40 protein-coding genes and 2 tRNA genes (1 of these 42 cut by a window edge) are annotated in these 46,830 nt (G+C 61.1%); 17 read left to right on the top strand and 25 right to left on the bottom strand.

From position 1 onward, the window contains the following. Positions 1-66 precede the first annotated feature (66 nt). Genes E0L37_RS02520 through E0L37_RS02510 form a run of 3 tightly spaced genes read left to right on the top strand, consistent with a single transcriptional unit; the run spans position 67 to position 2,398 of the window. Positions 67-1,071, top strand: coding sequence for an adenosine kinase (locus E0L37_RS02520; protein WP_133490217.1), 1,005 nt, complete (start codon positions 67-69; stop codon positions 1,069-1,071). Between the two features lie 26 nt (positions 1,072-1,097). Next, complete coding sequence (locus tag E0L37_RS02515) at positions 1,098-1,430, top strand: Rieske (2Fe-2S) protein (protein ID WP_133490216.1); 333 nt, start codon at positions 1,098-1,100, stop codon at positions 1,428-1,430. Then, positions 1,427-2,398 (top strand): serine/threonine protein kinase, encoded by a 972-nt coding sequence (locus E0L37_RS02510; RefSeq protein WP_133490215.1) that lies wholly within the window; start codon positions 1,427-1,429, stop codon positions 2,396-2,398. Before E0L37_RS02515 ends, E0L37_RS02510 begins: the two co-directional genes overlap by 4 nt. Positions 2,399-2,449: 51 nt before the next feature. Here the strand turns inward: E0L37_RS02510 and sfsA are convergent, their stop codons facing one another. After that, complete coding sequence (gene sfsA / locus E0L37_RS02505) at positions 2,450-3,172, bottom strand: DNA/RNA nuclease SfsA (protein ID WP_133490214.1); 723 nt, start codon at positions 3,170-3,172, stop codon at positions 2,450-2,452. Further along, a complete protein-coding gene (locus E0L37_RS02500; protein ID WP_236564021.1) occupies positions 3,169-4,344 on the bottom strand; it encodes an aminotransferase class I/II-fold pyridoxal phosphate-dependent enzyme in 1,176 nt (391 codons plus the stop codon). Before E0L37_RS02500 ends, sfsA begins: the two co-directional genes overlap by 4 nt. An 885-nt stretch (positions 4,345-5,229) precedes the next feature. Here E0L37_RS02500 and dksA point away from each other — a divergent pair. From dksA to acs, 12 genes are all read left to right on the top strand, one after another. Further along, complete coding sequence (gene dksA / locus E0L37_RS21650; protein ID WP_255433112.1) at positions 5,230-5,637, top strand: RNA polymerase-binding protein DksA; 408 nt, start codon at positions 5,230-5,232, stop codon at positions 5,635-5,637. A 112-nt stretch (positions 5,638-5,749) separates the two neighbouring features. Further along, on the top strand, positions 5,750-6,643 hold the full coding sequence (gluQRS, locus tag E0L37_RS02490) for a tRNA glutamyl-Q(34) synthetase GluQRS (RefSeq protein WP_133490212.1): 894 nt from the start codon (positions 5,750-5,752) through the stop codon (positions 6,641-6,643). A 166-nt stretch (positions 6,644-6,809) separates the two neighbouring features. Further along, positions 6,810-6,986, top strand: a complete 177-nt coding sequence (locus E0L37_RS21485) for a hypothetical protein (RefSeq protein ID WP_014996152.1) — start codon at positions 6,810-6,812, stop codon at positions 6,984-6,986. Then, positions 6,976-9,897 carry a sensor histidine kinase gene (locus E0L37_RS02485; protein WP_133490211.1) on the top strand — a complete coding sequence of 974 codons (2,922 nt, stop codon included), beginning with the start codon at positions 6,976-6,978 and terminating at the stop codon, positions 9,895-9,897. The genes E0L37_RS21485 and E0L37_RS02485 overlap by 11 nt, the downstream gene beginning before the upstream one ends. Positions 9,898-10,082: 185 nt before the next feature. Next, complete coding sequence (locus E0L37_RS02480) at positions 10,083-11,417, top strand: sigma-54 dependent transcriptional regulator (RefSeq protein WP_133490210.1); 1,335 nt, start codon at positions 10,083-10,085, stop codon at positions 11,415-11,417. A 748-nt stretch (positions 11,418-12,165) separates the two neighbouring features. Further along, positions 12,166-13,548: a polynucleotide adenylyltransferase PcnB gene (pcnB, locus tag E0L37_RS02475; RefSeq protein ID WP_133490209.1), complete on the top strand. Its 1,383-nt coding sequence runs from the start codon at positions 12,166-12,168 to the stop codon at positions 13,546-13,548. Next, on the top strand, positions 13,545-14,066 hold the full coding sequence (folK, locus tag E0L37_RS02470; RefSeq protein WP_133490208.1) for a 2-amino-4-hydroxy-6-hydroxymethyldihydropteridine diphosphokinase: 522 nt from the start codon (positions 13,545-13,547) through the stop codon (positions 14,064-14,066). Before pcnB ends, folK begins: the two co-directional genes overlap by 4 nt. Then, positions 14,038-14,718, top strand: coding sequence for a deoxynucleoside kinase (locus tag E0L37_RS02465; protein ID WP_133490207.1), 681 nt, complete (start codon positions 14,038-14,040; stop codon positions 14,716-14,718). Before folK ends, E0L37_RS02465 begins: the two co-directional genes overlap by 29 nt. Positions 14,719-14,806: 88 nt before the next feature. Next, positions 14,807-15,592, top strand: a complete 786-nt coding sequence (panB, locus tag E0L37_RS02460; RefSeq protein ID WP_133490206.1) for a 3-methyl-2-oxobutanoate hydroxymethyltransferase — start codon at positions 14,807-14,809, stop codon at positions 15,590-15,592. 52 nt (positions 15,593-15,644) lie between these two features. After that, positions 15,645-16,499 carry a pantoate--beta-alanine ligase gene (panC, locus tag E0L37_RS02455; protein ID WP_133490205.1) on the top strand — a complete coding sequence of 285 codons (855 nt, stop codon included), beginning with the start codon at positions 15,645-15,647 and terminating at the stop codon, positions 16,497-16,499. 107 nt (positions 16,500-16,606) lie between these two features. After that, complete coding sequence (panD, locus tag E0L37_RS02450; RefSeq protein WP_014996160.1) at positions 16,607-16,987, top strand: aspartate 1-decarboxylase; 381 nt, start codon at positions 16,607-16,609, stop codon at positions 16,985-16,987. Positions 16,988-17,327: 340 nt separating this feature from the next. After that, positions 17,328-19,265 carry an acetate--CoA ligase gene (gene acs, locus E0L37_RS02445; protein ID WP_133490204.1) on the top strand — a complete coding sequence of 646 codons (1,938 nt, stop codon included), beginning with the start codon at positions 17,328-17,330 and terminating at the stop codon, positions 19,263-19,265. A 105-nt stretch (positions 19,266-19,370) separates the two neighbouring features. Here acs and E0L37_RS02440 read toward each other — a convergent pair whose 3' ends face one another. The 4 genes from E0L37_RS02440 to E0L37_RS02425 form a co-directional block, all read right to left on the bottom strand. Next, complete coding sequence (locus E0L37_RS02440) at positions 19,371-19,652, bottom strand: hypothetical protein (protein WP_133490203.1); 282 nt, start codon at positions 19,650-19,652, stop codon at positions 19,371-19,373. A 597-nt stretch (positions 19,653-20,249) separates the two neighbouring features. Beyond that, a complete protein-coding gene (locus E0L37_RS02435) occupies positions 20,250-21,734 on the bottom strand; it encodes a DHA2 family efflux MFS transporter permease subunit (RefSeq protein ID WP_133490202.1) in 1,485 nt (494 codons plus the stop codon). A 1-nt stretch (position 21,735) separates the two neighbouring features. After that, on the bottom strand, positions 21,736-22,758 hold the full coding sequence (locus E0L37_RS02430) for an HlyD family secretion protein (protein WP_240687411.1): 1,023 nt from the start codon (positions 22,756-22,758) through the stop codon (positions 21,736-21,738). A gap of 10 nt (positions 22,759-22,768) precedes the next feature. After that, a complete protein-coding gene (locus tag E0L37_RS02425; RefSeq protein WP_236564023.1) occupies positions 22,769-23,212 on the bottom strand; it encodes a MarR family winged helix-turn-helix transcriptional regulator in 444 nt (147 codons plus the stop codon). 156 nt (positions 23,213-23,368) lie between these two features. Between E0L37_RS02425 and E0L37_RS02420 the strand changes: the two genes are divergently transcribed. Continuing rightward, positions 23,369-24,688, top strand: a complete 1,320-nt coding sequence (locus tag E0L37_RS02420; protein ID WP_133490200.1) for a Na+/H+ antiporter family protein — start codon at positions 23,369-23,371, stop codon at positions 24,686-24,688. A gap of 478 nt (positions 24,689-25,166) precedes the next feature. On the opposite strand, the gene pnp is transcribed toward E0L37_RS02420, so the two are convergent. From pnp to rlmE, 15 genes are all read right to left on the bottom strand, one after another. Beyond that, the gene (gene pnp, locus E0L37_RS02415) at positions 25,167-27,260 is read right to left on the bottom strand and encodes a polyribonucleotide nucleotidyltransferase (protein ID WP_133490199.1); all 2,094 of its coding nucleotides are present in this window, start codon (positions 27,258-27,260) and stop codon (positions 25,167-25,169) included. Between the two features lie 188 nt (positions 27,261-27,448). Next, entirely contained in the window at positions 27,449-27,718 is a 270-nt protein-coding gene (gene rpsO, locus E0L37_RS02410; RefSeq protein ID WP_014996168.1) for a 30S ribosomal protein S15, read from the bottom strand. Positions 27,719-27,799: 81 nt separating this feature from the next. Continuing rightward, the gene (gene truB / locus E0L37_RS02405; RefSeq protein WP_133490198.1) at positions 27,800-28,717 is read right to left on the bottom strand and encodes a tRNA pseudouridine(55) synthase TruB; all 918 of its coding nucleotides are present in this window, start codon (positions 28,715-28,717) and stop codon (positions 27,800-27,802) included. A gap of 17 nt (positions 28,718-28,734) precedes the next feature. Then, complete coding sequence (rbfA, locus tag E0L37_RS02400) at positions 28,735-29,145, bottom strand: 30S ribosome-binding factor RbfA (protein ID WP_133490197.1); 411 nt, start codon at positions 29,143-29,145, stop codon at positions 28,735-28,737. A gap of 13 nt (positions 29,146-29,158) precedes the next feature. Continuing rightward, entirely contained in the window at positions 29,159-31,879 is a 2,721-nt protein-coding gene (gene infB / locus E0L37_RS02395) for a translation initiation factor IF-2 (protein ID WP_133490196.1), read from the bottom strand. A 53-nt stretch (positions 31,880-31,932) separates the two neighbouring features. Further along, positions 31,933-33,438, bottom strand: coding sequence for a transcription termination factor NusA (nusA, locus tag E0L37_RS02390; protein WP_133490195.1), 1,506 nt, complete (start codon positions 33,436-33,438; stop codon positions 31,933-31,935). 35 nt (positions 33,439-33,473) lie between these two features. Continuing rightward, the gene (rimP, locus tag E0L37_RS02385) at positions 33,474-33,929 is read right to left on the bottom strand and encodes a ribosome maturation factor RimP (RefSeq protein WP_133490194.1); all 456 of its coding nucleotides are present in this window, start codon (positions 33,927-33,929) and stop codon (positions 33,474-33,476) included. Positions 33,930-34,063: 134 nt separating this feature from the next. Continuing rightward, positions 34,064-34,140, bottom strand: a tRNA-Met gene (locus E0L37_RS02380). 233 nt (positions 34,141-34,373) lie between these two features. Next, positions 34,374-34,460 (bottom strand) — tRNA-Leu (locus E0L37_RS02375). Between the two features lie 13 nt (positions 34,461-34,473). Continuing rightward, entirely contained in the window at positions 34,474-34,974 is a 501-nt protein-coding gene (secG, locus tag E0L37_RS02370; RefSeq protein ID WP_133490193.1) for a preprotein translocase subunit SecG, read from the bottom strand. 10 nt (positions 34,975-34,984) lie between these two features. Further along, positions 34,985-35,734: a triose-phosphate isomerase gene (tpiA, locus tag E0L37_RS02365; RefSeq protein ID WP_133490192.1), complete on the bottom strand. Its 750-nt coding sequence runs from the start codon at positions 35,732-35,734 to the stop codon at positions 34,985-34,987. A gap of 23 nt (positions 35,735-35,757) precedes the next feature. Continuing rightward, complete coding sequence (gene glmM / locus E0L37_RS02360; RefSeq protein ID WP_133490191.1) at positions 35,758-37,092, bottom strand: phosphoglucosamine mutase; 1,335 nt, start codon at positions 37,090-37,092, stop codon at positions 35,758-35,760. After that, the gene (folP, locus tag E0L37_RS02355; protein WP_236564024.1) at positions 37,082-37,933 is read right to left on the bottom strand and encodes a dihydropteroate synthase; all 852 of its coding nucleotides are present in this window, start codon (positions 37,931-37,933) and stop codon (positions 37,082-37,084) included. The genes glmM and folP overlap by 11 nt, the downstream gene beginning before the upstream one ends. Then, on the bottom strand, positions 37,933-39,855 hold the full coding sequence (gene ftsH / locus E0L37_RS02350) for an ATP-dependent zinc metalloprotease FtsH (protein ID WP_201303729.1): 1,923 nt from the start codon (positions 39,853-39,855) through the stop codon (positions 37,933-37,935). The genes folP and ftsH overlap by 1 nt, the downstream gene beginning before the upstream one ends. Before the next feature lie 64 nt (positions 39,856-39,919). Next, on the bottom strand, positions 39,920-40,537 hold the full coding sequence (rlmE, locus tag E0L37_RS02345; RefSeq protein ID WP_133490189.1) for a 23S rRNA (uridine(2552)-2'-O)-methyltransferase RlmE: 618 nt from the start codon (positions 40,535-40,537) through the stop codon (positions 39,920-39,922). Between the two features lie 121 nt (positions 40,538-40,658). On the opposite strand from rlmE, the gene E0L37_RS02340 reads away from it, so the two are divergent. Next, positions 40,659-40,970 (top strand): YhbY family RNA-binding protein, encoded by a 312-nt coding sequence (locus E0L37_RS02340; protein WP_133490188.1) that lies wholly within the window; start codon positions 40,659-40,661, stop codon positions 40,968-40,970. 46 nt (positions 40,971-41,016) lie between these two features. Here E0L37_RS02340 and greA read toward each other — a convergent pair whose 3' ends face one another. The 4 genes from greA to dapB all read right to left on the bottom strand — a co-directional run. Beyond that, positions 41,017-41,493: a transcription elongation factor GreA gene (greA, locus tag E0L37_RS02335; RefSeq protein WP_133490187.1), complete on the bottom strand. Its 477-nt coding sequence runs from the start codon at positions 41,491-41,493 to the stop codon at positions 41,017-41,019. A gap of 65 nt (positions 41,494-41,558) precedes the next feature. Beyond that, positions 41,559-44,774, bottom strand: coding sequence for a carbamoyl-phosphate synthase large subunit (gene carB / locus E0L37_RS02330; protein ID WP_133490186.1), 3,216 nt, complete (start codon positions 44,772-44,774; stop codon positions 41,559-41,561). An 87-nt stretch (positions 44,775-44,861) separates the two neighbouring features. Continuing rightward, entirely contained in the window at positions 44,862-45,992 is a 1,131-nt protein-coding gene (gene carA / locus E0L37_RS02325; protein WP_133490185.1) for a glutamine-hydrolyzing carbamoyl-phosphate synthase small subunit, read from the bottom strand. Between the two features lie 254 nt (positions 45,993-46,246). Continuing rightward, positions 46,247-46,830 carry the 3' portion of a 4-hydroxy-tetrahydrodipicolinate reductase gene (gene dapB, locus E0L37_RS02320; RefSeq protein WP_133490184.1) on the bottom strand. Its footprint extends 244 nt past the window's final position, so the window shows 584 of its 828 coding nt (coding positions 245-828); its start codon lies off the right edge, out of view; it ends in the stop codon at positions 46,247-46,249.

Below are 46,830 nucleotides of genomic sequence, written 5' to 3'. Positions count from 1 at the left end.
GGGCCACCTTCCGTGCCATACGGAATAGGGATAATCATAGGTGGGAACAGCCCCAACGGAGCCTCCATGGAAAAGAAATACGACGTCTACGCCCTTGGCAATGCCCTCGTGGATACGGAAATCGAGGTCAGTGACGCCTTTCTCGAACGCATGGAGGTAGGCAAGGGGCTGATGACCCTGGTGGACCAGGCGCGTCAGGCGGAATTACTTCAAGCACTGGCGGGCGAAGCCGAACCCCACAAACTGACCAGCGGCGGTTCCGCCTGCAATACCGTGGTGGCGGCCCGTCAGTTCGGTGGCAGCGGCTATTACGCCTGCAAGGTGGCCAGCGATGACACCGGCGACATCTTCGTACGCGAGCTGCTGGCCGCCGGCGTCGACACCAACATGAACGGCAACCGCCCTCTGGGCATTTCCGGTCGCTGCCTGGTGATGATCACCCCGGACGCCGAGCGCACCATGAATACTTTTCTTGGCATTTCCGAGCAGGTTTCCGAAGACGAGGTCGACGAGGAGATCGTGGCGGCCTCCCGCTACGTCTATCTGGAAGGCTACCTGGTCAGTTCCCCCAGTGCCCGGGCCGCCGCCATCCGTCTGCGTCAGTTGGCGGAAAAGAACGGCGTCGGCACGGCTCTGACGTTTTCCGATCCGGCCATGGTGCGTTTCTTCCGTGATGGCCTGACGGAAATGCTCGGCGACGGTGTCGATCTGCTGTTTTGCAACGAAGACGAGGCCAAGGGCTTTACCGATACCGATACTCCGGAAGCCGCCCTTGAGGCTCTGAAGCCGCTGTGCCGCACCCTGGTGATGACACGGGGCGCGGAAGGCTCCTTGTTGTGGGACGGCCAGCAGGCACACCATATCCCTTGCGACCCGGTAAAACCGATTGATACCAACGGCGCTGGAGACATGTTCGCCGGCGCCTATCTTTATGCCATCACCCATGGGCACGACGCGGTCACCGCCGCCCGTCTGGCCAACGCCGCCGCCGGCCGCCTGATCGTTGAATTTGGCCCGCGACTGCCCAATGGCGCCCACGCGGAAATCCGCCAGCGCGTTCTGGGTGAGTAGGCAAGCCAAAGGAGAGCAAGACCGCGATGCAGGCCGTATGCAGTATTCACGATATCGAGGACGACAGCGCCCGGGAATTCCAGGTGGATGACCAGCCGGTGGTGATCGTCAAACGGGACGGGCAGTTCCATGCCTACCTGAACTGGTGCCCGCACCTGGGCATCGAGCTGAATTTCATGCCGGATCAATTCCTGGACAGCGACAACCAATTCATCATTTGCGCCAATCACGGCGCCCTGTTCGAAATTGAATCCGGCGATTGCCTGTCCGGCCCCTGCAGCGGCGACGCCCTGCTGCCGGTACCACTGGAAATCCGCGAAGAGCAGATCTGGCTGGGCGAGGTTCCACAACCGGCATGAGTCACCCCTTCGATCATCTGACCCCGGATCTCATGCTGGACGCCCTGGACGGCGTCGGCTTTCTCACTGACGGCCGCCTGCTGGCGCTCAACAGCTTCGAGAACCGGGTCTATCAGATCGGCCAGGAAGAAGGGCCGCCGGTGATCGTCAAGTTCTATCGGCCCCAGCGCTGGAGTGATGAACAGATCCTGGAAGAGCACCGTTTCAGCCTGTTTCTGGTGGAACGGGATTTGCCGGTGGTGGCGCCCTTGCAACGTGACGGCCGCACTTTGTTTGAATACTGCGGCTTCCGCTTTGCCGTTTTCCCCCGTGCCGGCGGTCATGCACCGGAGTTGGCCAACGACGCTCATCTTGAGCAACTGGGCCGGACTCTGGCGCGCTGGCACGCGTGCGGCAATGACCGCCCCTACCAGCAACGCCCCACCCTGGACGTGATCGCCGACATCGAAAGGGCCACCGCCCTCCTGCTCAGTGAAGAAGTGGTGGATCTGAACTATCGCGGTCAGTACCGGGACCTGACCACCACTCTGGTATCTCTGTTGCGAACGCGCCTGGCGGATCGTGATTTTCCTTTGCTCAACGTTCATGGCGACTGCCATGGCGGCAATATCCTTTGGCGCGAATACGGAGAAACCGGAGGTGGCCCTCACTTCGTCGATCTGGACGACAGCGTGCGAGCGCCCGCCATGCAGGATCTGTGGATGCTGCTTTCCGGTGAGCAGGAAGAGCAGCGCCATCAACTGCAGGTGGTGGCCCGGGGCTATGAGCTGTTTTTGCCCTTCCCCTGGGATCAGAGCGTGCTGATCGAACCCCTGCGTATTCGCCGCATGATCTGCCATGACGCCTGGCTGGCCCAGCGCTGGGATGATCCGGCCTTTCCTCCCGCCTTTCCCTGGTTCGACAGCCCGCGCTACTGGCAGGACCGGGTCACCACCATGGCGGAGCAGGTTCAGCGGCTGTCATCCTGACACGCATGATTCTTTCCGCCAAGGCGCGCATACCGACGGCATGAGCGCCTGTCACAATCTGAGCGGCAATGCCGTATCCATCCGGGTCTCGGCCGCCGTCATCGCGGTTTTCCAGGCCAGGACTTCCACGCCTTTCTCCATCGCCTCCCGCAACAGCTCGCCGTAACGAGCGTCGATTTCGTCCGCCGGGCGCACCGCCACCGCGCCGGAATGCTGTACACAGAAAAACAGCACCGCCCGCTTGCCCGACGCCGCCACCGACATCAGGGTCCGCAAATGCTTCTGACCGCGTTCGGTGATCGAATCCGGAAAGGCGATGACGCCATCATCGGGATCGTCGGGGCCCGGCCCCAGAGTGACGTTCTTCACTTCGATGAAAGTATGGGGAGCGGCACGCTCGCCCAGGGCCAGGTCAAAGCGGCTGTCACCGAAGGTGATCTCGCGCAGCACCCCAGCGCCCGGTTCCAGCTCCCGCACCCGCCCTTGCGCGATGGCTTCCGCCACCAGGGCATTGGGGCGGCCGGTATTGACCCCGGCCCAATGACCGTGGGCCACCTGCACCGCTTCCAGTGTGTGGCGATACTTGCGCTTGTCGTTGCCGCTGTCGGAGATCAGCGCCGCCTGTTCCCACCCTGGCAGCACGCAATGCTTCATGGACCCGGTGTTGGGGCAGTGCACGGTGATTTCGCTGCCATCAGCCTGACGCACATCGGCCAGGAAACGCTTGTAACGGCGCAACAGGGTCACCGCCTGCATTGGGGGATCGAATTTCACGGCATCTCCAGAAAGCGGGCCAGACGCTCCAGCGCCTGATGCAAGCGCTCCTCGTCACAAGTATAGGCGAGACGAATGTACCGCTCGGGCTGGTGAGTCTCACCAAAATCCAGCCCGGGTGTTACCGCCACGCCCGCCTCTTCCAGCAAGCGCCGGCAAAGCTCGAAGCTGTCCCGGGTGTGGGCGCTGACGTCCACATAGATATAGAAGGCGCCTTCGCTGTCACCAACCACCGGCAGCCCCATCCCCGGCAACGCCTCCAATAACAAGGTGCGACGCCGGGCCAACAGCTGCCGTCGCTGCTCCGCGATGGCCAGCGTATCCTCACTGAACGCCGCCATGGCCGCGTATTGCGCCACCGTGCCCGGAGCCAGGAACCAGTTTTGCGCCAGCCGCTCCACCGCCGGCACCGCCGCCTCCGGTGCCACCAGCCATCCCAGCCGCCAACCGGTCATGCCGAAATATTTGCTAAAGCTGTTGATGACCCAGGCGGCATCGCCATGGGCCAGTACCGTTTCCGCTTCGGCGCCGTAGCAGAGCCCCTGGTAGATTTCATCGACGATCAGAGTGCCCTGGCGCTCCCAACACCACCGCGCCCAGTCATTCAATTCCCCGGCCGGGATACGATTACCGGTGGGGTTGTCCGGGCTGGCCACCAGGGCGGCCCGGGTCGTTTCCCCCCAGGCGGAGCGCAGTATATCGCCGCTGGCACGAAACCCCGTCGATGCCTGTAGCGGCATGGGCTGCGGGACGCCGCCAAACATACGGACGAACTGACGGTTACAGGGGTAGCCCGGATCACACAGCAACACGCCGTCACCGGGGTCGAGCAATGCCCCCAGAGCCAGTTGCAAGGCCCCGGAGGCTCCCGGTGTGACCACGATCCTGGCCGGATCCACCCGCGCGCCGAAGCGGTCGCGGTAGTCTTCGGCGATGGTTTCACGCAATGCCGGCAAACCCGCCGCCGGAGTATATCGGGTCCGCCCCAGATCCAGGGCATGGCGGGCGGCCGCCATCACTGGCGACGGGCAGGGGAAGTCGGGTTCCCCCACCTCCAGGTGGATAATATCCCGGCCCTGGGCGGCCAGTTGTTGGGCCCGCTCCAGCAATGCCATCACGTGAAAAGGCGGAACGGTGTTGGCAAGGCGGGAAATTCTTTGTGAATCGGTCAAGAAAAACCCCTTTTCTGTCGCTATGTTGTGGCTATAATCCCGTGGTTTCGTGGCGTCTAGAAACGCCACCGGGCGAAGGAAAGCCCACCGGGTTGACTGCCATCGCCAACAGTGGCATGGCGGGCACTAACGCGGTAAGGTCGAAGATTACACTATTGACGGGCTCCGGTTGGGCGGAGCCTTGCTCAGGGAATGCTCAGGGAACTGGGCTCCGAATAGCGAGTCGTGACTATGTTAAGGGAGTTGATCAAAATGGCCACCGGGAAAAAAGCAAAAAAGAAAGCCATCGCCAAACCCAAGGCCGGTGCAGCCCGGACTTCTTCCACTACCGCCAGCAAAAAAGCCGCGGTGAAAAAGACGGCCGCCGCCAAGAAGAAAGCCGTAGCCCCAAAAGCCGCGCCCAAGAAAGCGGCGGCCAAGACGACGGCGAAAAAAGTCACGACCACGAAGAAAGCCGCCAGCAAGCGCCCCGCCGCGAAGAAAGCCACGGCCAAGGCCGCCAGCAAAAAGGCCGCTGTCAGCAAAACCACCCGGTCCGCCGCCAAGGCGACCGCCAGCAAAGCCAAACCGAAAGCTCAGGCGACCCGGAAAGCCTCTCCGGGCCCGGCATCCCCCACTCGCAGCAAACAGGTGAAAAGCACAGCCAAAAGCAAACCGAGCGCCACGACCGCACCCCAATCCAAGGCTTCCGGCACCGCCAAACGCGGTGCCAAGGCCACACCGGCTCCGGCCAAAGCGCCGACCCGGAATACGACGACGTCATCGGGAACCGCCAGGAAGGCTCCCGGCAGCCAGGAGCGCAGGCCGTCCCGTTCCTCTTCTTCAGTTCAGGTGAAATCGACGGTGAAAAAACCCGCAACAGCCGCCGACAAAGCGGACAATCTTATTCATGGAGTCGCTCCCTATGTCGCCAAAGCAGGCGAGGAGTACATGAACGAAGCTCAGCGCGCTCATTTCCGTCAGGTTCTTCTGGCCTGGCGCCAGGAGTTGATGGAAGAAGCGGATCGCACCATGCACCACCTTCAGGACGAGGTGGCCAATCTGCCCGATCCCGCCGACCGGGCCACCCAGGAGGAAGAATTCGCGCTGGAACTGCGCACCCGCGACCGCGAGCGCAAACTGCTGAAAAAGATCGAGAAAGCCCTCGATCAGATCGATAAGGACGACTACGGCTACTGTGAGGCCTGCGGCATCGAGATCGGCATTCGCCGACTGGAAGCCCGCCCCACCGCGGAGCTGTGCATCGACTGCAAGGAGCTCGCCGAGATCAAGGAAAAACAACTGGCGGGCTAGGCCCACCAAGTGAATAGTGAACAATGAACAGTTAAAAACCCGGGAAGCAGGACCTAGTCCTGCTTCTTCTCTTTGCGCTGTTAACTATTAACTTTTCACTGTTAGCTGCTTTATGTCCTACCGCGGTCGTTTCGCTCCCACCCCCTCCGGCCCCCTGCACTTCGGTTCTCTGGTCACCGCGCTGGCCAGTTGGCTGGATGCCCGCTATCACCGGGGCGAGTGGTGGGTACGCATGGACGATCTGGATCCACCCCGGGAACAACCGGGAGCGGCGGATACCATTCTTCGGCAACTGGAAGCATTCGGCCTGCATTGGGATGGCCCCCTTCTCTATCAGAGCAAACGCGGTGATGCCTATCAGGCGGCAGTCGACTCACTGCTGGAACAGGGGCAGGCGTTTTACTGCACGCTGTCACGGCAACAATTGAAAGCGCTGGGCAATGTGCACCCTGGCCCTTCGGTGGCGCAACCGCCCGGGCCGGACCGCGCCGTGCGTCTGACCGTGCCCGCGGCGCCGCTGTGTTTCGATGACCGCCTGCAGGGGCGGGTATGCGCGGCGCTCGCGGAGGAGGAAGGCCCTTTCGTGATTCGCCGCCGCGACAGCTTGTTCAGTTATCAGCTGGCCTGCGCTCTGGACGACCGTGATCAGGACATCACCGATGTGGTGCGCGGCGCGGATCTGCTGACCTCCACATTGCGGCAAATCCATGTTCTGGATTGTCTCGGCGCGCCCCGACCCCGCTATGCCCATCTGCCAGTGATCCTGCAACCGGATGGGCGCCAGAAGATCAGCAAGTCCGCGAATGGCGCCGCGTTGGATCCGGATCGCAAGGGGCCGCTCACCCATGCGGCCCTGACCTGCCTCGGGCTTTCCCCGCCCGCCGGATTGCAACAGTCGACGGTTGCCGATCTGTTGCAATGGGCCCGGGAAAACTGGACGCCGGAACAACTGCCGCGCGGCGCCGAGCGGCCAGCGCCGGCGCTTTTACAAGGCGGGCAGGCCTGAGGGCCGGTTTATGATCTGTACATCGCCGCGCCGGCTGAGGCCTTCTCCAGTGATGTACAGATCATAAACAGGCTCTGGTATGCTCAATCTCAGCCGTTTGCTCAATCATACTGGGCCGAACCGAGCCTGAATCGGTCGAGGCGCCCTCGCCGCCGGACTAGAGTGCATGTATACCGACCGACTACTGATCATTTTCATTCTAGGCACCTATCTGCTTTCCCCGGCCATCATTGGCTGGTGGAGCGAAGGCGGACGCGGCTGGTATCGCCCCTACCTGATCTGGCTTGCCCTGATCGCTCTCAGCTACTGGATCGCCAAGAGCCGGGACGCGAATGACGTATAGTGTCAGCGAACTGATTCTGATCGCCTGCGGCTACCTGCTGTTTCTGTTCCTGGTGGCCTGGATCACCGAGCGGGGCTGGATCCCCTCACGCTGGGTGCGTCATCCGGTAGTCTATGTACTGTCACTCGGAGTCTACGCCAGCGCCTGGGCGATCTATGGCTCGGTGGGTTACGCCTATCGTTATGGCTACAACTTTCTCGCCTATTTTCTCGGTATCTCCGGGGTGTTTTTGCTGGCGCCGATCCTGCTGGCGCCGATCCTCCGCCTGACCACGACGTATCAATTGGGCTCCCTGGCGGATTTGTTCGCTTTCCGCTATCGCAGCCGCCTGGCCGGGGCACTCACCACGGTGATGATGGTGGTCGGCATGCTGCCGTTGCTGTCACTGCAGTTAAAGGCGGTGGCGGAGTCCATCCAGATTCTCACCGGAGATCCCGATCCCGCCTGGCTGGCGTTCTGGTTCTGTCTGCTGATCACCCTGTTCGCCATTTTGTTTGGCGCCCGCCATGCCACTGCCCGGGAACGGCATGAGGGCCTGGTGGTGGCCATCGCCACCGAATCGCTGATCAAGCTGGTGGCGTTCGTGGCGGTGGCCCTGCTCGGGCTGTTCGGCGTCTTTGGTGGTCTCGGCGGCTTGAACCAGTGGCTGGACACCAATCCGGAGATGCTCACCCGTCTTTACCAGCCGTTGCAGGACGGAACCTGGCACAGCCTGATCATGGCGTTCTTTGTCTCCGCGGTGGTGATGCCGCACATGTTCTACATGGCCTTCACCGAGAACCTCAATCCACGCGCCCTGGTCACCGCCAGTTGGGGGCTGCCGCTGCTGTTTCTGATCATGGCACTGTGCGTACCGCTGATCCTGTGGTCCGCGCTCGCCATCGACGCCCCGACCATTCCCGATTATTTCGCCCTCGGTGTCGGCCGGGAGACCGGCCACGGCGCGGTGCTGGCCTATCTGGCCGGGCTCGCCGGCGCCAGTGGCATGCTGATCGTCGCCACCCTGGCACTGTCCGGCATGTGTTTGAATCACCTGGTGTTGCCGGCCAGCCCTCTCAGCTCCGCCCAGGATCTGTACCGCAATCTGCTGTGGACCCGCCGGGTACTGATCGCGGCCATTCTTGCGCTGGCCTTTCTGTTCTACCGGCTCACTGGCCCCAACCATTCACTGGTGGAACTGGGGGTGCTGTCGTTCGTCGCGACGCTGCAATTCGTGCCCGGGCTGATCGGAGCCCTGTTCTGGCCCTCGGGTAATCGCAGCGGCCTGTTCGCCGGTATGCTGGCCGGGTTCGTGATCTGGGCGGTGGCCCTGCTATTTCCCTTGATCACCCCGCACTGGCACGCGCAGGAAATCCTGCAGTGGCTCGGCTGGCGGTACCCGGAAGGCGCCACCCAGTGGCATCGGGTGGCTCTGGCGTCAGTGAGTCTTAATGGCCTGATCTATGCGGTGGTGTCGATCGTCACCCCGATGTCCCGGGCGGAGCGCTCCGCCGCCGAGGCCTGCGCGGTGGACAGCCTGCGCCGCCCGTACCGCTGGGAATTGAGCGCCCAGTCCGTGGACGATTTTATCGCGTCACTGAGCGGTCCACTGGGGCCGGTGACCGCCGCCCGGGAAGTGGAAATGGCACTGCGGGATCTGCGCCTGAAGTATACCGAGACCCGGCCCTATGCCCTGCGACGGCTGCGCGATCAATTGGAAACCAACCTGTCCGGTTTGCTCGGCCCCTCCGTTGCCCATCAGTTGATGGATGAGAATGTGCCCTATCGGCCGCGCGAAGGGGAGGAATCCAGCGAGGACATCCGCTTTATCGAAACGCGGTTGGAGAAGTACCGGGATCGCCTCTCTGGTCTGGCGGCGGAACTGGACAGCCTGCGCCGTTTTCACCGGCAAACCCTGCTGGAGTTGCCGATGGGGGTTATTTCTCTGGGCGCCGACGGCGAGATCATCGGTTGGAACCGCGCGGTGGAAGCCCTGACCGGCATCGACGCGGAAGACACCATAGGCTCACGCCTGGACCATCTGCCCTCCCCCTGGGGGGAACTGCTCACCGAATTCAGCCGTGGCGAGGACGCCCACGATCCCAAACGCAGCATCGAGGTCAACGGCCAGGCCCGCTGGTTGAGTTTGCACAAATCACTGATCCGCGGCGCTGGCCCGTCCGAGCAGGCCGGCGGCCTGGTACTGGTGCTTGAGGACATCACTGATCTACGCCATATGGAAGCGCACCTGGCACACAACGAGCGGCTGGCCTCCATCGGCCGTCTGGCCGCGGGCGTCGCCCATGAAATCGGCAATCCGGTCACCGCGATCGCCTGCCTGGCACAGAATCTGGAAGGCGATAGTCTTGATGAGGAGCAGCGCCTCAGTGGACAGCAGATCATGGAGCAGACCCGCCGTATCACCCGCATCGTTGAATCCCTGGTGACCTTCAGCCACTCCGGCGGCATGCGCGACGTCATCCATGGCCCGGTGCGGGTCCATGACACCGCCGCCGAAGCCATCGCCCTGTTGCAACTGGATCCGGATCGCCGCCAGCAACACTTCCGCAATCTCTGCGACCCGACCCACGAAGTGATGGGTGACCCGCAACGTTTGCTGCAGGTGTTCGTCAACTTGCTCAGCAACGCCTCGGACGCCAGCGAGGACGACGCCCCGATCACGGTCCGCAGCCGCCCGGAGGGTGAGAATGTGCGTATCGAAGTCGAGGATCGCGGCCATGGCATACCGGCTGAACTGCGCGATGCCCTGTTTGAACCCTTCGTCACCAGCAAGTCGCCGGGCCGCGGTACGGGTCTGGGACTGGCGTTGGTTTACAGTATCATCGAAGACCATCAGGGGACGGTGCGCGTGGAGAGCCCGGTGGAAGGCGACCATGGCACCCGGTTTATCATCGACCTGCCCGCTTATTAGAGCCTGTTCAAGGTCTATACGCCACCGCGTTGCCGCCAGCCCGCGATTACGCTTGTTTATGTAGAATGACTACACTGCACAATCGGAATCACGACCTGGCGACACTTTCTACCAGGTGAAGAGGGAACTCCGGCGCGGCGGTGAATAGACCTTAAACAGGCTCTTAGAATTAGAAGGAAGGCAGTATGAGTCACATACTGATCGTGGAAGACGAGCCCGTTATTCGCGGCGCGCTGCGCAAATTGCTGGAGCGGCATGATCACTCCGTGATGGAGGCGGAATCGGTGGAGCAGGCGCTGGAGAAAAGCCTGCACCAGTACGACCTGATCATCAGCGATCTGCGCCTGCCGGGAGAACCGGGCACCGCCCTGATCGAACAGGCCAACCCGACCCCGGTGCTGATCATGACCAGCTACGCCAGTCTGCGCTCGGCGGTGGACGCCATGCGCCAGGGCGCGGTGGATTACATCCCCAAACCCTTCGACCACGAGGAAATGCTGCTGGCCGTGGAACGAGTGCTGAAGGAAGGCCGGCTTAATCGCGGCAACCAGGCACTGCGCCGTGACATGGAACGCAGCTATCCGGTCAACGCCATGGTGGGCGATTGCCAGGCGATGCGTGACCTCAAGCACCGCATTGCCCGGGTGGCGCCCACCGATACTCCTGTGCTGATTCTCGGGGAAGCCGGCACCGGCAAGGAACTGACCGCCCGCTCCATCCATGAACACAGTGATCGGGCGAGCGGCCCGCTGATAACCGTGCACTGCGCCTCGCTGCCGAAAACCCTGCAGTTGGATGATCTGTTCGGCAACGATGAGCAGCCCGGCCGCATTGAAGAGGCGGAAGGCGGCACCCTGTTTCTGGACGAAGTGGGCGAACTGTCAGGGGAAGCGCAAAGCCGATTGCTGACATTGCTGGAACAGGGCGAGATCCACCGGCAGGACTCCCTGGCCACACGACGAGTGGACGTACGCATTCTGGCCAGCAGCCAGACCGATCTGCCCACCCGGGTCACCGAAGGCGGATTCCGCCGCGACCTCTACTACCGGCTTAACGTGATGGAGCTGGAAGTGCCGCCCCTGCGAGCCCGCGAACAGGATATCGAGGATCTTGCCAGTGCGCTTCTCGCTCGCGGCAGCGAGAAACTGCGGCGGCAAAACCTGTTTTTCACTCAGGAAGCACTGGAAGCGATGCGCGGTTACAGCTGGCCAGGCAATGTGCGGGAACTGGAGAATGTCATCGAGCGGGCGGTGATTCTCTCCGAGGAGGAAGCCATAGGCCCTGGCCAATTGGGTCTGAACCCGGATCGCGCGCCACAACGCACCACCCGTGCCAGCCGCGCCAGCCTGGACCCTTCCGAGGATCTGTCACTGGAAGACTACTTCACCCGTTTTGTTCTGGAAAACCAGGACAGCATGACCGAGACCGAGCTGGCCAATAAGCTCGGTATCAGCCGCAAAAGCCTGTGGGAGCGCCGCCAGCGCCTGGGTATTCCCCGTCGCAAGGGCGGCCGGCGCTGAGCCCGGGGCCCGGCCAGACTCCAACAGAGCGGCTTAGTGCTGTGAAGAACCCGGGCCGCGAAGCCGCTGTGGGAAGCTTGCTTGCAAGCGAATGGCCAACGGCCAGGGGGCATATTCGCTTGCAAGCAAGCTTCCCACAGCGGTTTCGTGGCCTTTGTCATAGCCCCGCTGAAGCAGCGTCGAAGATGATTCCCAGCGTTTTTTTGCCAGGAACAGCTTGTGGATGACCTTCTTGTTACTCTCTCGATCGCATTCAACGATCAAGTGTTACCTTACTACACAGGCCGGGTAACAAGAACGTTACCCCACACCCCCACCTTTTGAATCGCTTTTTCGGAATTTTCGTAAGTTACTGATTTATAAGCATTTAACATGCTATTGCAAAGGAAAAACCATCCATGCACTATGAATCCCACGCCAGATAAACAAAACAACCAAGGCGACGAGGCTCAAAATAAGAACAAGAAAAGAAGAACAAAAAGGTGATGAGCCAAACGAGAGAAATGCCGTAACACCATGTGCGTACGGCGCAAGGCAGAAAACAACACAAACAATAATAACAACAGAATCAGCGCATAGGGGATCACAACCAAGGTTGTGATCCCTTTTTACTTTTCAACGCCCGGTCATGTTGAAACGCCCAGCTTGCTCCCGATCTCTTTCCGTTGCAAGACGCTGATCAATAACCTGTGGCGTAAAAAAGGTGCTACCATGCCGCCTTTCATTCAGTCAGGACGATAATCGCTCAATGGCGTCAAAGCTTCTGGAGAAACTGACCCGCCTTATTCAGTTTGGTTCCCCACGTACGCCCCGCCTTCCCAAGGCCAAGGTGATCCCCCGCGACGCCCACCCTATTTCCCGTAAACAGGTGTCCCGGGCCGCGCTCAATGTACTCTACGGATTGCATAAGGCCGGGTTCGAAGCCTATTTGGTCGGTGGCTGCCTGCGGGATCTGTTGTGCGGGCGTCAGCCAAAGGATTTCGACGTGGTCACTGACGCCACCCCGGAGCAGGTCTACCGGCTGTTCAAACGCAGCCGCATTATTGGCCGCCGCTTCCAGATCGTGCATGTGCGTTTCGGCGGCGAAATCATCGAGGTATCCACCTTCCGCGCCTTCCAGCGGGACGATGATCTGGATGACGACCAGCACCGGGCCCATGAGGAGACCGGCCTGGTCCTGCGCGACAATACCTGGGGCAGCATCGAGGAAGATGCCCTGCGCCGGGACTTCACCATCAACGCCCTGTACTACAACATCGCCGATTTCTCCCTGCACGATTTCGTCAACAGCCGGCAGGACATCGAACGCGGCATTATCCGTTTGATCGGAGACGCCCAGCAGCGTTACCGGGAAGATCCGGTACGCATGCTGCGCGCCGCCCGCTTCGCCGCCAAACTGGGCTTCCAGCTGGATCGCGCCACCCGGGCACCGATCCCGGAAATGGCGCCCTTGCTTCTGCAGGTCCCGCCGGCCCGCCTGTTCGACGAAGTGCTCAAGCTGTTTCTCAGCGGCCACGCCCGGGCTTCCTTTGAACAGCTGCGCAAGCTGGGCCTGTTTGCCTTCCTGTTTCCCAATACCCACGAGGCTCTGGAAAGCGAGGGCGGAGAAGTCTGGGAACGGCTGATTCTCGCCGCCATGGACAACACCGACCGGCGCCTGTCCGAGGATAAACCGGTCACCCCCGCCTTCCTTTATGCGGTGTTTCTGTGGCCGGTGCTGGTCACGCAGCTGAAGCGCTATCGCGAGGATGGCATTCCGCCGGCGCCGGCCCTGCACAAAGCCGCCACCTGGGCCCTCAATGAGCAGAGCCATCACACCTCGGTGCCACGCCGCTTCTCCTCGGTGATGCGCGAGATGTGGGACCTGCAACCGCGCCTGGACAAACGTAATGGCAAGCGGGCGGACACGCTGATGGAGCACCCCCGTTTCCGCGCCGCTTACGACTTTCTGCTGCTGCGCGAGCAGGCCGGTGAGATCAAACCCGGCCTGGGCGAATGGTGGACCCGCTATCAAGCCGCCGATGAATCCCGGCAACGCGCCATGGTCCAGGATCTGGGCCAGGCCGGCGGCCAAGGCGGTCGGCGGCGGCGTAGACGTCGACGTGGTGGGAACGGCGGCGGCGAAGCATGATCGCCGTCGGTCTCGGCAGCAATCTCGACGGCCCCGCCGAACGCGTCTGCCATGCTCTGGAAGCCATCGCGGTATTACCGATGACCCGCCTTCTGGCGCACTCCGCTCTGTACGATACCGCGCCGGTGGGGCCACAGGATCAGCCCGATTTCATCAATGCCGTGGCCTTGTTGGAAACCCGTCTGCCCCCCCTGTCCCTGCTCAGCGCCTTGCAGGACCTGGAGAAGGCGGCCGGCCGGGTGCGGCACCGGCGCTGGGGCGAACGCACCCTGGATCTGGACATCCTTCTGTGGCGGGACCAGACCATCCACCTGCCCCGCCTCACCGTCCCGCACCCGGAAATGCACAAACGCGCCTTTGTTCTGCGCCCCCTGTTGGACATCGCCCCGGACGCGCGCTTGCCCGACGGCCGCCCGCTGTCCGACTATTGGCCTGGAGTGGCGGATCAGCCACTGCGCCGTCTGCCCAGCCTGGAGGAGAACCATTTTGTTGAGCCAGCGTATTCAACAGCGTCGTGAAGCCGGCAATCTGCCTCGTCTGATTGCCGTGGAAGGCCCCATCGGTGTCGGCAAGACCACTCTGACCCGGCGCCTGGCGGATACATTTGGTTTCGACACCCTGTTGGAGCAAGCGGAAGCCAACCCCTTCCTGTCCCGCTTCTATCAGGACCCGGCCCGCTACGCCCTGCAAACCGAGCTGTTTTTCCTGTTCCAACGGGCGGAACAATTGCGCAACCTGCGCCAACAGGAACTGTTCAGTGGTCCCTGGGTGGCGGATTTCCTGGTGGACAAGACCCGCCTGTTCGCCGAGGTGACGTTGAGCGACGAAGAGTTCCCGCTCTACGACAACGTCTACAAACACATGCTGATCGACGCCCCGACACCGGATCTGGTGATCTACCTGCAAGCGCCCACCGCCACCCTGCGACAACGGGTGCTCAAACGCGGCACCGATTTCGAGCAACGCATGGATCCGGACTATCTGGAACGGCTCAACGACGCCTACACCCGTTTCTTCCATTTCTATGACGACGCGCCGCTGCTGATCGTCAACACCGCCGATATCGATCTGGTGGAGGGGGACCGGGACTACCAACAACTGGTGGCCGAGTTGCTGGACATCCGCTCGGGGCGCCACTATTTTAACCCCCGGCCGCTGGGGAACCTCTGAGCCGCCTTGCTTCCGAGTCCCCAAGCCCGCCCCGGGTGCCTGCCCTTACCTTCCAGGCGCCTCCGTCTATTCGTCAGGGGAGAGCCCCATGCCCGTAACCATCCGCACCCTGCAGAAGTATAAACAGGAGCAACGCAAGTTCTCGGTATTGACCGCCTATGACGCGACCTTTTCCCGGCTGATCAGCGATGCCGGCGTGGAAGCCATGCTGATCGGCGATTCTCTTGGCAATGTGATCCAGGGACAGCAAAGCACCGTGCCGGTCACGCTGGAACAGATGGTGTATCACACGGAATGCGTGGCTCGCGGCAATCAGAACAGTCTGATCATCGCTGATGTACCGTTCATGGGGGCCGCCACCCTGGAACGCACCCTGGATGCCGCTACCCAATTGATGCGCGCCGGCGCCAACGTGATCAAACTGGAAGGCGGCGCCTGGCTTGAAGAAGCGGTTACCGTGCTCAAACGCAACGGCATCCCGGTCTGCGTCCATATGGGGCTGACCCCGCAATCGGTGAACGCCTTCGGCGGTTACCGGGTACAGGGCAAGGATGAAGCCGGCGCCAGGGAACTGCTGGAAGCCGCCATCACCCTGGACCGGGCCGGAACCGCCTTGTTCGTGCTGGAGTGCGTGCCACGCGGCCTAAGCGCTGAGATCACCGCCAACGTGCAGGCGCCGGTCATCGGCATCGGTGCCGCGCCGGAGTGCGATGGCCAGGTGCTGGTCTTGCACGACATGCTCGGCCTGAACCCCCGGCCGGCGCGCTTCGTCAAGGATTTCATGGCCGGCGCCGGCGACATCGCCGCCGCGGTTCGAGCCTATGATCAAGCCGTCAAGGACGGCAGCTTCCCCGCCGAGGAACACTGTTTTTGAGAGTTCCCGGCACGATCGTGCCGGGGCATCCTGTCATCGTGGAGGCATCCCAATGCATATCGCGGAAACCGTGAGCGCCACTCGCGACGCCATCGCCGCCTGGAAACGGGCAGGCGAAACCGTGGCCCTGGTCCCCACCATGGGGAACTTGCATAACGGTCATCTCAGTCTGGTGCGCGAGGCGCGCCGGCAGGCTGACCGCGTGGTGGTTTCGGTCTTCGTCAATCCGACCCAGTTCGGCCCCGGCGAGGACTATGACGCCTACCCGCGCACCCTGGACCAGGACAGCGCACTGCTGCGGGAGGAAAAGGCGGATCTGCTGTTCGTACCTGGCGTGGACGAAATGTATCCCCTGGGGGGCAACAAGACCTGGGTGTCCGTGGACGACCTGGGGGACCATTTGTGCGGTGCCAACCGACCGGGGCACTTCCGCGGTGTCACCACCGTTGTAAGCAAATTATTTAATATAGTACAACCGGATATCGCCGTCTTTGGTGAAAAGGACTTCCAGCAGTTGGCGGTGATCCGCCGCATGACCACGGAGTTGATGATGCCGATCCGCATTGTCGGTGCCCCCACCGACCGCGAGGAGGATGGCCTGGCCCGCAGTTCCCGCAATGGCTTCCTGACCGCCGCGGAACGGCCCAGGGCGGCGTTGCTGCACCAGCATCTGGAACAGGCGCGCCATGCCATCGCCGCCGGAGAAAGGGATTACCGGGCCCTGGAGGCACGCCTGGCCCGAACTCTCGGAGAACAGGGGTTCCAGGTGGATTATTTCACCGTGGCCGATGCCCATACTCTGGTCCCGGCGGGCCCACGACATCATGATCTGGTGGTCGCCGCCGCCGCCCGACTGGGGCAGCCGCGACTGATCGACAACGTGACGATTTCATTACTTAAACCCTAGATTCAGCGGCCCGGCGGCGCCTTGTATGTGACCGGTGATTCATGCATACTGCCGGCCCGCAGACAGCCTGCCAGGCCGTCCGTGGCTTGTTCAGAGAGGTACCCGATATGCAGTGCACCATGCTGAAAGCCAAGCTGCACCAGGCCCGCATTACCCACGCGGAACTGGAGTATGAAGGCTCCTGCGCCATCGATGGCAATCTGCTGGATATGGCCGGCATTCTCGAGTATGAGCAAATCCAGATCTATAACCTGGATAACGGCGAGCGTTTTGAAACTTACGCCATTCGCGCGGAAGAAGGATCCAAGATCATCTCCGTCAATGGTGCCGCCGCCCATAAAGCCCAACCTGGCCACCGCGTGATCATTTGCGCTTACGCCAGCTACGGCAGCTCAGAGTTGATTAACTTCAAGCCGCGGCTGATTTACGTCGGCGAAGGCAACGAAGTCAAAGGCTCCAGCAACGCGATCCCGGTACAAGTCGCCTGATTTTTTGCGCGCCATGCTCGCGCCCGTACCCTGATTCGCCTACGCCGGCCCCCGAGGCCGGCGTTTTTGTTTGTCCCGCTCGCGATCATCGTGCGAGAACGGCCGGCGAACCGCCATTCCCTCATCGGCCTGGCTCCAAAGTATCTCCCACCCTTGCGCCAAAAGGAGTTAGACCATAGTTTAATTCCTGTGCGTTCCTTTGCCGCGCCATAATGCGGCCGCACTTTCACCTCACCCGCCCCGTGTCATCACCAGCGCCCAAGGGCGTGTCCCGACCCGGTGCGGGTGCGGACAATGTCTAACAACAAGCCACCGGCGAGCAGTATGGAAGGAGGCCGCGATGTCCGAGCATAAAATCCACCCGGTTCCGGAGTCATTCAAGCGTCAAACCCTCATGGACCGTGACACCTATGAGCGCTGGTACGCACAATCCGTCAATGATCCGGAAACCTTCTGGGCGGACCGCGCCGGGGAGCTGCTGCATTGGCATACCCGCTGGGATACGGTCAGCGACTGGGATTTCAAGGAAGGTCGCGCGGCCTGGTTCGTCGGTGGCAAGCTGAACGCCTGCTACAACTGTGTCGATCGTCATCTGCCTCAACGCGCCGGGCAAACCGCCATCATCTGGGAAGGCGACGAACCGGACCAGGACAAACATATCAGTTACCAGGAGCTGTTCGAGCAGGTCAGCAAGCTGGGCAATGTGCTGCGCGCCCGCGGCATTAAAAAAGGGGACCGGGTCGTGATTTACATGCCCATGATCCCGGAAGCCGCCTATGCCATGCTCGCCTGTGCCCGCATCGGTGCCATCCACTCAGTGGTTTTCGGCGGCTTCTCTCCGGAAGCGCTCAAGGACCGCATCAACGATGCCGACGCCTGTGCCGTCATCACCGCCGATGAAGGCGTGCGTGGCGGCCGCACCGTGCCGCTGAAACAAAACGCCGACAAGGCGATGAATGGCCAGTCCAGCGTCCACAGCTGCGTGGTGGTGCAACGTACTGGCGGCAACGTGGACTGGAATGACAGCCGCGACCTCTGGTACCACGAGGCCATGGCGCAGGCCGACCCGCAGTGCGAACCAGAGTGGATGGACTCCGAGGATCCACTGTTCACCCTCTATACCTCCGGCTCCACCGGCAAACCGAAAGGCGTGGTGCACAGCACCGCCGGCTATTTGCTGCAAAGCGCCCTGACCCACAAATACGTATTCGATTATCACGACGGCGACATCTACTGGTGTACCGCCGACGTGGGCTGGGTCACCGGCCACAGCTATATCGTTTATGGCCCACTGGCCAATGGCGCCACCACTCTGATGTTCGAGGGCGTACCCACCTATCCGGACGCTTCCCGTTGCTGGCAAGTAGTGGACAAGCACAAGGTGAACATCTTCTACACCGCGCCCACCGCCATCCGTGCGCTGATGGGGCTCGGCGATGAGCCCGTCACCAAGACATCGCGACAGAGCCTGAAGCTGCTGGGAACGGTGGGCGAGCCGATCAACCCGGAAGCCTGGGAGTGGTACTACAAGGTGGTGGGAGAGGAGCGCTGCCCGATTGTCGACACCTGGTGGCAAACCGAGACCGGCGCCATCATGATCGCGCCCCTGCCCGGAGCCGTGGACCTCAAGCCGGGTTCCGCCACCCTGCCGATGTTTGGTGTACAACCGGCGCTGATGGACCCGGACGGCAAGGAACTGGACGGCGCCACCTCCGGCAACCTGGTGATCAAAGCAAGCTGGCCGAGCCAGATCCGCACGGTTTACGGCGATCATCAACGCATGATCGACACTTATTTCAGTGCCTACCCGGGTTACTATTTCACCGGTGACGGCGCCCGCCGCGACGAAGACGGCTATTACTGGATCACCGGCCGCGTCGACGACGTCCTGAACGTGTCAGGCCACCGCCTCGGCACCGCCGAGATCGAGTCCGCTCTGGTGCTGCACAAGAGCATCGCCGAAGCCGCCGTGGTGGGGTATCAGCACGACGTCAAAGGCCAGGGCATCTACGCCTATGTGTCCCTGATGGCCGGCGCCACCGGCAGTGAAGCGTTGATCGATGAGCTGCGCAAGCTGGTCACCGAGGAAATCGGCCCGATCGCCAAACCGGATCTGATCCACTTCGCGCCGGGGCTGCCCAAGACCCGATCCGGCAAGATCATGCGCCGTATCCTGCGTAAAATCGCCGCCGATGAGCTGGACAGCCTGGGTGACACCTCCACCCTGGCGGATCCCAGCGTGGTCGACCAGCTGATCGAGACCCGCCGCAACCGCTAGGGCGAATCGATAACACCGTTAGCCTGTCTCCCGGCCCCGGTACAATAAGGGGCCGGGCTTTTTAACGGCCGGGCATGCCCGTCGCCAAGACCTTCACGGATACCTTCACGGATAGTTCAGGTACAGAATGGTCGGCGTCTTGGCGGCCTGACTGACAATGGTTTGCGCATCCCCCGTGATCACGCTGCCATCAAGACGATGCCAGCTCATGTAGGGGCTGGGTGTATTCATCAACACCATTGGATCCGCCACTTCCTGTCTCACCCGCTCGCAGCTGGAAACCACCGCGTTATCCCTGGTAGCGACACTGACGCCAACCTCGCAGGTCGCCACCGCGATTCTGCCATGGAAACGTATCTTGCCATCGCCGGCATAGCTCAGCGGCATCAGCAATGCACACAACAGGCCAACCCCCCCCGTCAACAAATGCCATCGCGGGGAACACCGTCGTGGCGATCGCCCGGCGTCACCCGCATTCCCCCTTAAAACCCGCTTGACTCGCGGTTCACCCTTTTCATTTCCCTGATTCCCCAGCGTTGCGTCCATGTCTTTCCCCTCGCTCCGTTGATTATTATCCCGTTACTGATTTCACATTTTTATAAGCGCCGGCCTCGCCAGCGCCTGGCAGGCCAATCACCGCAATAATCAGTACGTTACCAGCCGTACCGGGTAACCGAAGCCCCTTCCTCCGACACGACTCCGCCTTCTTATTCCGGAATTCTTGCCGTTTTCATTTGTTCACATTCATGACTGTAATAGAAAAACAAAGAAATAAAAAACCAATATACAACCATCTCTTAAATCAAATTGGCATTAAGGAATAAACCTTTTATACCAATAAAAAACAACTAAAGTTTTATCAGAATCTGCCGATAACTTATTTTATTAATAATAATAAAAATCCGACCTTAAAATCGGAAAGAATAGCTCGACATTTTCCACAAACAGGAAGGGAAGGTTTTTCTTTCTTGAGAAGAGAGGCGATTAAACCGCCGTCGAGTGCTGACGACGCAGCAGCAGCACCAGCGGGATGGCCGCCATATTGATCCACATGAGCAAGCGGAAATCGTTCATGTAGCTGATCTCCGCCGCTTGGCTCAGCAGAGTGTGGTATACCTGGGCGGGCACCCCGGACACCAGGTCCTTCATCGGCAATCCCTGGGCGATCCAGGCCTTCAGTTGCAGTTGCTCACCCAACTGCTGCTCGTTGATCCACAGATTGCGGGTCAACATGGCGGTCATGATCGAGATACCCACGCTGGAGCCCAGGTTACGGGACAAGGAGAACAGAGAGGTAGCCTCCGTTCTCAATGCCGGAGCCAACGTCGCATAGGTCATCGCCGATGCTGGCACGAACACCAGCCCCAGTCCGAGCCCCTGTAAGACGCCGGTCCAGATCAGATCACTCTGTGAAACCTCCAGGGTAAACCCCGCCATCTGGTGCAACGACAGACTGGTGAGACATAAACCGGTAATCACCAAAACCCGTGGATCCAGGCGGGTACGCATCAACCGTCCCACCAGCATCATCGACACCATCGACCCCAACCCCCGCGGCGCCAGCACGATTCCCGTCGTCGCGGCGGGATAATCTTTCCACTGCTGCAGGAAGGGCGGCAACAGTGCCATGGTGGCCAGCAGGATGATGCCAACCACGAAAATAAAGATCACTCCGGTGACAAAGTTACGGTCCCGAAACAAGGCCATGTCGATGAACGGCTGCTTACGGGTCAATGAGTGCACGACAAACAAATACAGGCCGGCCAGAGCCAGCACCGCTTCGATCTGAATCTCGATACTATCGAACCATTTCAAGTGCTCACCGCGGTCCAGCATCAACTGGAAGGAACCAATCGCCAGAGCCAGCAGGGCAAAACCGGTCAGATCGAACCGGCTCTTCCGGGTTTCCGTGTCGGGGACGCTGAGCCAGATGCCAAGGTAAGCCAGCAGCCCGAATGGCAGATTGATATAGAACACCCAGCGCCAGCTGTACCACTCGGTGAGCCACCCACCCAGCGTTGGCCCGAGGATCGGCCCAACCATCACTCCCACACCCCAAATCGCCATCGCCTGACCGTGCTTTTCCACCGGGTAGGAATCCAGCAGAACAGCCTGTGACAAAGGCACCAAGGCCGCGCCGAAGATGCCCTGCAGAATGCGGAACGCCACCATCTGTTCCAACGAGGTGGACAGGCCACACAAGCCGGAAGCCACGGTAAACCCGGCCACCGACCACAAAAACACCTGACGGCGGCCGATGCGTGACGTCACGAACCCCACCGTCGGCGTCATGATGGCGCAGGCCACGATATAAGAGGTCAGGACCCAGGTGATCTGATCGGTACTGGCGGAGAGACTGCCCTGCATGTGCGGCAGGGCCACATTGGCGATAGTGGTATCGAGCACCTGCATCACCGTCGCCAGCATAATACTGACGGTGACGAGACGCTGGTCCTCGATACGCGTCATATTATCGAGCCTGCGCGGTTTGTTGCTCCGGCTCATTACCGGTATCGATAGTGACCTCGGCGCTCATTCCGGCACGCAGGATCGGTTGACCGTCCTTGGGCTGCAGACGCAGCCGCACTGGTAGCCGCTGAACCACCTTTACCCAGTTGCCGCTGGCATTCTGCGGGGGAATCAGCGCGAACTCAGAGCCGGTGGCCGGACTCAGACTGATGACTTGCGCCTCCCACTTGACCCCCGGGAAGGTATCCACCTCCACCTCCGCCGTCTGACCGGGCACGATCCGCGTCAGCTGGGTTTCCTTGAGGTTCGCTTCCACCCACAAGGTATCGGTCTTCGACAAGGAAATGATCGGCACCGCGGCGTTAACCCGTTCCCCAATCATCGGCACCTCACCGCCAACAATGCCGGAAGCGGGGGCGATAACCTGACACTGGGACAGATCGTATTCCGCCTGCTCCAGCTTGGCGGTGGCGGCCTGATAATCCGGGTGATCTTCCACCGCCACATCCGGCCCACCCGCCAGTTGCGCCCGCAAGCTGACCAGGCGCTGTTCCGCCACGGAACCGGTGGCGCGAGCCTGGTCCAGTTTCTGGCGGGCCCCGTCCAGTTGCGCCTCGGATACCGAACTGCGCCTCATCCGCTGCAGACGTTGCAACTCACGCCGGTAATAAGACACATCGCGGTTGGCCTGGTCCCGTTCCGCCATGGCCTGAGCGTAGTCTCCGCGCAAAGACAGGATACGATTGCGCACCGCCTGCTGATCCGCCCGTGCCTCGGCAACGGCGATGCGAAAGGGGCGTGGATCCACTTCCGCCAGCACCTGCCCTTTCTCCACCACCTGATTGCGTTCCACGTTCACCGCCACCAGTTGCCCGCTAACATTGGCGGCCAGGGATAACATATCGATCTTGATATAGGCATTATCCGTACTGACGTAGCGCTGGCCGCCAAAAATCAGCCACAGGATCACCACTATCGCCACCAGCAGGCCAAAGCCCATACCAAGACGGCGGGTTCGTTGCATTGAGGTCACTCTAGTCTCCCTGGTCCGGGCGATCACACAAGTTGGCACGCATGGCGGCCAGAATCCGAATGAGCATGTCGATGTCCGAGGACTCCAATCCGGCAAAAGCCCGTGCACGGGTCTGTTCGGCCAATGTCTTCAATCGTTCCAGAGCCGGCCGGGCCTGCTCCGTCAGAAACAACAGCCGGCGCCGTCGATCGGATGGATCCGGACGTCGCTCCACCAGCCCTTCCGCTTCCAGTTGGTCCAATTGACGGGTCAGCGAGATAGGGGCCAAATCCATCACCTCGGCCAGTGCGGCCTGATGCACCCCCTGCCGCCGCGACAGTTGCCAGAGCACCTGCCAACGCGCGCGGCTCAAGCCCTGCTCCCGGGCCCGGCGATCGAAGTCCCGCCGCATCATGCGCGCGACGTCGTTCAGGCTCATCCCAACCGTGGTGTCCGTTCCGCCCATGCTCACTCCTCGGATAACATCCTTATTATAAGGATGCTTATAATTCTGGCAATAGGGTCAAATGATTTGACCCATATCCGCGCCCTCACCGGAGACAGCCAAAACCAACCCCGGTAGACTGCGCACCTCGCGAGCCCCGGCGTCGAGGACAATGCAATGTTGACCAATGCGGTCGTGATATCGGTTCTGGTTCTGATGGGTCTGAGCCTGGCGCGCCTGAACGTGGTTCTGGCGCTGGTGTGCGCCGCCCTCACCGCCGGCCTGTTCAGTGGCCTGTCCCTGGATGACACCCTGGCCCTGTTCACCGAAGGGCTGGGCGGCGGCGCCCCGATTGCTCTCAGCTACGCTTTACTGGGCGCCTTCGCCGCGGGCATCGCCCGATCCGGCGTCACCGAATGGCTGGCGGCACGGCTGATCCGGCGCCTCGGCGGCACACCCGACCCCGGACAGCTGCGGCGGCTGCGCAACCTGATCATCCTGGTCCTGCTGGTTGCCGCGGTAATCAGTCAGAATCTGATCCCCGTGCACATCGCCTTCATCCCCATCCTGGTTCCGCCCCTGCTTGGGGTCATGGCCCGGCTCCGACTTGACCGGCGGCTGGCCGCCTGCGTGCTGACGTTCGGACTGATCACGCCTTACATGGTGCTGCCGGTGGGTTTTGGCAGCCTGTTTCTCTACAAACAACTGGAACCCAGCCTGGCCCAGGCGGGCCTCGATCTGGCGAAGGATCAAATCCCCCAGGCCATGCTGTTGCCAGCCGGCGGCATGGTGGCGGGTCTGTTGCTGGCACTTTGGCGATTTCGCAACCCCCGGGATTATCAGCCGGTGACCCTGCCCGGCGAAGACCATCAAGTACGGCTATCCCCACGGACGCTGGTGGTGGCGGCGCTCGCGCTGGGCAGCGCGGTGAGCCTGCAGCTGCTCACCGACTCCATTGTGCTGGGCGCGTTGGTCGGCTTTCTGCTGTTTACCGCCGGGGGCGTGGTGCCCTGGCGGGAATCCCAGGATGCCTTCACTCAGGGCGTGAAGATGATGTCCTTGATCGGTTTCATCATGATCGCCGCCAACGGCTACGCGGCGGTGGTGAAAGGGAGTGGGCAGGTACCGTTGCTGGTGGAAGCGGTTACCGGCCAATTGAGCAGCCCCGGCGTGGCGGCGGCCGGGCTGTTGCTACTGGGCTTGTTCATCACTCTCGGCATCGGCTCCTCATTCTCCACCATTCCGATTATCGCCACCTTGTATGTGCCCCTGTGTCTGGCACTGGGCTTTTCGCCCCTGGCCACCGCGGCCCTGGTGGGCAGCGCGGCGGCACTCGGAGACGCCGGCTCACCGGCCTCGGATTCAACCCTGGGCCCCACCGCGGGACTCAACGCCGACGGCCAGCATGACCATATCCGGGACACCGTGATTCCAACCTTTGTGTTCTATAACCTGCCATTACTGATGGCGGGTTGGACCGCGGCCATGGTGTTGTAACCGACGGATCAGCCCTGCACCATTTGGTCAGGTATTAAAAAAATTCATCGCGGTTTGACGGGATTTGAAATTGCCCTCCATCAGGGACAGCGGAGCTGTGTTACACCTTTGCGGGAACATCGTGAAGCAGGTTCCGCAAAGGGAAAGGTTGTCCTGCCCACCACGAGCAAACCCGCACACCGGGATGGAGGGCACCCTCCCCTCTCTCCAGAAAGGTCCGTCGTCGTTGGAGTCCGGAACGCGGCGGTTCACTCGAAGCGGGTCCGCACGGAGGCCTTCCGGGACCCGGTTTGACAGGGACGTCAAACCGGGAGCTTACAGGGATGTATTTACAGCGACCCCGGAAGGCCTCCGTACGGACCCGTGCCCCCGATGAAGGCTCTCATTCCCGTCATTCCGCGAGGAACCAATAAAAAGGCCCGCATCCGCGGGCCTTTTTATTCTGGCTGAACTCCCGAAAGGGTGTAATTAAACGCAATCAGCCTTCTTTCGCTTCCTTCATGGACAGCTTGATGCGGCCACGCTGGTCCACGTCGAGCACTTTCACCCGGATCACATCGCCTTCTTTCACGTAGTCGGAGACTTTCTCCACACGCTCCTCGGCAATCTGGGAAATGTGCAACAACCCTTCGGTACCCGGCATGATGCGCACGAAAGCCCCGAAATCCACCACGCGGGTCACTTCGCCTTCGTAGATTTTGTCCACTTCGGCCTCGGCGGTGATCTCCTCGATGCGGCGCTGCGCTTCCAGGGCCGCTTCGCGGGTCTCGCCGTAGATCTTGATGCTGCCATCGTCCTCGATGTCGATGGTGCAGCTGGTTTCCTCGGTCAGAGCCCGAATCACCGCGCCACCTTTACCGATCACATCGCGGATTTTCTCCGAATTGATCTTCATGGTCAGCAGGGTCGGAGCATTGTCGGAAACCTGATCACGGGACACGGAGATCGCCTTGGCCATTTCGCCAAGGATATGCAGGCGGCCACGCTGAGCTTGTTCCAGCGCTTTCTCCATGATCTCTTCGGTGATGCCCTCAATCTTGATGTCCATCTGCAGGGCGGTCACGCCGCGCTCGGTACCGGCCACTTTGAAGTCCATATCGCCCAGGTGATCCTCGTCACCCAGAATATCGGACAACACCGCGAAGCGGCCGTCCTCTTCCTTCACCAGCCCCATGGCGATACCCGCCACCGGAGCACGCAACGGCACGCCGGCGTCCATCAGTGCCATGGAAGTACCACATACACTGGCCATGGAAGAGGAGCCGTTGGACTCGGTGATCTCGGAGACCACACGGATGGTGTAGGGGAATTCCTTTTCATTCGGCACCACCGCTTCCACACCGCGACGGGCGAGACGGCCGTGACCGATTTCACGGCGCTTGGGGGAGCCGATCATGCCGGTTTCACCCACGCAGTACGGAGGGAAGTTGTACTGCAGCATGAAGTGATCCTGGCGGGAGCCTTCCAGCGCATCAATCAACTGGGCATCACGCATGCCGCCCAGGGTGGCGGTAACGATGGCCTGGGTTTCACCACGGGTAAACAGAGCGGAACCATGGGTTTTCTTGAGTACACCGACTTTACAGTCGATGGCACGAACCTGGTCCAGGGCGCGGCCGTCGATGCGTGATTTGCCGGACAACACGCCCTCCCGCACCACGCTTTTCTCGATCTTGCCAAACAGGCTTTTAACTTCACCGGCGTCCGGGCTGTTTTCATCTTCGGTGACGAACTCGGCCACACAGGCATCACGCAACTCACCCACCTTGGTGTAGCGCGCCTGCTTCTCGGTGATGGTGTAAGCCTCGGTGAGAGCGCCTGCGTATTTGGCTTTGATCGCGGCTTTCAGCTCGGCATTTTCCGCCGGTGCCTGCCATTCCCAAGCAGGGGTGCCCACTTCCTGGGCAAATGCCTTGATGCCCTGGATAACGGTTTGCATTTCCTGGTGGCCGTAAAGCACGGCGCCCAGCATCTGGTCCTCGCTCAGCTCCTGGGCTTCGGACTCCACCATCAGCACGGCCGGCTCGGTACCCGCCACTACCAGATTAAGCAGGGAATCCTCCAACTCGGAATAGCCGGGGTTGAGCAGATACATACCGTCCTTGAAGCCTACCCGGGCGGCACCGATCGGGCCGTTGAACGGAATACCGGAAATCGCCAGAGCGGCGGAGGTGCCGATCATGGCGGCAATGTCCGGGTCCCGGTTCTTGTCGGAGGACATCACGGTGGCAACGATTTGCACTTCGTTCATGAAACCGTTGGGGAACAGCGGCCGGATCGGGCGATCGATCAGTCGGCAGGTGAGGGTTTCCTTCTCACTGGGACGCCCTTCACGCTTGAGGAAGCCACCAGGAATACGGCCGGTGGAATAGGTTTTTTCCTGGTAGTTCACGGTCAGCGGGAAAAAGCCTTTTCCGGGATCCGCTTCCTTCTTGCCCACCACGGTCACCAGGACCTGGGTGTCACCGATGGTGACCATAACGGCGGCGGTGGCCTGACGGGCGATTTGCCCGGTTTCCAGCACCACGGTATCCGCGCCGTATTGAATCTCTTTGCGCACAATATTGAACATATCTCTCGTCTCTTCTCTTCACTCTTCCATCAGTCTTTGCCAAGGCATCATAACCCCGGCTCCGTGGGCGCCATAGCCTCTGTTCACCATGGATCGTCCCGGCATTCGTTGCTGCTTTTTCAGTACGCCAAAAACAACAGAAGCCCGGCATGGCCGAGCTTCCGTCGTGAATCGAACATAACCAGGGCTTAGCGACGCAGCCCCAGACGCTCGATCAACTGCAGGTAGCGGCTACGATCCTTGCCAGCCAGGTAATCCAGCAGCTTACGGCGCTGGTTAACCATGCGGATCAGACCACGACGGCTGTGGTGGTCCTTGTTATGGGCCTTGAAGTGACCCTGCAGCTGGTTGATGTTCTCGGTCAGCAGGGCAACCTGCACTTCCGGGGAACCGGAGTCCCCTTCCTTACGACCGAATTCCTTCAGGATTTCCGCTTTCTTTTCGACGCTCAAAGCCATTTTCACACTCCAATATGCAACATTAGTCACGGTCAGCCACGCATATTTATAGCTGCCGTCCCGTTTCACGACCCCTCTGGGTCACTCCGATACCAGACGACGAGGCGCTATCCGCCCGTCCTCCAGTACTTCTCCGACTCCCAGGAACTGCTCCGTGGAAGCCTGATAAAGACTCACCCAGCCCTCGGCCGGGCGATCACTGGCCATCACTGGCTGACCCTGGCGCAGATAATACGCCGCATTGTCACCCAGATTGACGCGCGGCCAGTCTGCCACGCTGGTGGATAAAGGCAAGAGCAAATCGTCAATTGCCTCGAATCCTCCCTGCTCCTTGAGCAGCCCCAGCTGCTCGAGGGTGATCATCCGCTCCTCGGGATACGGGCCGGCGGACAGGCGCCGCAGTGCAATCACATGAGCGCCGCAGCCAAGCGCCGCGCCCAGGTCCTCCACCAGGGAACGCACATAAGTGCCCTTGGAACAGGCCACCTCGAACGTCAGGTCCTCGCCTTCCAGGCGCGCCCCGCGAATTTCGTGGATGGTCACCTTGCGCGGCTCACGCTCAACGGTGATACCTTCCCGCGCCAGCTTATACAGCGGCGTGCCATTGTGCTTGATCGCCGAATACATACTCGGCACCTGCTCGATCTCGCCAAGGAAGCGGTCCAGCGCGGTCAGCACCTGAGCCTCGGTGACCGATACCGGACGGGTTTCCAGCACCTCACCGTCGGCGTCACCGGTTTCCGTGGTCACACCAAGGCGAGCGGTGACCCGGTAGCGCTTGTCCGCGTCGAGCAGAAACTGGCTGAATTTGGTCGCCTCACCGAAGCACACCGGCAACATACCGGTAGCGAGCGGATCCAGGCTGCCGGTGTGCCCTGCCTTGGCCGCGGCGAACATACGCTTGGCCATTTGCAAGGCCCCGTTGCTGGTCACGCCATCGGTCTTATCCAACAACAAAATGCCATTCAGAGGGCGGCCTCCGCGGCGTCGTTTTCCCACCGTCTTATGCTCCGAGATCAATCGTGGTCTTGGTCTTCCTGATCCGGGCTTTGTGCCCGGTCCTCCGCCCGCGCCTCATCGATCAGCCGCGACAGGTGTGATGCCTTTTCGGGGGTCAGGTCGTAATGGAAACGCAACCGGGGCGTGGTGCGGGTATTCAGGGTCTGGGCCAGAGCACTGCGCAGGAAACCGGCGGCGCCGCCCAATACGGCTTCGGCCTCGGTTCCGGCGTCCGCATCCTGCCCCAGCAATGTGAAGTACACATCGGCGTAGGACAGGTCACGGGAAACCCGGACATCCTGAATCGTCACCAGGTCCACACGCGGGTCCTTCATCTCAAAGCGCAGGACCCGGGCCAGTTCGCGCTGAATCTGGTCAGCAATACGGTCCGTGCGCTGGAAACCTTGGGGACGGCGATGACGACTCATAGTGCGGGCGCGCTTACAAGGAGCGCGCCACCTCCTTCACTTCGAAGACTTCGATCTTGTCGCCTTCCTTGACGTCGTTGTAGCTCTTCACGGCAATACCACACTCCATGCCGTTGCGAACTTCCTGAACGTCGTCCTTGAAGCGGCGCAGGGATTCCAGCTCACCTTCGAACACCACCACGTCGTCACGCAGCACGCGGATCGGACGATTCCGGTGAATGGTTCCTTCCACCACCATACAGCCCGCCACGGCACCAAACTTGGAGGAGCGGAACACGTCCCGCACCTGGGCAACACCGAGGATCTCCTCGCGCTTCTCCGGTGCCAGCAGACCGCTCATGGCCTGTTTCACGTCGTCGATCAGCTCATAGATCACGCTGTAATAGCGCAGATCAATGCCCTCCGCCTCACACAAACGCTTGGCCTTGGCATCCGCCCGTACGTTAAAGCCGAGCAGCACCGCCTCACTGGTCATCGCCAGGTTGACATCGGACTCGTTGATCGCGCCGACACCAGTGGAGACCAGCCCCACTTTCACCTCATCGGTGGACAGGTCAGTCAGTGCGCCGATCAACGCCTCAAGGGAGCCGCGTACATCAGCCTTGAGCACGATATTGACGTGTTTGGTTTCCTCGGAGCCCATGTTCTGGAACAGGTTTTCCAGTTTGGAAGCCTGTTGACGCTTGAGTTTGACGTCGCGATCACGGTCCTGACGGAATTCAGCCACTTCACGGGCTTTCTTCTCATCCGGCACCACCTGAACCTGCTCACCAGCCTCCGGCGCGCCATTCAGACCAAGCACCTCCACCGGAATGGACGGGCCCACTTTATTCACTTGCTGGCCATTTTCGTCCACCAGGGCACGAACGCGGCCGAAGCAGGCACCGGCCAGCAGCATGTCACCCACTTCCAGCTCACCAGCCTGGACCAGGATGGAGGCCACATTGCCTCGGCCTTTTTCTACCCGGGACTCAATGACCACACCACTGGCGGGCCCCACGGCGGCGGCTTTCAGTTCCAGCAGTTCGGACTGCAGCAACACGGATTCCAACAGGGCGTCAACGCCCTCGCCACTGTGCGCGGAGACGTTGACGAACTGAGTGTCGCCCCCCCACTCCTCGGGGATCACGTCCTTGGCGGCCAGTTCGTTCTTGACCCGGTCAGGGTCGGCCTGTTCCTTGTCGATCTTGTTCACCGCGATGATGATCGGCACGCCGGCGGCCTTGGCGTGGTTGATCGCCTCTTCGGTCTGCGGCATCACACCGTCATCCGCGGCTACCACGATGATCACGATATCGGTGGCCTTGGCGCCACGGGCGCGCATGGCGGTGAAAGCGGCGTGACCCGGGGTGTCCAGGAAGGTGATCATGCCGTGCTCGGTGTTCACATGGTAGGCACCGATATGCTGGGTAATCCCCCCGGCTTCACCGGCGGCCACTTTGGCGCGGCGGATATAGTCCAGCAGGGAGGTTTTACCATGATCGACGTGACCCATGATGGTCACCACTGGCGCACGGGCGACTTCCTGTTCTCCGGAGCGGTCCACCAGAGACGCCAGATCGTCCTCCAGAGCCTCTTCCTCGCCTTTCACCAGTTTCGGGGTGTGACCCATTTCCTCGGTGAGAAGGACAGCGGTTTCCTGGTCGATAAACTGATTGACGGTGGCCATTTCGCCCATTTTCATCATGGCCTTGATCAGTTCCTTGGCCTTGATGTTCATGCGCTGAGCCAGTTCCGCCACGGTGATGGTTTCCGGAATTTCTACGTCGTACACCATTTTCTCCGTGGGGCTTTTAAACCCGTGCTCCCGGTTCATGGAGCTCTTCATCTGGCCGTGGACCACGCCGCCGCTCTTGGGCTTGCGACGCCGCCGGCGCGATTGCCGTTCCTCGGTACGGTATCCGGCTTCCACGGCATCCCGGACGATGGAGGAGGCCTTGTCGTCTTCCTCTTCCTTCTTTTCCTGGGACTGTTCACCGCCGCGCTTCTCCAGCTCCTCGGCGATACGTTGGGCTTCCTCGGCGGTACGGCGGGCAGCTTCTTCCTCCGCCTTGCGGCGGGCTTCGGCTTCCTGCTTGCGTCGTGCTTCCTCGGCCTCGCGCTGCTTACGTTCTTCCTCTTCGCGCTTGGCACGTTCTTCCGCCGTCTCCACCTTGTCGGCTTTCTTGGCGGTCTTCGGCACGGAAACGCGCTTGCTCTTGTCCTCGGCCTCTTTCTCCGCATCACCCTGAGCCGCGCTTTCCGCTTCCAGAGCTTTACGGCGCGCCTCTTCCTCGGCGCGACGAGCGTCTTCTTCCTGCTTGCGACGAGCCTCTTCCTCGGCCTTACGGCGGGCTTCTTCCTCGGCGGCGCGGCGGGCCTCTTCCTCGGCCTTCAGGCGGGCTTCTTCTTCCGCCTGGCGCTCCGCTTCCAAACGCTCTTGCTCTTCGATGGACTCACGCTTCACGTAGGTACGCTTCTTGCGTACTTCCACGTTCACGGTTTTCGCTTTACCGGCGGCACCCGTCGTCTTGATGGTGCTGGTGGAGCGACGTTTGAGGGTGATTTTCTTGGGCTCCGCGTCCTGGGCGCCATGGGACTTACGCAGATGCGCGAGCAGCTGCTGCTTCTGTTCATCGGAGACCACATCACCTGCGTCGGTGTGAGGAAGTCCGGCGTCCTTCATCTGCGAAAGCAGCGTATCCACCGGAATCTTCACAACCTCTGCCAGACTTTTTACGGTCGTTTCTGCCATGTCAGCAACACTCTCCTGTCCGCTTATGGTGGCGCCCTGCCCCACCGCTCTACTTACTCACCGGCGTTCTCATCTTCAAACCAGGGAGCGCGGGCGGTCATGATCAACTGAGCCGCTTGCTCTTCGTCGATCCCTTCAATATCCAGCAAGTCATCCACCGCTTGTTCGGCAAGGTCTTCCATGGTGACAATGCCACGGGAGGCCAATTCCACCGCCAATTCACGAGTCATGCCGTCCATACCCAGCAAGTCGTCGGCGGGCTCGGCCGATTCAAATTTCTCTTCGGACACCAGCGCGCGGGTCAACAAAGCGTCCTTGGCGCGCTGGCGCAAGGCTTCGACCACATCTTCGTCGAAGCCTTCGATGGCGAGCATTTCCTCGGTGGGCACATAAGCCACTTCCTCCAGGGAAGAGAAGCCTTCTTCCACCAGGATCGCCGCCACGTCTTCATCCACATCCAGCAGGCTCATGAAGGTTTCCATGGCCATCTGGGCTTCTTCCTGCTGCTTATTCTGCGCTTCGTCCAGCGTCATCACGTTCAGCTCCCAGCCGGTCAGCTCGGAGGCGAGACGGATATTCTGGCCGCTGCGTCCAATCGCCTGAGCCAGGGCGGACTCGTCTTCCACGGCGATATCCATGGAATGACTTTCCTCGTCCATCACAATGGACGCCACTTCCGCCGGCTGCATCGCGTTGATCACCAACTGAGCCGGGTTGTCGTCCCACAGCACGATATCGATACGCTCGCCGGCCAGCTCGTTGGATACCGCCTGCACCCGGGCACCGCGCATGCCCACGCAAGCCCCCACCGGATCGATACGTTGATCGTTGGTCTTCACCGCGATCTTGGCGCGGGAACCCGGATCACGGGCGGCGCCTTTGATTTCGATCAGTTCCTCGCCGATCTCCGGCACTTCGATCTTGAACAATTCGATCAGCATCTCCGGGCACGCCCGGCTGGCGAACAACTGCGGGCCGCGATTTTCTTCATTCACGCCCAGCAGATAAGCGCGCACGCGATCGTTCTGGCGCACGCTTTCCCGTTGAATCATATGTTCGCGGGTAATCAGCGCTTCGGCATTGCCGCCCAGGTCGAGAATGATGGCGTCACGGGTGGCCTTCTTCACCGTGCCGCTGATCAGTTCACCGATACGGTCGCGGTATTCCTCGATCACCTGATGACGCTCGGCCTCACGCACTTTCTGTACGATCACCTGCTTGGCGGTCTGGGCACCGATACGACCGAAGGCCTCGGATTCCACTTCTTCCTCGTAAACGTCGCCAATCCGCAGGTTTTCGTCGTGCTCGTGGGCCTCGTCCAGAGTCAGCTGTCTGCCGAACTCATAGAGGTCTTCATCGGGCACCACATGCCAGACGCGGAAGGTGCGGGAATCGCCGGTAACCCGGTCGATCTGCACACGGATTTCCACATCTTCTTCCTTGAAACGTTTTTTGGTTGCCGCCGCCAGGGCCAGTTCGATGGCCTCGAAAATGACGTCACGACTGACGCCTTTCTCGTTGGAAACGGTTTCCGCTACCAGCAGGATCTCTTTGTTCATGGCCAGGCCTTTACAAAGGTTTTTTCAGGTCACGCTCAGTCGAAGCGCGGCTCCAGACGAGCGCGGTCCACCTGACTGTAAGGAATACGCAGGGTGTCACCATTGAGCATCACCACCAGCGTATCGCCATCGACAGCCACCAGAGTCGCCATCATCTTGCGTTTGCCCGCTACCGGGGCCAACAGTTTCAGTTGCACCTGCTCGCCAAGGTAACGTTCAAACTGGGAAAGTTCGAACAGCGGCCGATCCATGCCCGGAGAGGACACTTCAAGGTTGTACTCGCCGGGAATCGGGTCTTCCACGTCAAGCACGCCACTGACTTCATGGCTCACCGCGACGCAATCGTCCACGGTGATGCCGGCTTCATGGTCAATGAAAAGACGCAATACCGCGCCACGCCCCTGCAGGTACTCAATACCCCAGAGCTCGTAGCCCATGTCGTTGACTACCGGAGCCAGCAGCTCCTTGATCTGTTCCGTGCGTTTTGACATTGCCTTGATTCCGGCGCCAGAAACAAAAAATGGGCGTAACGCCCATTCCCACTTGCCATCCCGGCTTTGAATAACAAAAAGCCCCTACGATGAGGGGCTTTCTTACCACAGAACCGGGATGCGGTTCCGTTAAGTGGTAGCGGGGGCAGGATTCGAACCTACGACCTTCGGGTTATGAGCCCGACGAGCTACCAGACTGCTCCACCCCGCACTAAATCGCGGCGCACATAGTATGTATTCATGCCGCCGTTGTCAATGCAAACTCAAAAAAAGTATTTATTTTTCCGAGTCTTAACCGCGGCATTATCGCGGAGCCATTAGCCCTGGCCAGGGAATTCGAAAGGCCTCGAGAAGCACGTTCGAATTTACTACCAATACACCCGTTTTCCAGCTTGAAAACGGTGACCACCGTGAAGGGCGGTTACAATAAAGCCCATTCCAAATTGGTGCCGAAGGCCGGACTTGAACCGGCACGAGCGTAAGCCCACTACCCCCTCAAGATAGCGTGTCTACCAATTCCACCACTTCGGCAAAGAACCTGGTATCACTCGGATTGAGAACCAGCCTGACTCTCATCCAGGGCCGGGGATTCTACATCACTCGCCGGCACATCTGAAGTGCCTTTTTCAGAACTTTCCGTGGCGGGAACTTCGCCCTGACCGCTGGCGGGCACATCGGAGCTCGCGGCCGGAACGTCACCCTGTCCACCGGAAGGCACATCGGGGGATTGCGGCACCGCCGGCGCATCACTCTCCGGCACATCCAGTTCGTCAACGGTCTCCACCATCGGCAGAACACTGGAATTCTGGGCAACCTCATTACGAGCCATCCAGGCCAGGGCCAGGCTGGTAACAAAGAACACCGCCGCCAGCACCGCCGTGGACCGGGTCAGGAAGTTCGCGGAACCCGCGCTGCCAAACACCGTCTGCGAACCGCCGCCACCAAAGGAGGCGCCGGCATCGGCACCTTTGCCGTGCTGAATCAGAACCAGGCCGATCAGACCCAGAGCCGTCAACACGTGGACCACATGAAGCACAATATCCATAAGTAACCGTTTATTCCGCCGCGAGACAAATCGCGCTGAATTCATCCGCGCTCAGTGAGGCCCCGCCGATAAGACCACCGTCAATATCCGGCTGGGCGAACAGAAGGGCGGCATTATCCGACTTTACACTGCCGCCGTAAAGCAGCCGGATGCGGGAAGCCACACCGGCGTCCTCCGCGGCCAGCGCCGTGCGTAAACGGGCATGCACTTCCTGGGCCTGTTCCGGGGTGGCGGTTTCCCCGGTTCCGATCGCCCAGACCGGCTCGTAGGCCACCACCGCCTGGTCGAAAGCGCCGATGCCGGCCACGTCCAGCACCGACGTGACCTGACGCACCACCACCTGTTCGGTTTCGCCCGCCTCCCTCTCACGCAGCGTTTCGCCGACGCACAGGATCGGGATCAGCCCTCCCTGCTGGGCGCGAAGAAACTTCTCGCCCACCAGTTCGTCATCTTCGCCATACAGGGCGCGGCGCTCGGAGTGACCCACGATCACGTACCGGCAGCCAAGATCGGCGAGCATCTCGGCGGAGACCTCACCGGTGAAGGCGCCATCCTCGTGACTGCTCACATTTTGAGCGCCGACTTGCACCCCGCTGCCACTCAGAGCACCGGCCAGGGACGCCAGATAGGGAAACGGCGGACACACCGCCACTTCCGCCCGGCTGTTCCGCAACCCTTTCAGGGAAGCCCCCAGAGCCTCCACCATGTCCAACCGGCCATTCATTTTCCAGTTACCGGCTACCAGCGGCGTTCTTGTCATTCACTTGTTCCCGTGTTCAGAGGTCAGGCTATGATTGCCCGCACCTGTTCCGCCAGACGCTGGCAGAGGCGTTCCACCTGCGCGCCATCCAGCCCTTCCACCATGACCCGAACCAGTGGCTCGGTGCCGGAAGGGCGCAACAACACCCGCCCCTTGCCGGCCAGTTCCGCCTCCACGTCACTCACCGCCTGCTGCAGTTCGGGGCGCTCCATGAAGCCATCGCGATTATCACCGCGCACATTGATCAAGGTCTGCGGCACCAGCGGCGCATCCGCCACCGCGTCGCGCAGACTCCGCTCCTCCCGACGCAGGGCCGCCAAAACCTGCAACGCCGCCACCATGCCATCACCAGTGGAAGTGCGATCCAGGCACACCAGGTGCCCGGAAGACTCACCGCCGAGCAGCCAGCCGCGGCTGTCCAACTGCTCCATGACATAGCGGTCACCAACTTTGGCCCGGGCGAACGGAATGCCTTGCCGCTCCAGCGCCAGTTCAAGGCCATAGTTGGACATCAGGGTCCCCACCACACCGCCGTGCAAGGCGCCCTTCCGCTGGCGGTCACGGGCAATCACGTACAAAAGCTGGTCACCATCCACCACCTCACCCTGATCGTCCACCATGATCAGGCGGTCCGCGTCCCCATCCAGGGCAAGGCCGAGATCGGCACCGCTTTCCAGCACCTTGCGCCGCAGCGCCTCGGGGCTGGTGGAACCGCAATCCCGGTTGATATTGAAGCCGTCCGGCGTGTTGGCCATCGGCAGCACGTTGGCGCCCAGCTCTTCCAGCACATCCGGGGCGATGTGGTAGGCGGCCCCGTTGGCGGTATCGACGACGATCGTCAACCCGGCCAGACTCAGCCCCGGCGCCGTGCTTTTGACGAACTCGATATAACGGCCACGGGCATCGTCGATACGGCGCACCTTGCCAATCCGGTCCGAACCGACCACGGAGATCGGCTCGTCCAGCATTTGTTCGATGTCCTGCTCAATCTGATCATTCAGCTTACGGCCATCGGCGCCGAAGAACTTGATCCCATTGTCGGTGTAAGGGTTGTGGGAGGCGGAGATAACGATCCCGGCCTGGGCATGCAGAGTGCGGGTCAGATAAGCGATCCCCGGCGTCGGTATCGGCCCCAGCAGCCGCACGTCCACCCCGGCGGCGGAAATACCCGCCTCCAGCGCCGATTCAAACATATATCCGGAAATCCGGGTGTCCTTGCCGATCAAAATCTTGCTGCCACCACGTGCCGCCAGCACGCGGCCGGCGGCCCAGCCCAGTTTGAGCACGAAATCCGGGGTAATCGGCGCCTCACCCACGGTGCCACGAATCCCGTCCGTACCGAAATATTTACGACTCATCCACTGTCTCCATTACAGCGCGGGCAAAGCGCACGCTGTCCACGGTCTCTTTGACATCATGGGTACGCACGATCAGCGCGCCCCGTTCAACACACATCACCGCCGCCGCCAGTGAACCAGGCAAGCGCTCCTCCACCGGCCGGTCCAGCACTTTTCCGACCATGGATTTACGCGATAGCCCCACCAGTATCGGCAACTGTAAACGCTTGAGCTGGTCCATTTCCGCCAACAGTTTCAGATTGTGGCGCACGGTCTTGGCGAAACCAAACCCCGGATCCACCAGCAGCCTGTCACGGGCTATTCCAGCGGCGACGCACGCCTCCACCCGCTCTTCCAGGAACCGGATCACCTCAGCGGTGACATCCTGATATCGCGGATTGTCCTGCATATCCCCCGGCTCTCCACGCATGTGCATCAGGCACACGGGCAGGCCGGTTTCCACCGCCGCCTGACAGGCGCCGGGGCGGCGCAATGAACGCACATCATTGATCAGACCGGCGCCGGCACGAGCCGTTTCACGGATCACACCGGCAGTACTGGTATCCACCGACACCAGGGCATCCAACTCGCGGGTCAGGGCTTCCACCACCGGTACCACACGATCCAGCTCTTGCTGTTCGGATACTGGATCAGCGCCGGGGCGGGTGGATTCTCCACCGACATCGATGATGGCGGCACCGTCGGCGAGCATCTGCTCCGCCCGACGCAGGGCCGAGTCCAGGGAAGTGAATTGGCCACCGTCCGAAAACGAATCCGGGGTGACATTAAGAATGCCCATAACGACGGGCGCGGACAGGTCCAGTGTCCGCGCCCCACAGGTCAGTTTGCTAATCTGGCGCATCAGTGGGTATTGGCAGGTCCACCGATGGCGTCATCGCCGGGCTTGGCGTCGTCGGAAGCGTTCTCGCCAGAAGAGGACGCACCGCTCCCCGGCCCCTGGTCGCGCCAGTCCTTCGGCGGGCGGGGTTTGTGTCCGGACATGATATCGTTGATCTGCTCGGCATCGATGGTCTCATACTGCATCAACGCTTCGGCCATCAGATCCAGCTTGTCGCGGTTATTGTCCAGGATGTCCTTGGCATGGGTGTAACAGCGATCGATGATGGCGCGAACTTCCCGGTCGATTTCCTCGGCGGTCTGCTCGGACATATGCTTGCGCTGCCCCACTTGCTTACCCAGGAAGACCTCACCCTCGTCTTCCTCATAGGCCAGCGGCCCCATTTTTTCGCTCAGCCCCCACTTGGTGACCATGGCACGGGCCATTTTGGTGGCGCGCTCGATGTCGTTGGAGGCACCGGTGGTGACCCCGTCAAAGCCCAGCGTCATTTCCTCGGCCAGACGACCGCCATACAGCGAACAGATCGCCGACTCGATGGCCCGCTTGGACTGGGAGTATTTGTCCTCCTCGGGGAGGTACATGGTCACACCCAGAGCCCGCCCGCGAGGGATAATGCTCACCTTGTAGACCGGATCGTGTTCCGGCACCAGTCGGCCGACGATGGCGTGACCGGCTTCGTGATAGGCGGTGTTGAGCTTCTCTTTCTCACTCATAACCATGGAGCGGCGCTCGGCGCCCATCAGGATCTTGTCCTTGGCCTTCTCAAACTCCTCCATGGTCACCACCCGCTTGTTGGCGCGGGCGGCGAACAGGGCTGCTTCGTTAACCAGATTGGCCAGGTCGGCGCCGGAGAAGCCCGGCGTGCCACGGGCGATCACGCTGGCATCCACATCCTCGGCCACCGGCACCGGGCGCATATGCACTTTCAATACCTGCTCACGCCCACGGATATCCGGCAACGGCACGGTCACCTGACGGTCGAACCGGCCCGGACGCAGCAGCGCCGGGTCCAGCACATCAGGGCGGTTGGTGGCGGCGATAACGATAATGCCGTCATTGGCATCAAAACCGTCCATCTCCACCAGCAACTGGTTCAGGGTCTGTTCACGCTCATCATGGCCGCCGCCAAGACCGGCGCCACGGGAACGGCCCACCGCGTCGATCTCGTCGATGAAGATAATACAGGGCGCATGCTTCTTGGCCTGATCGAACATGTCGCGCACCCGGGAGGCGCCGACGCCGACGAACATTTCCACAAAGTCGGAACCGGAGATGCTGAAAAACGGCACCTTGGCTTCGCCGGCGATGGCCTTGGCCAGCAGGGTCTTACCGGTACCCGGCGACCCCACCATCAGCACACCACGGGGAATTTTGCCGCCAAGTCGCTGGAATTTGGCGGGATCGCGCAGAAACTCCACCAATTCCTGCACTTCTTCCTTGGCTTCCTCGACACCGGCCACATCCGCGAAGGTGGTTTTGATCTGATCCTCGCTCATCAGCCGCGCCTTCGACTTCCCGAAGGTCATCGGGCCACCACCGCCCTTGCCGCCGCCCTGCATCTGCCGCATGAAGAAGATGAAAATGGCCAGAATCAGCAGAATCGGCAGCACTGACAGGAACAACTGGGTCAGGAACCCCTGGCGCTCCGGCTCCTTGCCAACCACATCCACTTTATTCTGGATCAGGGTGGGAATCAGATTGGTGTCCAGCGCCGGCGGCTTGACCGTCTCGAACTTGCCGCCATTCGTCATTTCACCGGAAATCCGGGTATCCCCGATGGTTACCCGGGCCACCTTGCCACTCTCCACGCTCTCGATGAAGGAGGAGTAGTTCAGCATCTGCTGACTGGGCTGAGGATTGATGCTGGAGGCCACCACATAAAGGACCCCGGCAATCACCAGCCACAGTACGATGTTCTTGGTCATGTCGTTCAAGGGAGACCTCGATTCGTTCGGGCGCAAGTGCGCATACTGACATCTAAACCTTACACTATTTCAGGTGCCACCCCAATTGATACACTTCATTGGAGCGTGGGCGGCTGGCCGCCGGTTTGCGGCTCACCACCCGGCGAAACCGGCTCTGAAGACTCCGCCGATACTCATCGAAGCCCTCCCCCTGAAACACCTTGACCAGGAAAACGCCGTCCGGTTCAAGAACGCTCTCCGCCATATCCAGGGCCAATTCGGCCAGATACATGGCCCGCGGCAAATCCACGGCACGGTTACCACTCATATTGGGGGCCATATCGGACATTACAAGGTCCACTTTGTGCCCGCCCAGGCTGTCCAGGATTCGCTGGTAGACCTCTTCCTCACGGAAATCGCCCTGAATGAAGGCCACATCGGGAATCGGGTCCATGGCCAGAATATCGCTGGCCACCACTGTCCCCCGCGAACCGACCAGCCGGCCGGCCACCTGGGCCCAGCCGCCGGGGGCGGCCCCCAGATCAAGCACACGCATGCCGGGCCGGAACAACTTGTCTTTTTCGTGGATCTCCAGCAACTTGAAACTGGCCCGGGAGCGGTAGCCCTCGGCCTGGGCGCGGGCCACCCAGTGATCGTCGAAATGTTCCCGCAGCCAGCGCTGGCTGCTTTTTGATCTGGCCATAAAGGTTCATCCTGTTACCCGGCCCGGATGTCCGCCCGAGGGAATAGTGTCGGGGCGCCCGGTGATGATTGCAGGGCAGCAGCCGCGTACCTAGAATAGCGCCCCCGATTTGGAGAACACCATGCCTTTGAGCCCACAGGACAGAAAGCGCTTACGCACCATCGGCCACCACCTGAAAGCGGTGCTGCAGACTGGCGACAAGGGCCTGACCGAGTCCTTTACCGAGGAATTGAACCGGCGCCTGGAAGACCACGAACTGGTCAAGGTCCGGGTCAACGCCCCCACCCGCGACCAGCGTACCGAACTGGTCAATGCGCTGTGCGACGCCAGTGGCGCCGAATTGATCCAGCGTATCGGCAATATCGCCCTGCTTTACCGGGCGGCCGCCAAGCCCAACCCCAAACTGTCCAATATCCTGAGAGCCCAGGACTAAAGCGGGGCTCCCGGGTCCGGCCCGAAGCCCCGCGCAAACCAGCCCTCTACAGGTGCTCGACTTTGTCCACTTCGTACTCCCGGGTGCCTCCCGGGGTGTCGATTTGCACCACATCGCCTTCCTCCCGGCCAATCAGGCCGCGCGCGATGGGTGAATTCACACTGATCTTGCCCTGCTTGATATCGGCTTCGTCGTCACCAACGATCTGGTAGACCTTCTCTTCATCGGTGTCCACGTCGATGATGGTCACGGTCGAGCCGAAAATGACCTTACCGGTGTTATCCAGTTGGGTAATATCAATGATCTGAGCAGCGGACAGCTTGCCTTCGATCTCGTTGATACGCCCTTCGCAGAAGCTCTGCTGTTCACGGGCAGCGTGGTATTCCGCGTTTTCCTTCAGATCACCGTGTTCACGAGCGTCGGCGATGGCCGCGCTGATACGGGGCCGTTCCACCTTTTTCAGATGGTCCAGCTCTTTGCGCAATGCTTCGGCACCACTGACCGTCATCGGAATGCGTTGCATAGGTTCAACCTCAAATAATCGTCCGTGGGTAGCGCGGGGCACCCGGCCCCGGGTACCCCGCACAATTAGATTTCGGCGTGCAAATCCTGCAATCGGCGCACCTGCGGCTCATCGCGCAGGGCCATGGCCTGACACACCGCCTGCGCGGCGGTGATCGTGGTGGTGTAAAACACCTTGTGCTGCAGGGCGGAACGACGGATCGCAAAGGAATCGCGGATCGCCTGCTTGCCTTCGGTGGTATTCACGATCAACGCCACACCGTCGTTTTTAATCATGTCGACAATATGCGGACGCCCCTCGAGCACCTTATTAACCGGAGTCACCGGCAGCCCCGCCTCAGCGATGACCGCGGCGGTACCGCGGGTGGCGACCAGATCGAAACCCAGTTCACTCAGGGTGCGGGCCACATCCACCGCCGCGGACTTGTCCACTTCGCGTACCGAAATGAACGCCGTGCCTTCCTGGGGCAGGCGTTCGCCGGCTCCCAGAGAAGCCTTGCCAAAAGCCTCGGCGAAGCTGCCGCCAATACCCATCACCTCACCGGTGGATTTCATTTCCGGACCGAGGATGGGGTCCACTTTCGGGAATTTGGCGAACGGGAAAACCGCTTCCTTGACGAAATAGTGGCGCGGCGAGACCTCCGAGGTAAAGTCCTGATCCTTCAGGCTGACGCCAACCATGCAGCGGGCGGCCACTTTGGCCAGTGAAACGCCAATGCATTTGGACACATAGGGCACGGTCCGGGACGCCCGCGGGTTTACTTCAAGCACATAGACGTCCTCGCCCTTCACCGCGAACTGCACGTTCATCAAACCGACCACACCCAGCTCGCGGGCCATGTCAGCGGTCTGTTGGCGCATCACGTCCTGCACATTGTCATCCAGAGAATAGGGCGGCAGCGAGCAGGCGGAGTCGCCAGAGTGCACGCCGGCCTGCTCGATATGCTGCATGATGCCGCCGATAACCACGTCGGAACCATCGCAGATAGCGTCCACGTCGACTTCAATGGCGTCGTCCAGGAAGCGGTCCAGCAGCACCGGAGAGTCGTTGGAGACGCTCACCGCGTTGTTCATGTAGCTGCGCAGTTCCGCCTCGTTGTAAACGATTTCCATGGCCCGGCCGCCCAACACGTAGGAGGGCCGCACCACCAGCGGATAACCGATTTCTTCCGCCAGCTTCAGCCCTTCCTCCAGGGAACGGGCGGTACGGTTCGGCGGCTGTCTGAGGCCAAGCTTGTTGACCATCTGCTGGAAGCGCTCGCGATCTTCCGCTTCGTCGATGGCGTCCGGGCTGGTGCCGATAATCGGCACGCCCGCTGCCTGCAGAGCCCGCGCCAGTTTCAGCGGCGTCTGCCCGCCATACTGCACGATCACGCCCTTGGGCCGCTCGACATCGGCAATGGCCAATACGTCTTCCAGCGTCACCGGCTCGAAGTAGAGACGGTCGGAGGTGTCGTAATCGGTGGACACGGTCTCCGGGTTACAGTTGACCATGATGGTCTCGTAACCGTCGTCCTTCATGGCGAAGGCGGCGTGCACGCAGCAGTAGTCGAACTCGATGCCCTGGCCGATCCGGTTCGGGCCACCGCCGATCACCATGATCTTGTCACGGTCGGAGGGGTTCGATTCGCACTCTTCGTCGTAACTGGAGTACATATAAGCGGTACTGGTGGGGAACTCGGCGGCGCAGGTATCCACCCGTTTGAACACTGGCCGCACCCCCAGATCCTGACGCTTGCTGCGCACATCCGCTTCCCGCACGCCCAGCAACTGGGCCAGGCGGGCATCGGAAAAGCCCTTGCGCTTGAGGCGATACAAGGTGTCCCGGCTCAGATCGGTGAAGGTGAAATCGGCCAGCCGACCTTCCTCGGCAATCAGGTCAGCCACCTGCACCAGGAACCAGCGGTCGACCTTGGTCAGCGCGAACACATCATCCACGCCAAGACCGCTACGGAATGCATCGCCAATCACCCAGATGCGCTCCGGCCCCGGCGTCGACAGTTGCTGAGCGATACGCTCAGCGGCGTCCGGTGCATCCAGATCCACTTTCGGATCGAACCCCACGGAGTCCACTTCCAGCCCGCGCAGAGCCTTATGCAGGGACTCCTGGAAATTACGGCCGATAGCCATGACTTCGCCCACGGACTTCATTTGCGTGGTCAACACCGGATCCGCGTCGGCGAACTTCTCGAAGTTGAACCGCGGAATCTTGGTGACGACATAGTCAATGGACGGCTCGAAAGAGGCCGGGGTCGCGCCGCCGGTGATATCGTTCTGCAACTCGTCCAGGGTGTAGCCCACCGCCAGCTTCGCCGCCACCTTGGCGATCGGGAAGCCGGTGGCCTTGGAGGCGAGCGCGGAGGACCGGGATACCCGCGGGTTCATCTCGATCACCACCATGCGGCCGGTATCCGGGCACATGCCAAACTGCACGTTGGAGCCGCCGGTTTCCACGCCGATCTCACGCAATACCGCCAGGGAGGCATCGCGCATGACCTGGTATTCCTTGTCGGTCAGAGTCTGCGCCGGCGCCACGGTGATGGAGTCACCGGTGTGCACCCCCATCGGGTCGAAGTTCTCGATCGCACAGACGATGATGCAGTTATCGTTGCGGTCACGAACAACCTCCATCTCGTATTCCTTCCAGCCCAGCAGCGACTCGTCGATGAGCAGCTCGTGGGTGGGGGACAGCTCGAAACCCCGGGTACAGATTTCCTCGAACTCTTCCTTGTTATAGGCCACCCCGCCGCCGGAGCCGCCCATGGTGAAGGAAGGACGGATGATCGAGGGAAAGCCCAGTTCCGCCTGAATCTCCCAGGCCTCATCCATGGTGTGAGCAACCCGCGCGCGCGGACATTCCAGGCCGATGTTCTTCATCGCCTTGTCGAAGCGGTCGCGGTTCTCCGCCTTGTCGATGGTGTCGGCGTTGGCGCCGATCATTTCCACGGCGAACTTCTCGAGCACGCCATGGCGTTCCAGATCCAGAGCGCAATTCAACGCGGTCTGTCCGCCCATGGTGGGCAGCAGCGCGTCCGGGCGCTCCTTCTCGATGATCTTGGCCACCGTCTCCCAGGTGATCGGCTCGATGTAGGTGGCGTCGGCCATGGCCGGATCGGTCATGATGGTGGCCGGGTTCGAGTTCACCAGGATCACCCGGTAGCCTTCCTCTCGCAGCGCCTTGCAGGCCTGGGCACCGGAGTAATCGAACTCACAGGCCTGGCCGATCACGATGGGACCAGCGCCGATGATGAGGATGCTTTTGATGTCTGTTCTCTTGGGCATTTTTGCTGACCGTCGGACTCTGGTTAATTCGTTACCGGGTTAATTCATTGCCGGGCCGGACGCCAGGGGTGAGGCGTCCGGCGCGTCTCAGGCGCGGTGCGCCTCCATCAACTCGATGAAGTGATCAAACAGGGGCGCGCAGTCGTGGGGACCAGGACTGGCCTCCGGGTGCCCCTGGAAACTGAACGCCGGCACATCGGTGCGATGCACGCCCTGCAGCGTACCGTCGAACAGTGACACATGAGTCACCTTGAGGTTATCCGGCAGGGTCTCCGCGTCCACCGCGAAACCGTGGTTCTGGCTGGTGATCATCACCGTACCGTCCTCCACGTTTTTCACCGGGTGGTTGGCGCCGTGATGGCCGTTCTTCATCTTCATGGTGCGGGCGCCGCTGGCCAGGCCGAGCAACTGATGCCCCAGGCAGATACCGAACAGCGGCAGCTTGCACTCCAGAATCTCGCGGATCGCCTGGATCGCGTAGTCGCAAGGCTCCGGATCACCCGGACCATTGGCCAGGAAAACACCATCCGGATTCATCGCCAGCACCTCGGATGCCGGGGTTTGGGCCGGCACCACGGTCAGTTTGCAGCCACGGTCCGCCAGCATCCGGAAGATATTACGCTTGCAGCCGAAGTCGTAGGCGACCACGTTAAACAGAGCTTCCGTCTGAGCACGATGGCCTTCACCACGCACCCAGGTGCCTTCAGTCCAGGCATAAGGCTCGCTGACACTGACCTCCTTGGCCAGATCCATCCCCTTGAGGCCGGGGAAAGCACGGGCGGCGGCCAGGGCCTTTTCCTCGTCGATATCGTCACCGGCGACGATGCAGCCGTTCTGAGCCCCTTTTTCCCGCAGAATACGGGTCAGACGACGCGTATCAATGTCGGCGATGGCAACGATGTTCCGCTGTTCCAGGTACTCCGGCAAAGACTGCTCCGCACGCCAGCTGCTCACCGTCAGGGTCAGATCACGAATGATCAGGCCGGCGGCCCACACCCGGGAGGACTCCTCGTCCTCCTCATTGACGCCGGTGTTGCCGATATGCGGATACGTCAGCGTGACGATCTGCTTGGCATAGGACGGGTCCGTGAGGATTTCCTGATATCCGGTCATCGCGGTGTTGAACACCACCTCACCCACGGTCTCACCCGTGGCGCCAATGGCAACACCCCGAAAGAGACTGCCGTCTTCTAATGCGAGTATGGCGGGTACCGTCAACGCAACCTCCAAGGCTGATAGGGTTCCGGGTTGTCCGCGTGAAGCCAGGGCGGGCGACACCGTTTACAGCGGACAAACCCTTGGAAGATCGGGGACGGGGGCCGGTCGCAAAAAAGCGAGATGGATTCCTCCACCTCGCTTTTTCATGTCATTCAGCGATTCATGCGCCCCACGCGCCCTCAGGCTTGGCCTATTCTAGTGCTTTCGGCCGCCAGTGTCACGGGCGGAAGCCGCCGGAACACCCGGCGGCAATCTCAGCGGGCGCCCCAGCCGGCGCTCTCTCCCGCCAGACCAAGCACGTCCTGCATGTCGAACAATCCCTTGGGCCGAGCCCCGAGCCACAGAGCCGCGCGCACCGCTCCGCGAGCAAAAGCCATGCGACTGGACGCCTTGTGAGTAATCTCCACCCTTTCGCCCTCGGCGGCGAACAGGACGGTGTGATCGCCGACAATATCACCACCACGAATGGTCTCGAATCCGATGGTCTGACGGTCACGTTCACCGGTGCGCCCCTCACGACCATACACCGCGCATTCCTTGAGGTCCCGCCCCAGGGTCTGAGCCACCACTTCCCCCATGCGCAGAGCCGTGCCGGAAGGCGCGTCAATCTTATGGCGGTGATGAGCCTCGATGATTTCTATATCGACATCGTCGCCCAGCACGGCGGCCGCGGCTTCCAGCAGTTTAAAGCACAGATTCACCCCCACCGAGTAGTTCGGCGCGAAGCAGATCGCCATCTCCTCGCTGGCGGCGCGCAGTTGCGCCTTCTGCTCATCGTTCAGACCGGTGGTGCCGATCACCAGCCGACTGCCGGCCTGGCGGCAAGTCTCGATATTCC

The organism is Alcanivorax sp. 24, assembly GCF_004360225.1.
Taxonomy (GTDB): domain Bacteria; phylum Pseudomonadota; class Gammaproteobacteria; order Pseudomonadales; family Alcanivoracaceae; genus Alloalcanivorax; species Alloalcanivorax xiamenensis.
This window is presented reverse-complemented; position numbering and strand designations above follow the sequence as displayed.

What these genes read in the sequence shown, in the direction of transcription:
- E0L37_RS02520 (WP_133490217.1), top strand. Translation starts at nt 67, where the DNA reads ATGGAAAAGAAATACGACGTCTACGCCCTTGGCAATGCCCTCGTGGAT.
- E0L37_RS02515 (WP_133490216.1), top strand. Translation starts at nt 1,098, where the DNA reads ATGCAGGCCGTATGCAGTATTCACGATATCGAGGACGACAGCGCCCGG.
- E0L37_RS02510 (WP_133490215.1), top strand. Translation starts at nt 1,427, where the DNA reads ATGAGTCACCCCTTCGATCATCTGACCCCGGATCTCATGCTGGACGCC.
- gluQRS (WP_133490212.1), top strand. Translation starts at nt 5,750, where the DNA reads ATGTCCTACCGCGGTCGTTTCGCTCCCACCCCCTCCGGCCCCCTGCAC.
- E0L37_RS21485 (WP_014996152.1), top strand. Translation starts at nt 6,810, where the DNA reads ATGTATACCGACCGACTACTGATCATTTTCATTCTAGGCACCTATCTG.
- E0L37_RS02485 (WP_133490211.1), top strand. Translation starts at nt 6,976, where the DNA reads ATGACGTATAGTGTCAGCGAACTGATTCTGATCGCCTGCGGCTACCTG.
- E0L37_RS02480 (WP_133490210.1), top strand. Translation starts at nt 10,083, where the DNA reads ATGAGTCACATACTGATCGTGGAAGACGAGCCCGTTATTCGCGGCGCG.
- pcnB (WP_133490209.1), top strand. Translation starts at nt 12,166, where the DNA reads ATGGCGTCAAAGCTTCTGGAGAAACTGACCCGCCTTATTCAGTTTGGT.
- folK (WP_133490208.1), top strand. Translation starts at nt 13,545, where the DNA reads ATGATCGCCGTCGGTCTCGGCAGCAATCTCGACGGCCCCGCCGAACGC.
- panB (WP_133490206.1), top strand. Translation starts at nt 14,807, where the DNA reads ATGCCCGTAACCATCCGCACCCTGCAGAAGTATAAACAGGAGCAACGC.
- panC (WP_133490205.1), top strand. Translation starts at nt 15,645, where the DNA reads ATGCATATCGCGGAAACCGTGAGCGCCACTCGCGACGCCATCGCCGCC.
- panD (WP_014996160.1), top strand. Translation starts at nt 16,607, where the DNA reads ATGCAGTGCACCATGCTGAAAGCCAAGCTGCACCAGGCCCGCATTACC.
- acs (WP_133490204.1), top strand. Translation starts at nt 17,328, where the DNA reads ATGTCCGAGCATAAAATCCACCCGGTTCCGGAGTCATTCAAGCGTCAA.
- E0L37_RS02440 (WP_133490203.1), bottom strand. Translation starts at nt 19,652, where the DNA reads ATGCCGCTGAGCTATGCCGGCGATGGCAAGATACGTTTCCATGGCAGA.
- E0L37_RS02435 (WP_133490202.1), bottom strand. Translation starts at nt 21,734, where the DNA reads ATGACGCGTATCGAGGACCAGCGTCTCGTCACCGTCAGTATTATGCTG.
- E0L37_RS02430 (WP_240687411.1), bottom strand. Translation starts at nt 22,758, where the DNA reads ATGCAACGAACCCGCCGTCTTGGTATGGGCTTTGGCCTGCTGGTGGCG.
- E0L37_RS02425 (WP_236564023.1), bottom strand. Translation starts at nt 23,212, where the DNA reads ATGGGCGGAACGGACACCACGGTTGGGATGAGCCTGAACGACGTCGCG.
- E0L37_RS02420 (WP_133490200.1), top strand. Translation starts at nt 23,369, where the DNA reads ATGTTGACCAATGCGGTCGTGATATCGGTTCTGGTTCTGATGGGTCTG.
- pnp (WP_133490199.1), bottom strand. Translation starts at nt 27,260, where the DNA reads ATGTTCAATATTGTGCGCAAAGAGATTCAATACGGCGCGGATACCGTG.
- rpsO (WP_014996168.1), bottom strand. Translation starts at nt 27,718, where the DNA reads ATGGCTTTGAGCGTCGAAAAGAAAGCGGAAATCCTGAAGGAATTCGGT.
- rbfA (WP_133490197.1), bottom strand. Translation starts at nt 29,145, where the DNA reads ATGAGTCGTCATCGCCGTCCCCAAGGTTTCCAGCGCACGGACCGTATT.
- infB (WP_133490196.1), bottom strand. Translation starts at nt 31,879, where the DNA reads ATGGCAGAAACGACCGTAAAAAGTCTGGCAGAGGTTGTGAAGATTCCG.
- nusA (WP_133490195.1), bottom strand. Translation starts at nt 33,438, where the DNA reads ATGAACAAAGAGATCCTGCTGGTAGCGGAAACCGTTTCCAACGAGAAA.
- rimP (WP_133490194.1), bottom strand. Translation starts at nt 33,929, where the DNA reads ATGTCAAAACGCACGGAACAGATCAAGGAGCTGCTGGCTCCGGTAGTC.
- secG (WP_133490193.1), bottom strand. Translation starts at nt 34,974, where the DNA reads ATGGATATTGTGCTTCATGTGGTCCACGTGTTGACGGCTCTGGGTCTG.
- tpiA (WP_133490192.1), bottom strand. Translation starts at nt 35,734, where the DNA reads ATGACAAGAACGCCGCTGGTAGCCGGTAACTGGAAAATGAATGGCCGG.
- glmM (WP_133490191.1), bottom strand. Translation starts at nt 37,092, where the DNA reads ATGAGTCGTAAATATTTCGGTACGGACGGGATTCGTGGCACCGTGGGT.
- folP (WP_236564024.1), bottom strand. Translation starts at nt 37,933, where the DNA reads ATGCGCCAGATTAGCAAACTGACCTGTGGGGCGCGGACACTGGACCTG.
- ftsH (WP_201303729.1), bottom strand. Translation starts at nt 39,855, where the DNA reads ATGACCAAGAACATCGTACTGTGGCTGGTGATTGCCGGGGTCCTTTAT.
- rlmE (WP_133490189.1), bottom strand. Translation starts at nt 40,537, where the DNA reads ATGGCCAGATCAAAAAGCAGCCAGCGCTGGCTGCGGGAACATTTCGAC.
- E0L37_RS02340 (WP_133490188.1), top strand. Translation starts at nt 40,659, where the DNA reads ATGCCTTTGAGCCCACAGGACAGAAAGCGCTTACGCACCATCGGCCAC.
- greA (WP_133490187.1), bottom strand. Translation starts at nt 41,493, where the DNA reads ATGCAACGCATTCCGATGACGGTCAGTGGTGCCGAAGCATTGCGCAAA.
- carB (WP_133490186.1), bottom strand. Translation starts at nt 44,774, where the DNA reads ATGCCCAAGAGAACAGACATCAAAAGCATCCTCATCATCGGCGCTGGT.